Genomic DNA, 57,671 nt, shown 5'->3' with positions numbered 1-57,671 from the left:
GCCCTGACGTTCGTCACGCTGTGGACAGTCGGTGGGCATACCCCTGTAGTTTCCGCGGATACCCCAATAGGCATTTTTGAATATTTGGTTGATGATTTCGTCGGATGTTTCAAATTGACCGGTCGTTTCCATTTGGTCATAAATAACCCTGCCGGTGAAGTCAGATAGTGCCGGTTGATGATCCAGCCCCGAGATTTCCACGAACCGGAATCCGTGATAAACGAAGGAGGGTTCCCAGCTGAATTCCCCGTCTTCCGCGGGGGTATAGATATCGGTAACCTTGGCACCCCTGAGATTTGCCATATAGAGTGTCCCGTCGGGATTGAGCATTTCTGCAAACCGCATTGTAACGGGCTGATCCTTTTTCCCATTTAACCTGTTGATCTTTATCCAGCCTACCATATTCTGTCCCATATCCAGAATAAATTTCCCGTCGGTCAGTTTTGTGATAGCTACCGGTGTCAGTTCTTCCTGTACGCGGATATTCGGATTGGGTTGTGCGGTAAGTGTCCCTCCGGGTGAAGACATTATATCGACCTGTTTCCATGTAGTATCGTCGTAACTGATCTTATCCCATCCGGGAAGCTCCATCCGGGCATCATATTCTTCTCCGTCGAATTCGTTATTGGCGATGATGGGGCCCCTGGAGGTGACTTTCCAGGATTCATCGCTGACAATAACATCTGTTGAACCGTCACTGTACTCAATTTCCAGTTGTGCCAGTAGTCGAGGCAAACCGAATACCTGGGTTGGAGATTCACGCATACCGAAATAGCGACCGTTACCTAATTTTACTCCCAATAGATTACTATCTCTTTGAATCAGGGAAGTAACATCATATACGTTGTAATACACTTTTTCAGGATACCATGAAACCGTGGGGGCAAGAACGTCATCCGATACTCGCTTTCCATTTATATAAGCCTCATAGGCGCCTTGCCCGGAGATGTAAAGCACTGCACGTTTTACCTTCTGTTTACTGTCGAAAGGTTTTCGCAGATAACGGGCAGCCAGACGGGTATTTCCTTTATCTGTTTCACCCGGATTTGAAAGCGCATTTTCGCCAATCCATTTGGCCTGCCAGCCGGCAATGTCCGGCAGGGCCATAGCCCAGTGGTTGATCTTACTCCAGGCTGTTTCTCCCTGATTGGTAGTTACTTTTACCCGCCAGTAATATACTTCTTTCGGAGAAAGTGTTTCTCCCGTATAAGGGATAAGAATCGATACATCACTAGTAACGATTCCCGAATCCCATAACAAGTTGTTTCCTTTTTCCAGATCCTGCTCCGATCCGGCCACCTGAATCTGATAGCTTTCCTGCTGCAAGTCAGGTTGGTTAGAGGTGATCTGCCATGAGAATCGGGGCGTCGATGTGCTTACTCCCTGGGGATTCTCCTGCATTTCTACCTTCAGGGAATCCACTTTGACCATTGTTCCCTGACATCCGGCCATGAATATGGCCAGGGTAAGTCCAATTAAAAAATAAATGTGTTTCATATTGATTAAGAAGTTAGAAATTAGAACTCAGAAATAAGAAGTTGGAAGTTGGAAGTGGAGAATTATCAATTAACGGTTTCTAAAACTTTTTACTACGTAGATTTTCAGTCGTCTCTCGGCAGAGTACAAGTGAACCTGACTCTGTCCTCGTTCCTAAGAAAATTCACTTTTCATTTTTCACCTTCCCACTTTCCACATGACATATTATCAAATCAATATCGGTCAATTATTGAACCGGTACTTTCCTGCCGGAATTTCAAAAAGGATATATCCTTCTTTCCTACCGGTTTCTTTCACATGTTCAGCATTCACATGTACGGTTTTTTCGTTGTCATAGGGGAACAGGACTGTTGCGGTACAGTTTGGCGGTACAGTTACATTTAATGTAATCCTTCCGTTTTTACGCTCCCATGAGGATTCTATCAACCCGGCAGGAGAATCGAACGAAGCTTTTGCAGAGGATATTTGTGTTTCGGTGAGCTTAGGTATCCGTATCATAAACTTTCTGAATCCGGGAACATCAGGATCCCTTCTGATACCGGCCACACCGTCGATATACCACGCACCGGGATAGAGATAAGAGCTGTGCAGCAGTGAGTGCCCCGGCAAATCCTTTTCCCACATCTCCCATATAGTAGTGGCTCCGCTTTTACGCATAAGCCCCCAACTCGGATAGGTGGTCTGGGATGTCATGGAGTAGATGAGGTCGTCTCGCCCCTCTTCACGCAATACTTTAAAAAGCATTGCACCACCGGTGATCCCTACGTCGATATGTCCGTTCTTATGAACGAGAATCTCGTCAGCCAGCCTCTCCATCACTTTTGGGCGTAATTCATCTGGCATGATATCGCCATAGAGAGCCGCAGAAAGGCTCCGCATCGATCTGTCCGAATAATTATGATCGTCCGGGTGATAATATTTGGCATGGATGGCCTTAGATGACTGTTCTGCCTGACGCGCCCATTGTTCTGCCTCTTCAGTTCTTCCAACCACCCTGGCTATTTGTGCTGCAGTTTTCAGGTTATACACCCAATAACAATTATTGAAAAACAGGTTTTCATCGGAATAGTTATTCATCCCTTGCGACGTAGCTCCCGGCCAGAGCCAGTCGCCCAGGAAATCCCACCGGGCGCCGTATCGTTTGAGCATATCGTTTTCTACATGGGTATCGAGAAATTCCAACCAGCCTTTGATCATCTCGAAATTATCTTCGAGCACCCTCATATCACCATGATGTTGGTATATGAACCACGGGAGGGTGACCACTATTCCGCCCCATGCCGGGCCGCCGCCACCATGGTAGGTTGGTGCTGTCTGAGGGAGTATACCTCCACCCAGTATCCTGCCGCTTCCTTCCTGCTTGCGTGCCCATGCCGGATCGTTCATATTGCCCGTCATCGGTTCTGTTCCCTGTACGTCGCGCCAGTCTTCCAGCCATTTGGTATAGAAAGCACCCAGTTTGTAATTAAACAGGCCGGTTTCGGAAGTGGCATGTGCATCGCCGCCATAGCCGAATCGTTCGCGTTGGGGACAGTCGACGATAAATCCGCCGAGAGACAGATTCTCAAAAGTCCATTTTACCGTATTGTAGATCCAGTTCTGCAACGGATCGGAACACTCGAAACGGGCTGCATTATCGAAAGCGGTACGTACCATCCATCCTTTGATCTCCTCTTTTTTCGGAGCCGATTTCAAGCCTTTGATCGTGATCCATCTTCCCGAACTGTAATTGAATCGGTTTTCAAATGTTCCTTTTCCTGAAGCACCGATCACGAAAGAGTTCATCAACCCGAATGTGATATCATCCTGTTCCCGTTCTGAAAAAAGGAAATGAACGGTATCTCCGGGGTTACCCTGTACAGAAATTTGTGTCCATCCTGCGAAATTCACACCCATATCCACACGATAAGTACCATCAGGGCGGGAATCGATGGAGACGGGACGGATTTCGTCAAACAGGATATTGGTCTCTACCTGCTGAGCCGATAGTTTCAGCGTCGGTGTGTATATTGTGGCGTTTTTCCAGTTACGGTCATCGAGAGTTGCCAGATTCCATCCTTTCACCTCTTTGCCGGCATCCCAGATCTCGCCTCCATAGCCGCCTACACCGAATCCCCAGTTGCCGGTCAGCATATTGGGACTGGGATGTGTTTTCCACGACTCGTCAGTGATGATTCTCATTGGTATTGAGTTCTCTTTACTATAGATATCTGTCTGTGCAATCACGATAGGTGTCCGGGGTTTATCGGGAGTCGCATAAGGACCGAAAATAGACCATGAGGTTCCCAGCCACAACACAATAACGTTGGTGCCGGAGGTGAGTGCGGGTGCAATATCGTAGGCAATATAACGGGCCCGTTTGGTGTGATCCGTCACTGCCGGTGCAAGCACGTGGTCGTCGATCTTCTTTCCATTGACATACACTTCATGATATCCTACCGAAGCGACAAACAGAGTCGCTTTAGAAGGCTTTTCCTTTAAATCGAATGTTTTACGGAACCAGGGATCCTGCATCTTATTAGGCCCTTCGGCCGGATTATAAACCTCGTCCGTACCGATCCATTTTGCCGTCCACTCATCCTGTGAGAACAATCCGGTACTCCATTCGGCTGTTTTACCGTAAGCCGAGATCCTTCCCTTTTCATCTTTGACCGATACCGTCCAGTAATATTTTTGGTCGGATTGCAGCGGTTTACCTCCGTATTCTATCAGTTGCATATTGTCCGATTCGATCCATCCGCTGTCCCACATGTCGCCGAAATGGTCAGCTCTTTTTTGTAGCGAACTTCCTACCAGTATGCGGTATGCTGTTTGTCGTTGTCCGTAAGCTGATTCATCGGTCGGTTGGAGTACCCAACTGAAACGTGGATGCGCTACATCCAGACTTGCCGGATTCTTCAGGTGTTCACAGGTGAGTTGAACAGGGAGTACGCTACTTTTCGGGTTGGAAGATAGAGAACATGTTGCCAGAAAAGTCAATAGGATCAAAATTATTTTTGGTCTCATACGGATATTTAATTACTAATCATCATATTGTTAAATTATCACATCAACAAATCCCAAACCAATCCCTCAACTATTCATTGTAAAGGTAAAATTGTGGGTTCCTGCATCCAGTTTTATTAATTTGTTCCCTTCCACATAATCGGGAAGATACAAAGTGGCACTGCTGTTTGCAGGTACCACAACCCGATAGTTTATCTTTCCTTTCTTCCATTCCCATTGAGAGTGGATCAAACCATAAGGTGAATGAAACTGTACGTCGAATCTCTCCAGATCTTTCTCAAAGTGGGGGCGCAGGATAATATGCTTGAAACCGGGCTGTGCAGCATCGGGGTAGATGCCTCCCAGTCCTTTAAAGAACCATGCGCCGATCTCGCCGAACATCATGTGATTGTCGGAAATATCCCGCTCTGCATCCAGATCCCAGTTCTCGAGCAGGGTAGTGGCTCCATTCACGATCCACCAGCCCCAGGAGGGATAAGTGTCCTGTACCGCTACCTTATACGCCACATCGGGATAACCGTTTTCACTTAATGCGTTCAAAATAGCTTTGGCACCTAATACACCTACATCCAGGTGAAATCCTGCTTCTTCCACTTTCTTTGCGAGATTCTGTGCTACTTTGGGTATCATATCTTCCGGAACCACTTTCCACTGAAGCGGCACACTTAGTTCGGTTTGAGTACCACTGGCATAAATGCCGGTTTTACGATCCAGGTATTTTTTGTTGATGGCATTTTTGATTTTCTCCGCCAATGCGGAGTAATACCGGTAATCGTCTTCTTTTCCGAATAGATTCGCCGCTTCAGCCAGTATTTTTGCATCTACATAGAAGTAGACAGAGGAAGTCAGTTCCAGATTGGAACGTGATTTCACCGGTACCCAGTCTCCACGTCCCCATGAGGTCAGACCCCCGGGACTTGTACGATCCACATAATCCACATACCGTTTGATGTTCCCGTAACAGTCTTCCAATAGTTTACTGTCACCATAGAACCTGTATATTTCCCAGGGAATAATGGCAATTGTACTGGTCCAGTCTAACCCGTTATGAGTGCCATACCCCCATCCTCCCGTAGGAATAATGTCGGGCAACACTCCGTTGGGTTGTTGTTCGTCCCGGTGGTCGGCCAGCCATTTCTCATATACTGTAATACCGTCGAAATTGTACAATGCGGTTTCGATGGCAAAATGGCCGTCGCCAGTCCAGCCGTTTTTTTCGCGTTGCGGGCAGTCAGTAGGATAACCCATCAGATTTGACAGATAGGCATTATTGGTTGCCCACCATAATTTATTGATAAGGTCACTTGAAGTCTCAATTTTCCCGATCGGCGGTACATCGCTATGCATAAAATAAGCAGTCAGGTTGTTTTTATCCAGTTCAATCGGTTTACTGCTCGTTACTTCCACATAACGGAATCCTTTGTAATTGAAACGCGCCATAAACTCATCCTCTCCTTTTCCGCTCAGAATAAGAATATCCGTCTGAAACGGATCTTTTTCCCTGTCTCCCCGGTAATATACATCAATATTGGACATATCCACACGGCCATTGTGGTGGAGCCGTTCACCATGTTTTATCCGTAGCTCGGTACCTTCTTCACCGGAGACTTTTATTCTGGTCACCCCCGACATATTTTGCCCGAAATCATATACATACGTCTTTTCATCTATTTTATTGATGGATACTGCGGGTATTGTCAATGCATTCCGTATCGGTCTCAATTGTTGCGCAGTAATATTCTGGGAAGGAGTAGAGCGTAACCCCACCCCCTGCCATTGTGAATCATCAAACTCCGGCTTGCTCCATCCATCCTGTTCCATCCGGGCATCGTAATGTTCCGCCGTATAGATACTGTTAAAGATTACGGGGCTGTCCGATTTTTTCCAGCTCAGGTTAGAGGGGATGGTCTCTACAGTACCGTCAACGTAAGTAATCCGCAGGTCGAGGCAGAAAGCGGGACGGTTGCGCCAGGGCGCCCGGTGAAAATCCCATACGGCCATGGACTGATGGTTATACCATCCGTTGCCCAGAATTACTCCCATGGCATTTTCTCCTTTCTGCAGCTGGGTAGTCACATCATGGGTGACATAGAGGTTTCTTCTGTCGAAGCGGGTGTACATCGGATCGAGTCGTTGGTTGCCGATTTTTTCTCCGTTAATATAGAACTCGTATAATCCGGCGACGACAATATATACACGGGCTGATACAATTTCTTTGTCAGTCTCGAATTTCTTACGGAAATAAGGTGCGGGCAAATAATGTATATCCCTTCCGTCACTGATCCAGTTCCCTTGCCAATTGCTGATGTCCATCATCCCGGTTTCAAAAGACTGGATATCGGATTTGCTTTCATTTTGCCATGCATCCCATACCATCACCTTCCAGTAATATCTGGTGAACGGTGTAAGGTCTTTGCCTTCATAGGTGACAAGTTGCCTGTCCGAATTTATTTTTCCGGAATCCCAAACTTCCCCTTCTCCGTTCACTACTTTCAGGGAATCGGTTCCGACAATAACCCTGTAGGCAGACTGTCGTGCCCCCTCCCTGTTGTCTTCAATTCTCCATGCCAATCTGGGATTAGGGTTATCTATCCCGATAGGATTTTCGAGATGATCGGTTTTCAGACTGACCGGTAATGAAGATGATTGACCTTTCAGAAAATAACTGAACGAAAGTAGTATAACCAGAATGGTATATCTGCATAATTTTACCATAATAAAAGATTGTTTTAGTATAGACCAAAAACGATTTACTGATTTATATATTTATTGATCATCTGATTAATTGTCAAATCGTTAAATTATCGAATTAATTTATTGTTGTTGTAAACGAGTGATGTCCGCTCCCCACGGAGGTGTAGTCTTCTTGTTGCGGAAGATATACTTTGGCCGTGCAATTGTGGGGGACGAACAAATCCATTTTAAATTGGTTGCCATCGATTCTCCAGTTGACGGAGATCGTGCCATACAAAGTATCGTAGGATGCTTCTACAAACTTCAGATCTCCCACCGGTTCAGGTGCAATCACTATGTTTTGGAACCCGCTGTAGTCTTCTGTTGTTATTCCAGCCAGCGATTTATAGAACCACTCTTCAATCTGACCCATCATGAAATGGTTCCACGATGCACCGTCTCTCGGATCCCATAATTCAGTCAGTGTTGTGGTGCCGAATTGCAGTTGAAACCCGTATCCGGGCACTTCCCTGTGATTATGCATTTTGTACATGACCTCGTTCAATCCGTTATCCGCTAATGTCTGGAACAGATATCTATTCCCGACATCCCCCGTAGAAAGCCTATACCCTTTTTCTTCTATATCTTTCACTAAATTATCCAGCACAGCCTGTTTGTATTGGGGTTCCACAATACCTGCAAACAACGGCATGGCATTTGATGCCTGGCTTCCCGTACCGTATTGCCGGGTGTTTTCATCAAAGAACTCTTTATTAAATGCCTCTTTTACCTGCTCTCTGAGGTTTGTGTAGTAGGTATGATCGTTGGAATTGCCTGTTATTTCGGCAGCCTGCACAAGATAGTCAATCACCATATAATAGTGAGTAGATGCGGACAAAGGTACCGGAGTGTTCTTGGATACGCCGTACGGCTCGTCTTTCCGGTAATCGCACCAGTCACCCAGTCCATGTGAAACAATATGGTCAGTTGCGGTAGTAGAAAGGTAATCGGCATACTTTTTCATTACGTCGTAGTATTCCGTGATCAGGGATTTATCTCCGTAGAACCGGTAATACATGAACGGCAGGAAAACGGCTGTACTTCCCCATTCGGGAGAATCGCGGAATCCTCCTTCAAAAATAACATATTCGGGAGCAATATCGGGAACCAGACCGTTTGGAAGCTGTGCATCGCGTATATCCTGCATGATCTTCGGTGCAAATGTGGTCAGGTCAAAATTGTAAAACAATCCAGGACCGTTCAGATGTACCTGTTCCAGCCATCCGAGTTTTTCACGGTGGGGACAATCGGTAAACACAGCGTGCATATTACTTTTGATCGCATTCACAATAATCCGGTGAGCCTCATTGAATATCTCATTTGAACAGTGAAAACGACCTGTTTGGATGCTCGAATTATACACGAAATGAGACTGTACCTCTTCCGGCTTAACACCATCTGCCTGAATATATTTATAACCGTAGTAGGAGAAACGGGGATGCCATGTCTCTTCCGTCTCTCCTTTTAAAGTATATTCATAATAATAGGGCGATCCCGATTGTGATTGATTTACAGAGCCGTCTTCGTGAATGTTTTCACCTACTGTTAACCTGACTTTATCTCCTGATTTTCCCGAGACTTTGATCTTTGGAAAGCCCGACAGGTTTTGTCCCATATCGAAGACATATGCATCACCCACTTTTTTCACCGACTTAGGTGTGTATGTTTCCATTATTTTAACAGAAGCAGTGATCTGTGGTGTCAGGCGGCCATTGGGGGCACTTTGTATTACTACCGGTAACCAATCCGACTCATCGAATCCATAACTATCCCAACCATTCTGCTCCAGCCTTGCGTCATAGTCTTCACCACCATACATATCATTGAAGATAATCGGGCTTAAAGAATATTTCCAGTTTTCGTTCGAACCGATTACCTCTTTTGTACCGTCCGTATAAGTTATTTGAAGTTTAAAAAACAGGGTAGGGGGACCAAAACTCACCTGCATTTTTACATACCGGCCACCCTGCTGATTAAAGAATCCGTTTCCCAACAATACTCCGATAGCATTGTCCTGTTGCAGGGAATGAGTCACATCGTAGGCATTATAATAGATTGTCTTGTAGTAATCGCTCCACATCGGATCAAACTGGGAATCTCCCACTTTTTCTCCATTCAATGAAAGTTCATAATGCCCTAATCCGCTGATATAGATAATTGCTTCATTAATTTTCTTGTCGACGGAAAATTCTTTTCTCAGATAGATACTTCTTTTGGAAAGGGGATGGGTATTCCTCCATTTTTCTGCTGCTTCCGATGAGGCAGCCAGTGCGTGATAGGCTCTTCCTTCCGGGATATTGGCCTCTTTTTTGTCAATCGCTCCGATCCATTCGGCTTTTAATTCCGTATCCGAAGGAGCCATCCGGAAACTGTTCATATCACTCCATTCCGAAGAATTATTCCGGGTATCCCAGGCTTTGACTCTCCATCGGTACTTTCTTCCCGGTTCCAATGTTTCCATGCCATCGTACTTTACCCGTTGGTTTTGACTGGATTGTACTTTTCCGGAATCCCATATTTTTACTTCTTTACCTTTAATACGGGTATAAATCTCTATGGTGTAGGCAGATTGAACTGCTTCCTGTTGATCCGATTGCAATTGCCATCCGAAATGAGGGGTGTCTGAAGCAACCAGAAGCGGATCTTGTTGGTACTCGCAGGTAAGTTTTATGATCCTGAGCGGATGAATGTTATTTCCATATACTGTATTGTGAGCACAGAATAGAAAGGTTGACAGGATAATTAAAATTCCCGGCTTTTGAAACTTGTGTAAAGTAGTTAGTCGGTTTAATAAGAACATGTTGTTGTTTTTTGTATGGTGACATTATTGCTTAATTCCGGCACAAGAAACTATATCTTACAAAAATAAAACATTATTTCCATTTTGTAAATTATTCGAAATGATATAAAGACTAAGCTATTTGATATGGGAAAGGATTGTCGGATATAAATTATTTTTTACCCGGTTCGTGGTAAATGGTTAAATTTAATCTGTCGGGAACTATTGATGTATTCATAAGGATGGATAACACATTCCAATTTCCTTAAAAGTTAAGAAAATATTCTTGAGAAGCTTGTATTTGTGAAACAAATTTAAAAAGTGGACTTTATTAGTTAAAATGCAAATTACTTTTTGTTTATTAAAAAATATTGACCGTATATTTGTCAGACAAATCATATAATTAATACAAGACGTATAAAGTACGTAAAATATCAATTACTCATGGAAAGACTGAAAATTCAGAATAATTCTGTTACCCTGGTGGATCAGGTGGAAGACAAACTTTTGACCTATTTTAGAGAGAAAGATCTTCAAACGGGGGATCCTATTCCGAATGAAATGGAATTGTCGGCTTCTTTAGGTGTAGCCCGGAGCGTATTGCGTGAAGCGTTAAGCCGGTTAAAGATGATGGGTATGATTGAAACCCGTACCCGAAGAGGTATGATACTTTCGGAACCCTCCATACTTGGAGGAATGAAACGGGTGGTAGATCCCCGTATTTTAAGTGAAGACGCGTTATTTGATATTCTGGGATTCAGGATTGCATTAGAGATAGGAATATGCAGCGATATTTTCAGGAATATTACGCCGAAAGACATAGAAGATCTCGAAGAAATTGTAAAGGTGGGTATTATGTATGAGAACAATGAATATGCTCCTTTCAGTGAATTTACCTTCCATACGAGATTGTATCAGATAACAGGAAATAAAACCATCGCTGAGTTTCAGAATATTGTGCATCCGGTTATGACCTTTGTAAAGGATAAATTCAAGGAATATCTGGCTCCTATCAATATTAAACTCAAAGAAGAAGGGCGTATTGTCACCCATCAGGATCTGTTACACTATTTGAAAGAAAATGATGAAGACGGTTATAGAAGAGCATTAGAGCAACATTTCGAGGTGTATAAGATTTTTATTCGACAAAAAAACGAAACTATTCATCATTCAAAATGCGTTGTCAAGTAATAATATCTTTTTTGATTGCCATGAGTACTACTTCTGTCATGTATGCAATGGATAATCTGCCATTACCTTGTCGGATAGAATGGAATAATTCGAACTCTCTTCCTCCGCTTTCGGATAATGAACAAAACAGAGGTGTTGCAGGTGCATTTTCTGGATTTGTCGGCAATGAACTGATTATTGCGGGAGGAGCAAATTTTCCTGATAAGATGCCATGGGAGGGAGGAAAAAAGAGTTGGGAGAGAACACTTTATCATGCATATACGGACACCCTGGATTTTCAGTGGGGGATTATAACTGATTTTCTGCCTGCAGCTATTGCCTATGGCGTGTCCATACAATTGGCAGAAGGTCTGCTGTGTATAGGAGGATGTGACATGAAACGGTGTTTTGATGATGTCTTCCTCATCTATAAGGAAGGGGGAGTTTTTAAGCTCTCTTATGATTGGCCTTCCTTGCCGGTCCCTTTAGCAAATGCTACAGGTGCGCTTTTGAATAATAAAATATATATAGCCGGAGGTCAGGAAAAGATGATCGAAGAAGAGGCAACGAATCATTTTTTCGTACTAGACCTTGACCGTAAGGACAAAGGATGGGTTGCTTTACCTTCCTGGGATGGTAATCCACGGGGTTACGCAGTGAGTGTTGCCTTCGAAGACGGAAAGTATCCCGGTTTTTATCTTTTCAGTGGGCGGGATTATCGTTCCTCCGGTTATGTGGAGGTATTAACAGACGGGCACAGGTATGATCCGGATATAAACAGGTGGACGCAACTTCAGGGATTTTTTCCGGTGATGGCGGGAACCGCACTTGTGAATCTGGATAACATTGTCTTCTTCGGTGGAGTTGCGAAGTTGCTTCCCGGATCGTACGAACATCCGGGTTTTGAGAATATCATCAGGGTGTACAGCCCTATGTCGAATACCTTCGTCCATGAGGGAATAGTGCCTTTTCCCGTTCCGGTTACTACCAATATTGCCATACGGGAAAACAAATTTTATATTACCAGCGGAGAAATAAAACCCGGAATAAGAATACCTCTTGTTTATGAGGGACAGATTGTACCATTAGAACAATAACCTGTCGGCAGGAGAGGAAAACGTACCATTAGGGAAATATTTCTCCGTCAGGAAAAGAATGCATCGACAGAGAAATAACTTACCGGCTATCTTGGGATAGTACGTAATTAAATACTAATTATCTTATCAATAAATCAAAATGAAAAATTATCAGAGACTAAAAGGCTTGGTTGCTGCAACTTTTACCCCCATGCTTCCGAATGGCGATATTCATTATGCTGTCATAGATCAATATGCACAGCATATCGCTGATTCGGGTATCTCGGGTGTGTTTGTATGTGGAACAACGGGCGAATTCACCTCATTGACGACGGAAGAGAGGAAGCTGATCCTGGAACATTGGGTAAAAGCGGCTGAAGGGCGTTTTAAAGTAATTGCACATGTGGGTAGCGATAATCAACGCGAATCGATGGAGCTTTCCCGTTATGCGGCAGAGACCGGAGCCTGGGGTATCGGTTCCATTGCTCCCGGGTTTTTTAAACCTTCTTCTGTGCGCGACCTTATAAATTTTTTTAAGCCGGTAGCGGCTGCAGCTGCTGAACTTCCATTTTACTATTACAACATGCCTGCAATGACAGGGGTTAGTCTATCTGTTGCCCAATTTTTACGGGAAGGAAAACAGGAGATACCCAACCTGGCGGGTGTGAAATATACGCACAACAACCTGATGGAAATGGGAGACTGCATCCACCTTAACAATGGAGCGTTCGAAGTATTGCATGGGTATGATGAGATGCTTGTCTGTGGATTGGCATTGGGTGCGGTTGCCGGTGTAGGGAGTACCTATAATTATCTGGCTTCCGTCTATTTGAATATCATGAAAGCGATGGAAGAAGGAGATCTTGTGTCTGCACGGGTATTTCAGATGCAATCCATCGAGGTTGTCAAAGTAATTATCAAATACGGAGGAGGAGTAAGAGGCGGAAAAGCCATTATGAATCTGATCGGGATCGAATGCGGAGAATGTCGTTTACCCATTGCTCCGCTGGATAAAGCAGAATACGATTCTCTCAGAAAAGATCTGGAAGAAATTGGTTTTTGGGGAAAATAGAGAAAGGGATACATCCTGCAAATAGTACCCCTTTCTACAATAATTTTAAAACACGGATATCTTAAAATCATTACAAAGATGAGAAAAAATTGTCGATTTTTAGCCTTTTTTATTTTCTTGTTTGCTTCATTATCTTTCCTTATGGCACAGGAAATAACCGTTAGCGGGGTAGTACATGATAATGAGGGAGAAACGTTGCCTGGCGTTTCAGTAGTAGTCAAAGGTTCTACTCAGGGGACGGTTACGGATATAGATGGTAATTTTGAAATAAGAGTGTCTCAGGGAGCAATTTTAGAATTCTCTTATGTGGGATTTCAAACTCAGGATATAAGAATTACGAATCAGGAACATATCAATGTTATTCTGAATGCTTCGACTGTAGGTCTGGATGAGGTTATTGTGGTGGGATATGGCACACAATCCAGGCGTACGGTAACTTCTGCTATTACAAAAGTCGGCGGGGAAGCATTGCAGAATATTCCGATCAGTACCGTGGGGGAAGGATTGAAAGGAAAAATAGCCGGAGCTCGGATATATTCTAACGATAATACTCCTGGTGCAGATGCAACCATCCGTATCAGGGGAGGTTCCTCTATTAATAAAAGTAATGAACCGCTTATTCTGGTAGATGGAGTGGAAAGGGCGTTCAGCGGAATAAATCCGAATGACATCGAATCCATAGAAGTGTTAAAAGACGCTGCTTCGACAGCCATTTACGGATCAAGAGCATCGAACGGTGTGGTATTGATCACAACGAAGAAAGGATCGGTAAATAAAGCGCCGAACATTACTTTTGAGGCCAATGTGGCATTACAGGAGGCCGCTACTTTATATAAATTCATGAATGCTGCCGATTATTTGAGTATCGTGCGTCCGGCCGTTGCAGTAGGCCCGAATCCACAATTTAATTGGATGGACGGTTATTCAGCCAGTTCCGGTAATACAGCTTCATCCATATATTCAACCCGTTATCTGAATGATGGCGAATCTGTACCGGCTGGTTATCAGTCCATGCCGGATCCGTTGGATCCTACAAAGACGCTGATTTTTCAGGATAATAATTTTCAGGATGAAATTTATAAGCAAGCCATGTGGCAGAATTATTATGTGGGGCTTGACGGAGGAAATGAGGGTGTTCGGTATAATATCAGTTTAGGATATACGGATGATGCCGGTGTGGCTATCGCAACCAATTATTCACGCTTAAGTTTGCGGAGTAATATTGATGTGAATATCAATAAGTTCTTGTCGTTTATGGGCGGGTTTGATTATTCCCGTACCGAATCCCAGGAATATGAAAACCAGATGAATGTTATATCACGGGGTTTGGCGACTCCTCCCACACAAAAGAAATATAATGAAGACGGAACTCCCACAAAAGGTTACAATGCAACCTCCCCTAATCCGTTATGGTATGCCTATTATAATGATCAGAGTCGGGAGGACAAACGGCTGTCTGCATTTGGTAAGTTGACTTACCGGATCATAGATGGGCTTAGGCTGGAGACTCAATTATCGACTTACAATCATCATTATAAGAGTGATAGTTTCCAGAAAGCGAATGAATTTAACGGATTACGTCCTGCCAAATCCTCTTTTGGTGAACTCAGGAGGGATAAATTGGAAATATATGCAACCTACAATAAAGGGATTGATAATCATTCCTTTTCTTTAATGGGTGGATATTCTTATCAGAAAGATATTAATCAGGCACTGGCGGCAGAGGTAGATGGGGCAAGTTCTGATAAAGTGCCGACACTGACAGCCGGGCCGAATAAAAAGAATGCAACCAGCAATTATACGGAGGACGTTACGATCGGCTATTTTGGGCGTTTATCTTACGATTTTAAAAAGAAATATCTTTTTTCTGCAACATTTCGTGAGGATGCATCTTCCCGTTTCGTGCCGGGTAATCAATGGGGTTTTTTCCCCGGAGCATCAGCCGGTTGGATTATTTCCGATGAGGATTTTATGCAAGGAATCAGGAATCTGGATGATCTAAAATTAAGGGTCAGTTATGGGCAGACCGGGAATAATGCGATCGGATTATATGATGCGTATGGAAGATATTCGACGAACGCAAAATACGACGGTATTGCGGGTATTGTTCCCGCCACGATGCCGAATCTGGATCTGACGTGGGAAACTTCTACGCAATTGGATTTGGGTTTTGACTTATCACTATTCAATAACCGGCTGACGGTGAATGCAGACTATTTTGATAAGAGAACGGAAAATCTTCTTTTCAGTAAAGAACTTCCTAATACGACCGGTTTTGCCAATGTGCAAACCAATATCGGGGAAGTAAAGTTTTACGGATTCGATATAGAAATCGGTTCGACCAATATTCAGACCAAAGACTTTGAATGGTCATCAAAGCTTACTTGGAGTTTTGTGAAAAACAAGGTATTGAAACTCCCGGATAACGGGCGTGACCGTAACCGTATCGGTGGTATTACCCTGGCCGATGGAACCGCTTTTGGGGGAACTGCCGAAGGAGAGCCACTTTACCGGTATTACGGATATATGGTGGATTACATAATAGAAACACAGGCACAGGCCGATAACGCCATGTATGATAATTCTGCGAAAGGATACCGTCATTCCGACGGAAAAAGAATTGCCGGACGCAAAGAGATCGGAGATTATGAATGGAAGAACCGGCCGGGGAGTCTGACCAGAGACGGGAAAGATTATATCGACAGCCAGGATCAGTTTTTCCTGGGATATACCGTTCCTCATTCTACAGGAGGGCTGAACAATAGTCTCACTTATAAGAATGTGTCTCTGAATATTTTCCTGGATTGGGCGTTAGGGCACTCTATCAACAATAATTCAGAGATGCGTTATTTTATGAATACGTTTGCCAATAATTATACCTTGATAGATAAAGTAAAAGAGACCTGGAAACAACCGGGAGATGATACGAAATACGCCCGGTTTACAGCAAATGACCCGGATGACGGAAACGCTAACTTCAGCAGAACATCCAATATATTTAACTATAAAGGTGACTACCTGTGTATCCGTGAAGTTAGCCTGCAATATACTGTTCCTTCTGATAGACTGACGAAATTTGGAATTCAGAATTTAGCAGTCACACTGTCGGGAAATAACTTGCATTATTTTACGCAAGTGGAAGGGGTATCTCCCGAAGTAGGAGCATCTACTACCTATAATGCCGGCTATTATAACTATCCCCCTATCCGGAAATATTCGGTAGGTGTAAAAGTTACATTCTAAACCTCACTCAATAAAAATCTAAAATTATGAGACTTAAAATAATAATATTATTGACGATTTTTGCGGTACTTACTGCTTGTCATGCCGATCTGGATATTCAACAAAAAAGTGAAGTATCCGCAAATTCAATGTGGCAGGATGAAGGAGATGCTACCTCAGCCATGTATGGTTTATATAATAAATTCAGATCGACCTTTTCCCAGGGTTATATGTATTGGGGAGAGTACCGCACAGGATTGTGGGGTGACGGATTGACCGGACAGACCGCCCGTGATCAGGTTTATCAAAACCAGATACCTACCAACCATGGATATGCAAACTGGGAAGATCTGTACACTACCATCAATCAGGCAAATCTGATACTCAAATATACACCGGATATTGCCTTTAACAGTGACGAAGCTAAAAATAAGGTATTGGCGAATGCTTATTATGTGAGGGCTTTCTGTTATTACTGGATCGGTCGTGTATGGGGAGATGCTCCGGTATTACTGGACGGTTTTGAGTCCGATAAACAGGAAGGGCTTTTCCCTGAACGGGATCCGGCAGAAAAACTGTTTCAACAGGTAAATGATGATATAGAAATGGCATTGTCTTTGATGCCATCGAACATAACAGATAGGAATCTTGCCTCAGCAGCTTCTATTAATATGCTGAAGGCCGACTATAACCTGTGGATGTACAAGGTAAGAAACGGAGGACAAACGAATCTGGATGCGGCAAGTACAGCTATTACTGCTGTATTGGCCAATTCTACTTATGGTCTGGAAGAAAGTTTCGCTACTGTTTTTGAAAATGAAATGGGAAAAGAGATTATTTTCGCATGGAGTTATATCAAGGATGAGTATACGGGCGGTTATCCAGCTGACTATCTTGTTCCTTCGCAGTATGTTTCAGAGGAAGCTATTGAAAATCCTGTAAAAGTAGGAAGCCATCAGCAATGGTGTTTTTATACGGAAGAATATAAGGCAATCCTTTCTGAGAATGACAATGACCAAAGGACAAAAGTAAGTTTTGAAACCTATTTCGATGAACCGAAAAATGCAACATTTCAATGGATCAATAAATTTGCCGGTGAATGGACAAATGGAACACGGATATTTGATTCGGATGTAATTGTGTATCGGTATGCTGATGCTCTGTTGTTTGATGCCGAAATAAAATTAGCAAAACAGGATTTGACTGGCGCACTTGCTTCGCTGAACAAAGTAGCTGAAAGAGCCTATGGAACGAAAGACTTTTATACTTCCGGATTATCTTCTTCTGCAATTGAAGAGGCTATATTGAATGAACGACTGAAAGAATTTGCCGCAGAAGGAAAACTATGGTGGGATTATATTCGCTTTGGTGTAGCTTTTGAAAAAAATTCCTATCTGGAAGGACGCGAGAATGAATTAAATGTATTGCTATGGCCGATAGCGCAGGCATCTATCAATAGAAATCCGAATCTTACACAAACACCTGGATACGATAAATAAGGGACGAATGAAAAAAATAGTTACCATAATATTTATACTAATTATCTTATTCCAGTCATGTGGATATAACGATAATGTAGAGGTTGGGATTAGCAGTCCTGTTCTCCCGGTATTAACCGGGAAAGATGCGAACCCTGTACTGAAAGTTGAAATGATCCGGCAAAAACCGGTGAACTATACGTTGCAAAAGATCAGTGTTTCACTGGAAGGAACCACCGATCTGAACGATATTGAGCGGATATCGCTGTTTAAGTCAGACGATAAAGGGCGTTTTGCAACCGATACTCTTATCGGTGAAGCGCAACCGGCTTCTATTGTTACTTTCAAGGATAATTTCGATGTTACTGAGGATACGCTCACATTCTGGGTATCCGTCACATTAAAAGAAAATATCGATCTTACACACAGGGTGAAGGTGCAATGTAAGAGCATTTCAACGGATATTGGAAAGGTACATATTCCTGCTGTGGATACACAGAGCCTCAGAGTGGGTGTGGCGGTGCGCCGGCATATGCAGGACGATGTGCATACCTCTCGTATTCCCGGATTGGCGACATCCAAGAATGGCACGTTACTGGCAATTTATGATGCGCGGTATGAGAGTGCACGGGATTTGCAGGGACATATGGATATCGCGTTGAACCGGAGTACCGATGGAGGCCGTACATGGGAGCCGATGCAGGTTGTGCTGGATATGAACGAATGGGGCGGATTGCCGGAGAAATACAACGGAGTAAGCGATGCCTGTATTCTGGTGGATGACAATACCGGTGATATTTACATAGCCGGGTTGTGGATGCACGGAGTGCTCGATCGTGAAACCGGCAAATGGGTGGAAGGACTCACTAAAGACAGTATCCGCCATATCCATCAGTGGCAGGCGAAAGGTTCCCAACCCGGATTTGGCGTAAAGGAAACATCGCAATTCCTGATCACGAAAAGTACCGATGACGGCCAAACCTGGAGCGAACCGGTGAATATTACCCCTATCAAGAAGAAAGAATGGTGGTTGTTTGCTCCCGCTCCCGGTCATGGGATCACGCTGTCCGACGGGACCTTGGTATTCCCGACACAAGGGCGGGATGAGACGGGTGAACCGTTTTCCAATATCACCTGGAGCAAAGACGGAGGAGAAACATGGATCACCGCTAATCCTGCCACAAAGAATACGACGGAATGTATGGCTGTGGAGTTAGCTGACGGGTTCATCATGCTCAATATGCGGGACAACCGCAACCGGGGGAATGAGGAAGTGAACGGACGTTCCGTTTTTGTCACGAGCGACCTGGGAGAAACATGGAGGGAACATCCCACTTCCCGGAAAGCGCTCATAGAACCTACCTGTATGGCAAGCCTGCATAAACATGTATATCAGGAAAATGGTGTTGAGAAATCCGTGTTGCTGTTTGTTAATCCCGCCTCTACGTCAAAACGCGATCATATTACATTAAAAGTAAGTTATGATGATGGCAATACGTGGCCCGAAGATAAGCATATCCTGCTGGATGAATATAGCGGACGGGGATATTCCTGTATCACCTCGGTAAATGATTCAACTATCGGTATTCTTTATGAGAGCAGCCAGGCCGATATGGTTTTTCAAACCGTATCATTAAAAGAGATCCGGTAATTGTATAGGAAGTAGTTTGTATCATGATGAAGATTCAAAATAGTAAAATATATCCCTGGATCGTAGTGGGACTGTTATGGATGGTGGCATTGCTGAACTATCTTGACAGACAGATGCTGTCGACGCTGCAATCTTCCATGCAGATAGATATAAAGGAATTGGCGGTAGCTGAAAATTTCGGGAGGTTAATGGGGATTTTCCTGCTTATTTACGGACTGGTCAGTCCGTTTGCCGGAGCCATTGCCGACCGCATCAACCGGAAATGGCTGATAGTGGCAAGTCTTTTTACCTGGTCGGCTGTGACATATGGTATGGGAATAGCACAGACATTTGAACAGGTTTACTGGCTGCGTGCTTTTATGGGGGTGAGTGAAGCGTTGTATATTCCGGCGGGACTGGCTATGATCGCCGACTATCATTCCGATAAAACACGCTCGCTTGCCGTAGGTGTCCACATGACCGGATTGTATGCCGGACAAGCTCTTGGCGGATTTGGAGCGACTATTGCGGCTAATTACTCCTGGCATACCGTTTTCCACTGGTTCGGGATTATCGGTATCCTATATGCGGTGTTGCTGGTGTTTTTCCTTCATGAAAAGAAGGGACATGGAAGAGCCATTGTTCTCCCGGAAGCGGATAATAGCATACAACTGAAAAGGGAACCTGTATGGAAAGGATTCGCAGTATTATTTGCCACAGCCTCCTTCTGGGTGATGTTATTCTATTTCATGGCACCGAGTTTACCCGGATGGGCTACAAAAAACTGGTTGCCGACACTGTTTACGGCAAACCTGGGTGTGCCGATGGCGCAGGCCGGGCCGATTGCCACCATATCTATTGCTATCGCATCGTTTATCGGGGTAATGATCGGCGGGCCGCTGTCCGACAGATGGGTACAGAAGAATATCAGGGGGAGGATATACACCAGTGTGATCGGACTGGGATTGACGATCCCTTCACTGATCCTCCTCGGATTCGGGCATAGTTATATCAGCCTTATCGGTGCAGCACTACTTTTCGGTATTGGTTTCGGTATGTTTGATGCCAATAATATGCCCATTCTCTGTCAGATTATCCCGCCTAAATACAGGGCGACGGCATACGGCATTATGAACATGGCGGGCGTTTTCGGGGGATATACTATTACCCTTGTTCTGGGAAGTTCAATGGATGCAGGCCATTTGGGCGCTGATTTCAGTAAACTGGCGGTTATTGTGTTGGCAGCCATTGTTGTTCTGCTTGTATTCCTGAAACCGAAAAAAGAATACACCTATCAGTAAGGTTATATTAACTGATCAAAAACGGTCCGGATAGATTTTCTGATCAGTCCGAATCAATCAAACAAATCTTATTCAGATAACAATGAGGTGTGGGACATATCTCTCACTATAACTCCATCCTCGAACAATTCATAAGCGAAGACCCAGTCTTTCTCGAATATGGCACATCGACAACTTACACGTTTTTATCGAAATGTTCATCGATCTGTCGATGTAATTCACCGACAAAAGTACTTACCGGAACCGCATTGCATTCTTCAGCAGCCTCACGAAAACTTTTCTTTTTTTCCTCGATTACCGTGACGTAGGGCAGTGTCTTGATATATTCAACCAATTGTTTTGCCTGCAGGCTATTTTCTTCAATAATAATAGTGGTCATATTACTTCGCTTATAAATATCTCTTACAAATCTATATAAAAAGTCGAGATTCCTTTATAATGAGGGAAATAAAAATCGGAACATATAATTCATATACCCAAAAAGAAACGTGAGGATATTAAGATATTTGATATCCCTAAAAAGAATATTCCACAAAATATTTTCCACTTTTAAGGGAGATCGTATCGGATTGATCCGTAATCACTTCCTGATTTATCCGGGTACTGATGGCGGATTCGGGGGAAATCAGTTTTGCGATTGAACCGACAGGCACTTCCACTTCCATAGTCATCGTTTCATTATGGAGCTCCCAATGAACACCTATTTTTCCGTACGGTGTCTCCTGTGTTGTTTTGGCCCAGGTGACGCCTTCCGGAATTTGAGGATCTACCAGAAATTCACTGTAAGCCTGTTTTCCGGGAATGGAATGAATTCCTCCTATGGCCTGATAGAACCATTGTCCTACACCGTTAAAACAGTTATGTATCCGGCTTCTATCCCCTGCCCAATGCTCCCAGGTGGTGTTGGCTCCTTGTTCCAGCATATATAAATATCCGGGATGTGTTTTCTTCTTCAGCATGGAGTATATAAAGTCGGGCTGGTTATTGATTGCCGCCCATTCCATCATTACCGGTATCCCGACCAGACCGGTATTCAAATGACCACCATATTCTTTTGTAGTCCGTTCAATCAATGTATTTGTAAGACCGTCTTTTAATTCTACAGGAGCCACACCGGCAAGCATCGGGAAAATAATATCGATCTGCGATCCGGTGGCATAATAACCCTGTTGCGCATCAAAGAAGGTTTCATGAATTATATTGTTCAATTGCGCTCTCTTACCGGAATAATATCTGGCTTCTTCGGTTTTTCCCAGTACTCCGGCTATATTCTCCATCTGACTGAGACAGACGGAAATATAACAGTTATTTACCAGATCGACCGATCTTTCATCTGTATTAACAGGATTGCCGACTCCCTCCGGTGTGGCCCAATCTCCCAGATACCAGTTCCTGTAGTCGGTGTCAGGCCATCTTTTTAGTAATCCGTCTACACTGTATTGATCGACATATCCCAGCCATTTTTGCATTACAGGATAATATTTTTCCAATACCTTTCGGTCACCATAATGCTGATAGGTGTTCCATGAAGCGGAAATAATAAATCCACACCAATAGGGTCCTCCTCCTGCTGCGTAAGGATTAGGCGCCGTGTGAGGCATACTGCCGTCTTCACGAATCACATCTTCCCATGCCTGAAGCCAATTATTATAGAGTGGGGCTAGATGAAACATTGTTTGAGCCGTTATGGTGGATGCATTTCCATCCCCTCCGTACCCTAATCTTTCAATCTGTGGACAATCCACCAGGTATCCGCCAAGTCCCACACAACGGAGCGTATAGGCAATCATATCGTGGATACGGTTCAGATCTTCATCCGAACATTCAAATGTAGACGTAAATTCAAAATCGGTATGAATAAGATGGGCTTTTATATCTGTTAATTGGGGTATCTGTTTGAGGTTAGAGATTTTTACATAGCGAAAGCCATGGTAATTGAATTTGTTGATGAAATATTCTGTTCCAGTGCCCGATGCAATATATTTATCCGTTTGTCCTTGTTTTGCCAATCCTCCGTTATTATCCAGATGATCGGCATACTCCATGACAATTTCCTGTGATTTTTCCAGATCGGGAAAAGTTATTTCGAACCATCCGGTGAGGCACTTACCCATATCCACCAGAAAAGTACTGTCATTGAGTTTTTCTATTTTGGCAGGCTGTATGGTTTCCATGATCCTGTTGGGTTCAACTGTCTGAGGAGTTACTTCATGCTCCGGTATTTCAGCAATCGCAATTTCTCCCCATTTCAATTCATCCGGCGCTTCAAAAACTATATGCTGTGTTTCCAGATTACCGGAAACGGTTTCGCCTCCGTATCTTCCCGTCATCCAGTCGCTGATACGGCTATATTCGCTTTCTCTCCCCACCCAGGAAGCATCGGTATATAACACAGTTTCACTGGTTCCTTTGTGAACATGTTCCATCTGTGCCCTTACAACAGGGCCGTTGCCTGCAACCCCCGGTAACCCTTCGGTATACCAGCCGCTCCCCAGCCAGATGACCAGATCGTTCTTCCCTGTTTTCAGGAAAGGCGTCACATCGTATGTCACAATCAGGGAACGCTTGTCAAACTGGGATACTGCCGGCGATAATACATCTTCGCCCACTTTCTTTCCGTTCATGAAAACTTCGTGATATCCGAGCGAATTTACATGCAAAAGGTATGCTCCCTTTTTATCCGTTTTATTGAGAGAAAATGTTTTTCTCAGTTGCGGACAACTATAAAAACCCTTTTCAGAAGGATATCCGATATAAGAAGCCGTCCAATCGTTCTTGTCAAGCAACCCGACACCGAATCGGGCCGGTTTGCTCCATGATGATTCATTTCCGTTCTCGTCCCAAACACGTACTTTCCAGAACAGGAGTTGTCCGGGGTGAAGCGGTTTTCCTGCATACTCAACCCATATATTCGATGAGGAGGTTATTTTTCCGGAATTCCATACATCAGCGTCTTTTTCATTCAGCTTTTGGATATCGTCGGCCACTAAGATCTGATATGCCGTTTGAATGGCTCCCTGGCGGTTGGAATTGTTTTTCCAGTTAAACCGGGGATGGAGCGTGTTAATCCCCAAAGGATCTTTTAAACTTTCACAGGTAAGGTCAGATATGGAAAATCTGTCCGAATGGGTACATCCCAAAGTGAAGATTAAGAGGATACTTAGAATTGCCAATTGGGAGTATTTGTGGGTTAATATCATGATTACAAATTTTTATTGAAAGATTTTCAAATGAATATATGTCAGATTATCTATTTTCTCGGGTCATATAGCTGCGGCATCCAAACTTTAAAGAAAGGATAAGTCATCATGGCATTTCCTGCCGAAGCATAGTCACAGAGTTCCGTTCCTACCGGTTCAGCGCCATATTCTGCATATGATTCCGGAATAAATTTAGCTGAAAATACCATCCAGATATCCTTGCCGGAATAATTTTTCTGTGTTAAATCGATATATTTATCTTCATTTACAACAGGTCTGAGTATTGCCTCTAATGCCGCACCTTTTAGTCTTTCATCTCTGGACAGCACGATTGGTCCTCTCGTGATAGCTATATAGGTTGGATTAGTGTGCATGGTATGAATTTTTCCTTTCATTTCGAACCCGATTGAAATTTCATCGTTGTTTTTCCATGTTCTGTTGAGGATAAGATATTCGCCCGGAACAACGTTTTCTACCGGAGTACCATTTACAGTGACAATGGATTTTTCACTCCATGAGGGAATCCTGAGAGCGATATCCATTTTCTCCTCTTTTTGAAGCTGCAATTGAATGTCAATTTGCCCCGACAAGGGATAATCCGTTTTTTGGTGCAATGTGACCGGTCGGTTTGCCGGTGTCTTTAACTCATATGAGCCATCCAGGTAGAAATTGATATAGGGTCCTTTCTCAGAATTCATCACTGCGGTTAAAGGGATTGTAAATAATCCTCTCGGCCCGCTCGCATTACAGCAATTCAAACCCATGCCACATTGTTCCGATCCTTTTAATCGTTGACCGTACAAGGGAGTATATTTTGCCCAGTCCGACCCATCAGGGCGCATCGATCCCAAAAGCGCATTGTAAAAGGTCTGTTCGATTGCGTCGGCATATTTGGCTTCCCCGGTCAGACGGAGCAATTGCTGATTGAATTTAAGCCAGGTTACAGTAACACAGGTTTCCTGGTAATGCTCTATCGGCATTGTCTGCAGTTCTTTACCGGAGAACCATGCTTCCATTGCGGAGCCGGAACCGGCAATATTCAGTTCCGTATCCATAATACTTTGCCAGGTTTTCCCGGCAGCTTTTTTGTATTCCTCTTTCCCCGTCAGGCGGTACAGTTCAAGTAATCCTTCGTAACAGGACATCATTTCGTATGCTTTTTGTCCCTGGTCCCATCCGTACCAATTATTCCTGTCAGGTTTAGGGAAGCGCTTGCCGACAGGAATATCTGCTTTGGAAAGCAATTGGGGACCGTCCGGTGTTTCCCATTCCCTGATAATTTCTTCGGCGAAATCCAGGTATTTTTTGTCTCCGGTACGAACATATAATTGACATATAGGTTCAAGGACGGAAGATGCTGCCATACCGCGATGACTACCCAGTCTTACAATTTTTGCATTTCTTTCGGTGAGTTCCCGGATCAGGCAATCAGCCTGTTTGGTTGCTGCCTGTAATGCCGTGTGATCTTTGAAGGTGTCGTAATAGGCGATCAGACCGAGCAGGCAGTATTTTCTTCCCCAGATATCCCATGCTTGCAACCGGCTTTCGGGCGCATAATTTCCGATATATCCGTCGGGAGTCTGTGTTTTTATTAATTCTTCGACGGCTTCTTTCAATTTATCGGCAAGAACCGGGGTAGGGTTGTATTGATAGGCGAGTACAGCCGATGTAAGCCATTTCCCCCAGAATTCGCTCTGCCAGCAACGGTGCTCATCTCTGACGGTAAACGGATGAACAAGCGTGTGTACATCCTGAGCAAGAATACGGTTCTGATAGGACACGTTGAATTTCTCTCCTGCATGCCGGTTTATTTTGGCAGAAGTTACAGGGGTTAACTTATCGTGTACTGTGCTTTTCACGGTTGTTTGGGGACAAACGAATTGAGCAGACAGAAATAGCAGAATAGTTATTACGTGTTTCATATTTCACCTGTTTATAGAATGTAATTGTTCTACCTTCATCCAGCGGACACATTGATTGAACCAATCCTCGAAGGATGGAGTACTCCCAAAACCATGTTCCCCTTTGGAATAAATATGTATTTCGGCCGGTATACTATTTTGAAGTAATTTATTATAGAAACGAAGACTATTTTCCACCGGAACAACCGTATCGTCTCCGGCATGAAAGAGAATGGTTTTAGGGGTATCTCTATTCACTTGTAATTCGTTGGAGAAGAATTTTACCGAATTTTGCCCGGGATGTTGTCCCAGCAAATGATCTTTTGAGCCGACATGTCCGATACTATCATTGAAACTGATCACCGGATAGACGAGAATCATAAAATCGGGTTTTAGGTTTGTATTCCGTTTGTTCTCAATCAGTGTGGAATCATAATGTACTCCGGCAGAGGAGGCCAGATGCCCTCCTGCCGAGAATCCCATTATCCCGATCTTACCGGGAGCGATACCCCATTTTTTCGCATTTTCACGCACGAGTTGGATAGCACGTTGTGCATCTTTTAATGGTACGAATGATTTATCTGTTACGATTTCCTCGTCAGGCAGGCGATATTTAAGCACAAATGCCGCAATTCCCTGTTTGCTGAAAGCCTCCGCAACCCTGAATCCTTCCCGTTGGATATGCAGGGTTTGATATCCACCACCGGGACAGATAATCACGGCTGCTTTATCCATATTTCCATCAGATGGTATGAAAGGTGTCAACGAAGGATTGGTTACTTTAGTGATGATCAGGTTATTTCCCCGATCATAGATATGCTCCTCTGCGATGATCTCATCTGTTTTATCATACAATAGAAACTCCTGTCCCTGTTGCGGCAACAATTCCTGTCCCTTTACCATAAGGCAAAACCCAAAAAATAGAACGATAAGCAGATCCCGGTAAATTGTCATTGTTATATACTGTTTAATTGTGTTTTTTGGATAAAGCAAAATCTTTATTAGTAATTTTTCTGGCTTTACGATCCAGTTTTACAAAAATAAATATTTTTTCTATTCTATAACCCTGTCATAATGATATAAAACTAAGTATTTTGATATTGCGTCTCAGATACCCGGTAATAAACGAATTAAATCAATAGCCTGCAGTATATCATATACTTTTCTCCGATACAGGTGTGCAATGTTGTTTAATCGGTAAAAGGTATGTGAAGCGCTGCAGGCTATATCTTAAATTAAGATACTCTGTTATTTTTTAGTGAACTTCAGTGACCTGAAGTTGTGTCCCCCTTCAAAGTAATATTTGATTTTATGTCTTCCCTCAGTCAAAGTTAAAGTCAGCTTATCTTCCGGTGTGGAAACCCACGTGAAGCTCCCCCATCCGCCGGTGTCAGGTACACCGATGGTGCCGGTCACGTTTACTCCATCCACTTCAATGTGGAAGCTACCTGTGCCGGGTACCGCCACTTGTGCTTCAACTAAATAATCCCCTTCATTCAAAACCTCTACCGTATAGAGTAACCATTCTCCGGGACCCGTCCATCCGACATTGAGCCCAAAGCCCTCTATGTCAACCGCGGTGCTGTTGTTATCGCCGTTGCTTACACGGTAATTCCCGTTTTGTCCTGAAGAATCTGTGGCATCGCTGTCGTGAAAAGCAGACCCTTCGCCGCCAAGGTCAAAGTTGGCCGCCGGAAGTTCATAAGGTGTTGCTGCGGAAAGAATGTGGGGCCCTTTGAACGGACGGGTATAGGCTATGTCCACTACAATTTTCTTCTCAATCTCGCCGATACGATAGACGATATTGGTCACACCTTCATCAATGGCTGTTATTTCACCACCTTCGCTAACGGTGGCTATATCCGGATTTTCCGAACTCCAGGAATATGCAGGAATGTCGTTGGCATTTTCCGGAATAAAACTGATGAGTACGGTTTTTTTATTTCCCGGAAGTAGTTCCAGGAGGGGCTCACTTACGACTACATTTTCCAGAGGTATTCTGATTACGGCTGTAAGAGGTACTTTTGTGGATAGATCGCCTCCGCGTACCACGATATTGGTAAACCCTTCGCCAACCACTTCCACCAGACCGGTTGAAGATACGGTCGCTACCGTGGGATCTTCGCTCGACCAAGAATAGTGGTATGTTCCGTCTGTAGGACTTGCCGTCAGCTGAATGGTTTCTCCCACAAACAGCGACAATTCCGCACGGTTCACATAAATATTTTCTTCAATCACCTTTTGATTGTAATCATCACATCCTGTCCCATAACTGATCAACAGGAAACATAAGCTGTATTTTAAGAATTTTGTTTTCATTATTCCAAATAAATTAATTGGTTACTGTCTCCGATATCTGCAAAAGCTATTCATTTTCATCTTCATCTTCACTGAATTCGAGCCTTAATTCTTCTTTCATTTCATAAATCGTATTTCCGCTTTTGTAATCATACCTGAGCAGGAACGTTTTGTAGGTCTTGAAACCGTCGTCTTCTATTTTGAAAATGTTGGGAAAGTCCGGATCTCCGTCCACCTGGGTAACTTCCACATTGTTATACGGTGTGATGGTTACTTTATGGTCTTCATCAATCTCCAGCACGATGGCAAACCTGTTGAATACGTTCACATCGGATTCGTATGTTTCATTGCCCGCCATTATCCGGACTTTGTTCTGCGTGATCGGATGCATCACCTTTGTTCCGGGCATTTCCAGTTCGCTGGCCGATCCCTGTACCCGGAGTTTTGCTCTCATGGAATAATTGGTGTTCCCGTCTGCCTGCGCCCAGTAGTTTTTAGTCCTTATCCGGTATAAAACAAAACTTTTTTCAGGATTCACCTCATACGCTGAATGGGAATCTACCCGCAAAGAAATGAAATAAGCCGTATCGGGTGAAAGGCCGTCGGGTCTTATCCGGATGGGGAGCCTGCCGCTTATCTCTCCTGCCGGAATAGTAAACCGGTATGTGTCTATATCGTATTTACTCTCGGGAAGAGGTTTTCCGTATTTTGATATATCCGTGTCGTAGTTGGTTTTATTAAAATCATCCAATAATGATTGATCCTCCACTAGATCTACTACAATATCTTTGGTGGTTGGATTGGTTCCGCCGAGAGAGGCCGCCACATAGCCTACCGATTCTTCACCGAGTTTGTGAAATTTCCGCGACACGTTGTCGCTTTCACTGATTAAGGCAAATACATTTTTGTATTGTTCGCGTTCAAACACTTCATCTCTGTCACAAGTGGCGGTGATAAAGAGAAGGAACACCGGCAATGCGATTCCCAATCCCTTTCTTCGGTTTTTATTTATCATATATATTCGTTTCATAACTATAAATTTATTGTTTAGTCTTCCCAACCGGGATTCTGGTCTAATGAGGGTAATAATCTGACTTCATTGAGTGGTATCGGCAGCCAATTCAGGCGTTTATTCACGATTCGCGAGCCAATACGGGCCGTGTTGGGGATTACCCGTGTGTAAAAGACCTCTTTTGTTCCTTCTACGTTCATTCCTCTTATTGGTACGCTTTCCACTTCTTCATAAATACCCCATCTCCTTACATCGTAATAACGACGGTTTTCAAAAAGGAACTCAATGAATCTCTCGTCTTCAATGAGTTGCTGTATCCGGCTTGCATCCTCTGTTCCCGTTATGCCGGGCAATCCCGCACGATAACGTACCTGATTGAAAGCCTTCCTGATTTCGCTCATATCTCGGGAAAGTACCATTGACTGTCCACCCATTTCAATCGTATGATTGCTTGTCAGGTTGTTCAGCGCCTCAGCATAGGAGAGGAGAATCTCTGCGTAACGGATAATAGGAAACCCTTTGTCCATTCTTCTTGCATTTGTTCCTCCCCAGGCATCCGAAGGATGAACGAATTTTTTGATCACATATCCGGTAATGGGATAATCCTGGGGCGAACTCACACCGCCTTTTCCATTCGGGGAATTATAATAGTATGTAATGGTTTGGTTATAATATCCCGAAGAGGTGGAAGACGACATGGGCCAGAAACATTCGCTAAAGCCTACGGAAGCATAGAAGCGAGGTTCACGACTCACATACATGTTGTGCACGCCTGCATTCAGACGATATCCTGAAAATGTTTGCACGTTGGTGGAAAATCCGGTTTCGCTGTACGGATACCTGTCACTGGAATTATTGATAGAGCGTCCGTCTATCATGGAGTAGGCATCCACCACTTTTTGGGTAATACACATCCCATTCCATCCGTCTAACCTTTGCGGAAAGACCATCTGGGTATTTGCTGTTATTGCACCACTTTTTCGTCCCCAGACATACTCGGGGTTAACCGGGATTACCGCTTCGCCGTTGAACATTTCGGAATAGGACCTGTAGGGATCAATTCCTGCGGCTCCGTCCGGCCATTCTTTATAATAATCGGGATCGGAGGTAACTCCCTCGGGCAGCGTGGAGGTTTCCGAGTCCGACTGAACGGTAAACAGCCTGTACATGGGAGCTCCTGAAACTTGTAGTTCCATTACTCGTTTAGCCGCCGCAGCCGCTAATGCCCAACGTTTTTCATCATATATTTGGGATACGTATTGAGCGCCGTCGGCAGAACGTTTCCAATTGCCGAAATAAGTGCGGGCTACATCACCACCGTTATATAACGGACTGGCATGGATCAGTCGTATCCGGGCAATCAAGCCATAGGCAGCCCCTTTGGTAGGACGTCCGAATTCCATTAGTGGAACCGTGTACGGTAAATGCTCTGCAGCGGCCTCCAGTTCGTTGCAGATATACTCTACCGCTTCGTCGTAGGTGCTTCGAGGACGGTCGTACTCCGGAAGCGAAGCATTAGACTCAATGATCTCATCTCCTAAAATGATAGGTGGCCCAAAATCCATAAGAAGATTATAGTAAGCATATCCTCTCATAAAGCGGGTGTATCCTATGATATTGAATCGTTCCCGGGTAGTCATGTCGGCCGCTTCATCAATACGCGCCAATATGGTGTTGCATTTACGGATAATTTTATACATGTTACCCCAAACGCCTCCGAATGAATGCATATTATTTGCCGTTACTTCGCCTAAAACAAAGCGCATGCCGTTATAGCCATGTAATGTAAGAAAGCTGGTAAATGCCTCGTCGGTAGCCAAGGGACCCGGTGTGTGCTGATTCTGTAATAAATTTCCTTCGTCGGGGAACAGACTGGCAGCTCCCCACATGTAGGCCTCCACATAGCGTGTTTGCGCGAAAACGGAATCCAACTTCAATTCATCACTGAAATAGTTGTCGACACTGAGCAGGTCCTTGCAAGAGGAGAAAGATATCATCAGTGATAAAAAGACCATAATTTGTTTAAAAATGTCTGTATAGAATGACTTCATAATACTGTTTTATTTACAAGTTGATATACATTTGTAATGTGTAGGTCGTGGGAATCGGGTATACTTCGCCGTTGCGGTGAGCTTGCTCCGGATCGAACAGCTTCACTCTATCCCATAATAGCAAATTATTACCTACTAATTGAAGATCGATGGACTGAACTTTTATTTTTTGCAGGAATGAATTTTTCAGATTGTAATTGATGGTTACTTCCTGTAAGCGTAAATACCGTGCATCTCCTTTCCAGAAGTCCGACAATTGTGAATTGTTTTCGTTGTACCCGTATGTCAATCTTGGATAACGGGCATTAGGGTTTTCCGCTAACGACGGATCAATTCCGTTTGCTGCTGCATAATCTGCCGGGATCCATCGGTTGGCTGGATCATTGGCGATCTTCAGTACATTCCCGTTGATCCCGTTGTAAAAAGGTACATATCCGGTGCCATTTCCATTGTATCCCACATGGAAGAAATCGGTCTTGCCGGTTCCTTTAAAAAGGACGCCCACTGTCAGGTTTTTATACTTGAATTCACCGCCAAATCCGTACATTAGCAGGGGGTAGGTACTGTAAGACAGAGGTACCCTGTCGTCGGAGTTTATCACCCCGTCACCGTTCACATCACGGTATTTGATATCGCCGGGCATTACCGTCCCAAATTGTGCCGGACTATTCCTTACATCATCCCAGTCTTTAAAAAGGCCGATCGACTGGTATCCACGGATAGTGCCTAATGGATAATCGGATGCTTCCTGATAAGGATATTTGGGATTGGCCTCTTCCCAGTTCTGGACATTGTTTTTCGAATAAGTGAAATTTCCTCTCACGGTAAATGACATATCTTTGCTTAGATTATGTGTGAAACTGGCATTACCGTCCGCGCCGTAACTTTTCATTTTCCCCACATTCCCGAAAGGCATCGTAACCAAACCTGCATAATCCGGAATCTGTACACGTTCCATGAAAATACCGTCTCGCTGGTCATTGAACATGTCAAAAACAAGTTGTATCTTGTCGTCAAGCAGGTTCGCTTCGATACCAACGTTGGCTTTCAATGCTTTTTCCCATTGCAGGTTATCGGCTCCGATTGTGGATTCCGTGATGCTTTCAACGGAAGCCGAGCCCCACGGTCCGGTAGTGCCTCTGTTTACCATGGTGAGGTAAGGAAATCTGCGCGAACTGATACGATCATTGCCTACTGTGCCGTACGATCCTCTGAATTTCAGGAAGCTGATCCATGATAAATGTTTTTTCATGAAATCATAATTGGAAGGCACCCATCCCAGAGCGATGGACGGAAAGAATCCATATTGTCTGCCGGGCTGGAAGTTTTCCGAACCGGTATATCCGAAGTTAAAATCTACCATGTAGGTATCTTTGAATCCATAGGTGAGGCGACTGGATACGCCTTGGTAGCGAAGAGGAATCGCGCTGAGATTATTGGTTCCTTCGTTTGCCCATTTCTGATCGCTCAGATAGTAATAGACTAATCCTGAAGCGCGATGGTCTTCGGCGAATACTTTGTCGTAGTTGAGCGTACTCTCAAAATGGTATTTTCGGAACTGATCCGTTCCCCGGGCATAGGAGATCCCTCCTTCCTTCACTCTCTCGATGGTTATCAGTTTTCCTTGTTGGTCTCGACCTACCGCCTGGTAAAGAGCTGGTTGAATGTATCTTCCTTCTGAAAAGTTGCTATATAGATCATATGCCCCCTGCACCTTTAATTTCAAGCCGTCCAGGACCATGGAGAGATTCTGGTCGATCGCTAACGTGAACTTACCCCTGTACTGCTGATCGGTGCGACGGCCCATGTGGTTGATCATCACCAAAGGGGACCGTAACGATGCGCTGCTTGCCGAGGCCGGAAGTTGTCCGTTGGAATACTTTATGGGTAACAATAACGGGTTAAGATTTGACTGCGCGTACCAGATATAGTCAGTACTCGCAACACCCGGATTGTTTTGAATGGAAAGGAAACCATCCGTACCGAAATAGAGTGTAGTGGAGGGAGATAATTCCAGATCGATATTACCTCTGTAGTTATAAGTGTTGTATCCGGTGTTTGCCGCATATACACTGTTTTTGTCGTAATTATAAGCGGCAGTTTCATTACTTATTCCCAAACTGAGGAAATAGCGTGCTACCTGTGCGCCGCCACGTGCACTCACGTAATATGATTGAGTGAAAGAATGATTTCGGAGTACCTCGTCTTGCCAACTCACATCCGGATAGAGATCGGGATCAGAACCGTCGTTAATGATATCTAACTCCACATCGGAGTATATGGGTGCGTCTCCGCGTACCACTCTGGCTTCATTGGCTAACTTCGCATAATCGTAAGCGCGCAGGTACTCAGGAACTCTGTTCAACCGGGAGACGGAAAAATTGGCGCGTCCTGTGATTGTCAATTTATCTACTTGCCCCCTTTTGGTAGTCACTAATACTACTCCGTTGGCTCCGCGGACACCATACACCGCGGTGGCCGAGGCATCTTTCAGTACGGAGAAGCTTTCAATATCGGCAGGATCGATGGAGTTGATATTCCCTTCCAGTCCGTCTATCAATACCAGGGCGCTGGCATTGGCGCCAAAAGTGCCGATACCGCGGACCCAAAATTCGGAAATGTTTTTCCCTGGCTCTCCACTGGTTTGCATGGAGATCACACCGGCTACGCGTCCTCCCAGCAGGTTGGCTACGGATGCCGCAGGTGTTTGCAGTTCACCCACGTCTACACTGCTTACAGCAGCCACTGTTGAAATCTTTCGTTGGCTACCCAGTCCGGTAACCACCACTTCATCCAATTCCTGAGCTGTTTCAGAAAAGACAATTTCCAAGTCTTTCTTCTCTTCGGTCACTAAATATTCGATCCTTTTGTAACCTACAAAGGTGAAAACGATCATGTCTCCTCTGGAAGCACGGATGCTGAACTTACCATCTATGTTGGTCGTTGTTCCGACACTGATTTTATCTCTCAGGTAGACCGTAACACCAGGCAAGGGTGTTTTCGTTTCGTCATAGACGGTTCCCTCCATGACAAAAGTGCTTTGTTGTGCCGGAAGAAGAAAGCAACCGGATAAAAGTATCCATACTATACACGTTATGCGTTTCATTTAGTTTAAATTATAATGTTATTATTTGTATTATTTATTCTTATCTTCAGGAAGAAAGAGGGCTGGAGCAATAAACTATAATTGTCTTTTAATCCTGTTTTATGCGGTACAATAGCCTGATTATTTCGGTGAGATCCTTAAAAAATCAATTGATGGAAAGCTTTCTCACGCGGGCATTACCTAAGTCTGCAACATAGATTGAGCCATCTTTGCTTATGCCAAGTCCTCTGGGTAGATTGAATAAGGCTTCCTCCTTTCCTCCGTCTTTCCACCCGGCAGTACCGGGCATCCCTAACACGGTTTCCACCATTTTCTCCGGGGTAATTCTTCGTATGCAATGGTTGCTACAATCCGCCACATAAATATTCCCGTCAGCATCACTATAAATCTGACTGGGATTACGGAATTGGGCTACTTCCAAGGCTCCGTCCCGATGTCCGCCACTAGTGGAACCGGAAAGTTTTTTAAATGTGTTTTCCGGATCAGTAATATCAATACTACAAATGCTGTTTGCATTAACCCCAGAGTTGCCCCAAAACGATATATATAAAATGTTTGGTTCAAGAGGATTGAATGTCAGTCCATAGCTGTCTCCTTGTTCCGTTTTAAAAATGGTTTCCACTTCGTATGTTCGGGGATTCATTTTTACGATGTGCCCATGATAGTAACGGGTGTAAACAAAACCATCACTGGGATTCACTACCACGCTATGTTTATAACCTTCCGTGGGTCTGTCTCCGGCGGGGGGCCATTTCATTTCTCGGAATCTGGGAGCCCACATTTCCTTGGGATCGAGAGTGAAAAACGATCCAACCGTGGTTTCAGTTAAGATAGTAATGATTCCCGTTTCCAAATCTACAGCCGGAATATTTGCAGTAACATCTCTGGCAATGGTAATCAGTTCGTTATTTTCTTCATCAATTCTGACAATGTGCATATGACCGTTAGTTCCACCGAATTCATAAGGCCCTCTGGTTGTAATAAAGATGTTGTCTTCATTATCCACACAAATATATCGGGGCTGCAGGATAGATTGAGTAAGATCCCCATCCTGGTAGTCATCTTGATTGCCGTTTCCCGCAATAGTATTCACTGTAACCGACGAAAAATAGCGGAATGTTTGATCATAAGCAACGGAATCATTACCAATTGCTACCGAGATCACACAGGTATCGCCCGGCAATCTTGGAGCAAGTACATACATCCTGGAGCCTGTAGAACCAATGACTGCCGCTTTTTTGCTATTAAAATATACTCTGATTTTCTCAGGATCGGTACCGAAGTTCTTTCCCTCCAGCATCACTTGTTCCAGATATCTTCCTGAGTCCGGATAAAAGGTAGTAAGTTCCACCGGCTTGCCGGGATCATATTCACTCTTCCCTTTTTCGTTATCGTCATTTTCTCCACACGAAAACATAGCCAATATACATGCGAATAGCAGCGTCCATGTGGTCTTTAAGGGATGCTTCTTGATCAATTTGTTGTTCATATATTCGATTTTTAATTAGAGATTTTCTTTTATTCTTATTTATTGTTACATTATATTTCAATTTTTCCATGATAATTTATTCTTATATCTGAGTAAGAGCAGATATTGAAGTTGTATGCCTAAAGATGAAAGTTCACCAGAAGACAGCAGGAATCAGCTCTTATCGGCATTGCATGCAAATAAGAGTGAATATTAGTTGTATATGTAAAATTAAAGTTTATTAATGTTAACGGGGGGGGGGGGTAATATATATGTTTCCTTATAGGTAGAAACAAAGTTTTATCAAAGAGATATATATAATTTCTTTGTGTCATATGGATGAATTAGAGTACAATTAAAATAATTAAAATTTCGACGATCTACCCTTAGTTTTTGATGAAATTTATACAAAATTACTTTTATTGTGTATTCTTTAGCTGTAAAAAGTGATATTCAGACTAAGTGAAATGATATCTTATGTTAAAGAAGTTTTTATTTTTCATGATACCATTATTTTGTATTTTAGCTGTTTTTTATTTCTGCCCTGGCTTTTTTAATGATATATGGCTGTTAGTGAAGGAGATTCTAAAACTATTCCACAATCGAATGTTCCGGGAACTTCCCAGCCTGCATTCATTGTAGTTATTGCTAAATCTTCAAATTTCGAACCGGTAAGATATCCCCTTTCCTGTGCTGTTTTAAAAGCTTCCTTTATAAAAGGTAAAATATCTTTGTCGATGGTTATCCATTGTTTATCCTGTAATGTTCCGTCGAAAATATTTCGGGAAGCTACAGAGAAAATGAACTTGTTTGATGCGTCATCCTTACCAATATCCTGCGCCGCATAGAGTTCGATATTTTCATAGCGGTAGTCGTAAAATGGAAGTCCGAACCAGAAAAAATCGCCATAGCTTTCGGAGTCTTTGTTGTTGTCCTGGATGGTGAAGTATTGAGAAAATTGTGCTGTGTGGAGATCGGGATTGAATTGTTCTCCCATTTTGTTACTGCAATATAGCAATTTACATTTTGTTTTGTAAACCAATTTATCAGTCTCTATTAATTTTAGGGGTGTATTGAAATATTGCTCGAACAATAAATGCGGCCAATCCTCATTCATTTGTCTCGGATGTTCATATTCTTCTGAAGCAATCACTTCCAATGTGATCTCTACAGCTTTACTCTTATTTTTAAAAAAGGATACTTTTTTTGCTTTGTTACGGTAAATAATAGAATCATCCACAATAAGAGGCGGAATATTTTGCATTACAAGTTTACTTCCCCACTGTGGCAATAGCCAATAGACGGTATCAGTTGAATATTTAAACGGATATAATGTGTCGATGGGAGCCGGATAGGATGTGGTATGTCCCTGTACCTTGATTCCATTGTGAAAATTCCTGTCCCGGATTATTTCCCGCGAATTTGTTGTAGTATTGCATTGGGTAAAAGCAAAGAATGGAAAAAAGAAAAAAAATATCAATATCAGGTATTTTAATTTATACTTCATCATGGGAATCTTATATTACTGGTCACATATTTTTTTTACATTTCAGAAAATCTACTATTCTCTGATTTTTCCGGACGAATATCGGTAGACTTTTTTATTTTTTAAAATAAGGTTGTCAAAAATATAGATAAAATTGCAAACTGTGTGAAAATATTAAACAAATATAAAGCATATTCTATTCTGTTCGACTATGCAATATGATAAAGGATAAAAGAAAAATGACACTTCGAATCCATCTTATTGTCTGAATATACCAAATTGAATTTATCCAGGATATCTCTTTACATTATTTTCAGCCTTGTAAAAATGTTTCAGTAGCTTTTTTCCATTGTCATCAACTTCCAATATTTTTTCGATGATTTTTGAATATAAATATATTTGCCCGCTATAGTTAAATAAATTTAAATAATATCTTTCTTCAAGTATTTTGTTTTTTTGTTTCCGATATATGCATATATTTGCGATATGAAAACGCAAAAAAACGCACCTATGTCTTATTTGTGAGATGATCGAAATCAGAATATCAGCGATATATAGATGCTTAAGTAATTTGTTGTCAGCAATTTACCTGTGTGTTATTTAAATTCGGAAAAGACAGCCAAATGACAAGTTATTCTTAACAATGTATTGAAAATGAATAAAAAATGAAACCGTTTAATTTTATTATTATCACAGGCATAATTCTCTTATTTGTCTGTTCAAACAAAAAAGCCCCAACAGATGCCGACGGACGACCGCTAATCATAAAAACTGGTACCATCGACTGTGATCTTGTAGAAACAACCCCTGTGGTTTTTAAAAACAGGGTTTACCGTTTTGAATATGTAAGGACTCGCTACTGGAATAATGATACCGGTGATTCCTATTTCCGGTTCGTTAACCATGAAACCGGGGAGATAACTCAATCTTTTGCTAGAGGCTATCACTTGGGGAGCGCTTTTGTGTATAATGACACAGTATACGTTACCGCTGTCGATATGTGGGATGGAGAGAAGATATTTATTTTTGCTTCAAATGATTTGAAAAACTGGGATCGCTGGTTGGTATTCGAACTTCCCGGCTATGGTATTTTTAATACCTCACTCACAAAAGCGGAGAATAAATTTGTTTTGATGTTCGAGATCGGGAGACCTTACGAAGTTGCGGGAGTGGCATTTACTGCCCTGTTTGCAACATCACCCGATATGCAAGACTGGGATATTTTACCGGCCGATCACAATTATACAAAAGATCGTTATACAGCTCCTCATTGTTTGCGTTATCTCGATGGCTGGTTCTATAATTTCTATTTGGAAGCACACCAAGGATATGAAATGCGAGTAGTACGGTCTAAAGATTTGATCCGTTGGGAGTCCAGTCCTTTCAATCCGGTTTTAAAGGCTTCGCAGGAAGATAAACAAATCGCAAACAATAATCTTCTAACCGATGAATTATGTAAAAGGATTAATAAGGCTGAAAATCTGAATAACTCTGATCTTGATTTTTGTGAATATAATGGGAAATTAATTATCAATTATTCATGGGGTAATCAAAACGGGGAGGAATTTTTGGCTGAGGCTTATTATAACGGAACAATGGAGCAATTTCTGAAAGGATGGTTTCCTGAATAGGAGGTAGAACTTTCAGCTATTTTGTTTTTTTATTTCTGATATGCGCCTATATTTGCAATATAAAAATGCATAAAAACGCATTTGTGTATTATTTATTCGATAATCAAAGTTGACAGATCGCTGATATATAGTTGATTAAGTGGATTTGTGAAATAAAGGATTCAAATTGTGAGAATATAAACGAAGGGCCACAAAAAGGCTTAAGGCATAGGGTGGTAGAGAGAATATCGTTTTATTTTGAGTTTCTGAGAAAGTTTAAAAATACTGCTGTTTATGTTAAAAGAAGAACGATTTAAGATAATAATGAAGCAAATTAATTTGCATAATAAGGTGCTTTCAGTCGATTTGAGCATGCTACTTAATGTTTCGGAAGATACGATCAGGAGAGATCTGAAAGAACTGGCTGATGGCGGTCATATTATCAGGGTGCATGGAGGAGCGATAAGCAATTCATTGGTAAGACCTTTTATTGCGGATACCAATGTTTATTCCATTGAGGAGAAGAAGATTATTGCTTCAAAAGCGGTAAAGTTGATAGAGACCAATATGACCTTGTTGTTGGAAGGGGGGACAACCATTTTTGAACTAACGAAGATTATTCCTAAAGAGCTTGATCTTACCGTATTTACAATAAGCCCTCAAATTGCAATCTCATTATCGGATCATTCAAATATTTCAGTTTATACCATTGGCGGTCAATTAAAGAAAAACCATAATATCCACGTTGGATCTAAAACAATCAATGAATTATATAGGATGAGATTTGATCTGTGTTTTATGGGAGTAAATGCTTTATCTGTTGAAAGGGGGTTGACGGATATCGATATGGAAGTTGTTGAGGTAAATAGGGCAATGTTTGAAGTATCCAATAAAAATGCTTTGCTTACTATTTCTGAAAAATTGAATTTTACAAAACGATACCAAGTATCTGATTTATCTGATATCAATTATCTGATTACTGAATTAGACAAGAATGATCAACAGCTTGCCGAATTCAGGAAAAATTACATGAATATAGGCATTCTATAAGATTATATTATCTAACACATAAATTGCACTTTGACAAACAGCATGAATGTTTGTGAAAGGTTTTTTTATACAATAATGGTTTTTTGCGTATATACAATTGATTTCGTTTTATAAAAACGCATAAAAACGCATAAAAACGCATTCCGGCTCGTTTCTATTGATATCTAATAATAATTGCTTGTAATGAATGGTGTCTGGACAAATATCGACTTTTTGATTATTCTGGTGTATTTTATTCTGATGCTGGGACTTTCCTTTTGGTTTAAAAAATTTGCATCAACCGGAATGGAGAATTTTTTTCTTGGGGGAAGAAGAACTCCCGGATGGATCAACGGTATTTCCTATACGTCTGCTTTGGTAAGTCCGGATGCTGCAACTGCATATGGAGGATTGGCCGTAGCAACCGGAGCATTTATTTCCTGGTGGTATTTAAGTCGTTTTGGGTTGGCTATGTTTCTGGCTGGGGTATTATTTGCCATGTTTTGGAGACGGCTTAAATTATTTACTTCTCTTGAGTTTTATGATTTGAGATTCAGCTCAAAAGTCGCCAATACCATGAGGATATGGATTGCCGTGCGTACATCGTTTATTGCAATTCCTGCATGGACCGGGATTACCTTGTTGGCAGCCTATAAAATATTAGGACCTGCTTTTGGACTCACAATATTTCAGACATTGATATTGGTAATTCCGGTTTCCTTCATTTACGTCTTTTTTTCGGGTTATCGGGGGGTGGTTGTATCGAATGTTATTCAAATGAGTATTTTTCTTGTTGGTACAATCGTGGTAGCTGTATTTACAATGAAATATTTTGGGAGTGCGGTCGAAATGACTGCAACGATCAACAGGATGTACGGTGATATCGGGAAAGAGATTTTACAACTGGTCCCTCCGGCAAAACATGAGATCTTTCCTTCGATGGCTGCACTTGCCTGGCTTATAGGTCAAAGTATAGGGTACGGTGGAGACGTGGCACCCATAGGGGGGGCTATGGAGGGACACCGAATACTTTCTACCCGGAGTACACGTGAAGCAGTTTACATGTACGTTTCAGCAGCATTGAGCATGTTTCTCTTATTACTTCTCGTAACGCTTCCCTGCATCTCTGCTGCTGCAATCTGGCCTGAATTCAGGGATGGAGCGGTTGACAGGGAACTTGTTTACGGCAAACTGATGAAAGAGATGTTACCTTCCGGTGCACTTGGGTTACTTATTGCCGCAATGTTAGCAGCAACAATGTCTGTTGTTTCGGATAACCTGAACTTCGGCGGACAGATAATGGTAAGTGATATTTACCGAAGATGGTTTGTCAGGGATAAAACGGAAAAACATTATCTGATCATTGGAAAAGCAGCCATGCTGATAATTGTTTTTTTATCTCTTCTTGTAGTATTTAAGGTGAAGTTCATAGTTGATGTAGCCATTTTTATGCTACAAATAAGTGCCGCTGAATTACCTGCTAACTGGGCTCAATGGTGGTGGTGGCGTTTTAATGGAAAAGCCCGTTTGGCAGCATCTTTTGGAGGATTTATCTTTTTTATTTTGATTGTGCTGGTTCCAAAACTATTGCTATTGTTAGGTTGGGAATGGGCGCATATATTGATAGTCCCATGGTGGTGGCAGACGCTTATTATCATGCTTCTTACGACTATTTTATGGGTGATGGTCGTACTGTTTACCAAACCGGAATCTGAAGGAAAACTGACTGCTTTTTATCAAAAAGCACTTCCTCTGGGATGGTGGAAAATCAAAGTATCATCCGGGGCGACTGATGCTGAGAGGATCAATATCAAACCAATCATTTATGGAATTCTTATAGCGATTTTAGGTTTTACCGCCACCTGTTGCGTAATTCTGGGACTCTCAGACTTATGGTTTGCCAATTTTTTGGAAGGAGGCATTCTATTGGGAATCTCAGCTCTCCTTTTCATTGCCTTTAAAATCTTTCTGAAACATTATCTGGATGGACTGGAGAAAAGACTTAATAAAAATCAAATAATTGAATAGAGGATGAAGAAGCTAAAAATCGGCACTTCTGTGATTGATATTACGGGCCCGTTAGAACTGGGTATCCTAATGTCCTCAGTAAAGGAGCAATATTGCGCATTTGATCATGTCCGTTTACCATTAAAGGGCAGGATACTGGTGTTGGAGCAACAGGGTGAAAAAGTGGGTATCGTTACCCTGGATTTGTTAGGTATGAGTGACAGTGCAGTTGGGGGATGGGATAATTTTAAAATGTCTTTATCCGATGAATTGTCAATGGATAAAATTATTATGGTTTGTACTCATACGCATAGTTCTCATGAAACTGCCGGATTGACTGATCTATATAAAACAACACTATTTGGAGAGTGGCTTAATGAGCTAAAAATCAAAATTAAGTCAGGGATAAAGAAAGCTATTTCTAACCTGCAGGAATGTAAAATATACCTTGGTTCTTCAGCACTGAGAGGGTTCTCCCTTCAAAGAAGAATTTTAAAAAACGGAGAAGTAATCATGTCTGATTCCATTCAACCGATCGATAAAAAATATTTTGACTTAGGTCCTATTGATCATCGGATCAGATCATTAAAATTTACAAGTTTAACCGGGGAGAATATTGCCACATTGATCCATGCGGTATGTCATCCGGTGCATGAGATGTGCTCCGATTATGTATCTCCTGATTTTCCCGGGGAAGCCTGTATAACATTTGAGGAGAAGAACCCAAACGGGATATGTGTCTTTTTTAATGGAGCTTGCGGAGATATCAATCCTCCTACGGTCTCGGAAGGGGTTCAGGCAGCTCAAAAACATGGAAAGGTGATCGCAAAAGAAGTGGAGAAAATGAAGTGGGATGAGGTGGAATCAGCACCAATGAGTATCCAGACTTCGGCCTTATCATTCAGAATAAGGGAAAATTCCGGGATAAACTCCGACGCAGACGGTATTTACCGTATCAATACCTTAATTATTGGAGACATTGCAATGGTGTTTCTTTCAGGTGAAAATTTTACTGATACGGCATATGCGATTGAAAATGATTCCCCTTTTAAAACTACGATTGTGATCGGTTATGCTGAAAATTATGTGGGATATGTCCCACCTCGAAGAGTTTTTGAAGAGGGTGGTTATGAAGTAGGACCGGGCAAATGGTCATACTTAGAGATCAATGCTGAGGAGATCATAGTAGAAAAAACAGTTCAGATTTTGCATCAATTAAAAAGTAACGCATGGAAATTATAATATGAAACGAGCATATAAATCGATTTAATAATGTAATGATCCCGATAAATCGGGACAGGTAGCGCTGATTTGATAATTACTAAATTGATAAATTAACTAATCGTTCAGGTTACATACATCTTCCATGTAAAAATAAAATAATCATATGAAATATTCAAAAGAGGATTTGTCGGGTTTAATGAATTTCTATAGGGATCAACTTCTGAATGATACCCTTCCCTTTTGGTTTCCGCATTGTGTGGATAAAGAATTTGGAGGATATCTATTAATGAGGGACAGGGACGGATCATTGCTCGATGATGATAAATCAGTATGGTTTGTGGGACGAACAGCGTGGACACTTGCCAATCTTTATAACAACATTGAAAAGAAAGATGAATGGTTAGGTATGTCTAAAGCAGGAATTGATTTTTCTGAAAAATACTGTTTTGATCCAAACGACGGACAAATGTATTTTTATGTAACCCGGGACGGCAAACCCATAAGAAAAAGGAGATATTTCTTCTCTGAAACATTTGCAGTAATCGCTTACGCGGCATATGCAAAAGCAACCGGAAACGATTTTTATGCAACAAGAGCAAGAGAGATATTTTCTACTTGCCTCCAGTTTATCAGTGGTGAACGAATCTTATCTCCACGGTATACCGAAACACGCCCTGTAAGAGGGTTGGGCGTGCCTATGATTATGATCAATGTTGCCCAACAGTTGAGGGAAAACATTGGAGATGAAAGATGTGATATCTATATTGATCAATGGATCCATGAAATAGAGAAATACCACCTCAAACATGATTTAAGATGTGTTATGGAGCAGGTAAGTCCGGATGGGAAGATTATTGATCATGCGGACGGCAGGATAATCAATCCCGGACATGCCGCAGAGGCTGCATGGTTTATCTTTAATGAGGCGGTTTATCAACATAATGATGCACATCTTATTGAAACAGGCTGCAAGATTTTAGATTATATGTGGGAGAGAGGTTGGGATAAGGAGTATGGGGGAATACTCTTTTTTAGAGATGTATATAATAAGCCGGTGCAGGAATATTGTCAGGATATGAAGTTTTGGTGGACTCACAATGAGTTTATTATTGCCACGCTATATGCTTATTTGCTTACAGGTGATGAGAAATATGCGGGTATGCATCAGCAGATTCATGATTATTCATATGCACATTTCCATGATAAGGAATATGGAGAATGGTTCGGTTACCTTCACAGGGATGGAACAGTCGCTCAACCGTCAAAAGGGAATCTACACAAAGGACCGTTTCATTTACCCCGGCAGGAACTTTTATGCTGGAAATTAATTGAGAAATACCTGGATAAATTTTAGAAACAACCCATCATTAATTTATCACTACATTGAGTTTACCATTAATATAAACAAAAAGAGATGAAAAAGAAAACACATTTACCTTTCCGCAAAGGACTCATAAGTATGGTCCTGTGGATTTTTTCTCTGAGTATGCTCCTGGCTCAAAATTTGACTGTTACCGGTGTCGTTACAGATTCGGAGGATGAAGTGCTGGCTGGAGTAACTATTAAAGTACAAGGAAGGGAGTCGCATGGTACGATCACAGATGTCAATGGGCAGTTTTCCCTTCCGGATGTAGCTCCTAATGCAAAATTAGAGATTTCCTATGTAGGAATGAAGACTCAAATTATCGATGTAACCGGAAGGACCCTTATTAACATTGTATTAGAGGAGGATACTGAAATGCTCGAAGAGGTTCAGGTTGTGGCCTTCGGAAAACAGAAGAAGTCAGATGTAATCGGTGCAATCACAACCATCAATCCCTCTGAACTGAAAGTTCCTTCAAGTAATCTGACCCAATCTCTGGCTGGAAGGTTATCGGGTCTTATCTCTTATCAACGATCAGGTGAGCCGGGTAGAGATAATGCAGATTTTTTCATACGAGGTGTTACCACCTTTGGGTATTCAAAGAGTCCGTTAATACTTCTCGATGGATTTGAAATATCTGCCAGTGAGATGGCAAGAATTGATCCGAATAATATTGCCAGTTTTTCCATCATGAAGGATGCTACCTCGACCGCTTTGTACGGTGCACGTGGAGCAAACGGCGTAATTCTTATCACTACGAAGGTGGGAAAGGAAGGAAAAATACAGATTTCTTTCCGGCACGAGTCATCCCTCTCCATGCCCACACAGATTCCTGAGGTTGCAGATGGTGTTTCTTATATGCAATTATATAATGAGGCATTTTTCAATGACAATCCAACATTGCCTCCATATTATAGTGCACAGAAAATAGACGGAACAATTAACAATATCAATCCTAATGTATATCCTAATGTGAATTGGTACGATGAGCTCTTCACGAACTATGTGTATAACCAACGTTATAATTTGAATATTAACGGAGGAGGAAAAGTTGCCCAATATTACCTCTCTGCAAGCTATAATAAAGATAACGGTATTCTGGAGGTTGACAAACGGAATAATTTTAACAATAATATTTCGATAGACAGATATAATCTGACGACCAATATTAATCTTAATTTGACACCTACTACAAAGGCTTCTTTCAAGATGAACGGCGTATTTGAAAGGTATAACGGTCCTATTCAGTCGGGAAATGAAATATTCAATAATGTAATGAACGGCAATCCTGTCGATTTTCCAAAGTATTATGAACCCGATGATGCCAATCTCTATACTCGTCATATACTTTTTGGCAGAAGATTCAATGGTGGAGTTAACCCCTATGCGCAAATGGTTTCAGGGTACCGGGATGATTTCTCAAATACGATACTTGCCATGTTTCAGGTTGAACAGGATTTGTCTTTTGTCACTCCCGGTCTTTCCGCAAGAGCCAGTGCCAATATCAGGACTTATGGTAATCACGGGAGCAACAGATCCTATTCTCCATATTATTATGAGATCAAAGAGTATGATTTGATTAATGATATTTATACCCTGAATAATGTTGTAACGGGAACCGAATCATTGGGAGATCCGGCAACTTATAGGAATTCAAATAGCAGAACCTATTTTGAAGGGGCCATAAACTATAATAAAAATATTAATATCCACGAAATGTCAAGTATGTTGGTTTTCACCCAATCTGAAGAACTCAATACCATTGATGGGAATACCATTGAGCAGACTCTCCCCCGGAGAAATCTCGGACTCGCAGGACGTTTCACTTATAATTATGATCAACGTTATATGGCTGAGTTAAATTTTGGCTATAATGGTTCGGAACGCTTTTCAAAGAATAATCAATTTGGGTTTTTCCCCTCTTTCGGATTAGGTTACATGATCTCCAATGAAAAATACTGGACACCTTTAAGTGATATTTTTCCAAAGACTAAGTTGAAATTTACCTATGGACTGGTCGGAAATGATGCAATCGGGGCCCCCACCGATCGTTTCTTCTATTTGTCGCGAATCGGTTCAGGTAACGGATACCGATTTGGTGATACATTTTTCAATCATTACGCGGGATATTCAATTAACAGATACTCAAATTTCGATATTACCTGGGAAGAAGCATTAAAAAGTGATCTTGGACTGGAAATGAATATTATGGGAGTGGTGGATTTGATGATTGATTATTTTACTGAACATCGTAAAAAGATATACATGGTTCGGGTGGATATGCCTGCCGAAATCGGTCTCTCTGCAAATAATTCCGGAAATATCGGCGAGGTCAAATCTCATGGTATTGATGCTTCAATTGATATCAATCATTTTTTTAATCAGCGTACCAATACATGGATACAAGGTCGTGCCAATTTTACCTATGCGACGAACAAAGTACTTGTATATTCCGAACCTTATTATAAATATCCCTATTTATCGAGAATTGGATATCCTGTAGATCAGCAATGGGGATATGTAGCAGGAGGAATATTTTTTGACGAAGAAGAAATCAATAATTATCCTCGTCAAAGCTTTGGGGTTGCTCCAAAAGTTGGGGACCTCCGATATATTGATATCAATAGTGACGGACAAATTGACTCCAATGACAGAGTACCTATTGGTACACCTACTGTTCCTGAAATTCTTTATGGTTTCGGTTTCTCTTTTGGTCATCGTGCTTTTGATATTTCCTTTTTCTTCCAAGGCTCAGCGAAATCTTCGTTCTTTATTGATCCTACTTTTGTGCAACCTTTTATCGGAAACAGGAATATCCTGCAAGTTATTGCAGATGATTATTGGTCTAAAGATAATCCAAATCCACAAGCATTTTGGCCGAGGCTCTCTACCGGAAATGTCAGTAATAACACCCAGCTTTCGAACTGGTGGTTGAGAAACGGAGACTTCCTCAGATTGAAAAATGTTGAATTAGGAATTTCTCTTGATAATACAACCCTGAAGAGGATGAAATTACAGCAATGTAGGTTCTTTGTAAATGCTTCTAATTTGTTTGTATTCTCTGCATTCAAATTATGGGATCCGGAAATGGGTTCTCAAGGCTTGGGGTATCCTATTCAAAGGACTTTTAATTTAGGATTACAACTGGATTTTTAATCTTATAATTCTCAATAATTATGAAAATAGTAAAAATATTTAAATCGTTAGTCGTTACATTATTGATATCTTTATCAATCACTTTGTCGAATTGTTCCGATTATCTGAATATTGTTCCCGATAATATTGTGACAGTAGATAAAATGTTTGAAAACAAATCAAAAATTATTCAGGCATTGGCAACGTGTTATGCATTTCTGCCGGATAACTTTAACGACCATTACAGAACACGTTTGACATTAGGGAATGAATGTATGTTTCCATCTGTCTATGCTAACAGAACAGATGTTTTTATTTCGAACAGGGTGATGGTGGGTGATCAAAATGTGGATAATCCTTATTTTTCTTATTGGAATGGTTCTGGTTATGTGGCCAGCTTATACCAAGGAATCCGGTATTGTAATATTTTCTTAAATAATATTCAGAATGTACCTGATTTAGAACCGGGAGATTATGAGGATTATGTGGGTCAAGTCAAATTTCTGAAAGCGTATTTTCATTTTCTTTTAATTAATTCCTATGGTCCGATAGTTATCGCAGATAAAGAAATAGACATGAATGCATCAAAAGCTGAGATTCAACAGTATCGACAACCGGTTGACGTATGTTTTAAATATGTTATTGATCTGATTGATGAAGCAATCCCTCATATGCCTGCAAGAAGGATAAAGACTCAGTTTGGACAGATTGATCAGTTAATAGCTAAAAGCCTCAAGGCGAAAATCTTATTATACTGGGCAAGCCCCCTTTTCAACGGAAATTCTGAATATTATGGTGATTTTATTGACCCTTTGACAAAAGAGCCTTTTTTCAACCTGAATTACGATAAGGAGAGGTGGCTGACTGCGGCAACAGCACTAAAAGAGGCAATTGATCTGGCACACATAAGCAATGTGAAATTATATACATACAACAAACCGGTTTTTGATTTCGATTTAAATGATATTGAAATCTCTGGTGTGATGAGATATGCTTATAATAACAGGTTTTCAATTGTGGATCCCTGGAATTCAGAGCTTATTTGGGGATATTCCAATGTAAGTCCTACCAGTGGAGCATCTATCCAATCTGCTTGCCAGGTTAAGAATATTGAGTACCCGAATAATTATCAATTTTCTTACAATTATATGGCTGCCAGTCAGTTTATTGTAGATCAGTATTATACCAGAAACGGTGTTCCTATGGAGGAGGATAAAACATTTGACTACAACAACAGAAAAGAGATTGTAAATTTACCTACCGATAATTATCATAGGGGATACTTCATCCCCGATGATCAGGAGGTTACCGTCAAAGAGTATTTAAACAGAGAACCAAGATTTTACGCCTGGATTGCTACTGATAGGTCGCTTTGGCGTACTTACGGTATGCTTTATCAAATCCGTCTGAGGTTTAATCAATGGGCAGGAGGTGGGACTCAGGCCGCAAACGGTGAATATTATCAGACAGGTATTGCCATCAAGAAGTGGGTACATCCGGAAACTCAGAATCTTTATTGGGAACGTATTGTGGTATACCCATTTCCACTTATCAGACTGGCAGATTTATACCTGATGTATGCTGAGGCGCTGAATGAATATTATGGACCCAGGGAAGAGGTTTATCATTATCTGGATTTAATTAGAGAAAGAGCCGGATTACCCGGTATAGGATCAGTGTGGAGTAATTCCGATATTGTGAAGCATCCAGGTAAACATTTGATTCAGGAAGGATTAAGAGAAATTATTCGGCAGGAACGTGCGATTGAATTATCATTTGAAGGTCAACAATACGATGATGCAAGAAGATGGAAAATAGGAGATATTTTCTATAATGAACCTATTATGGGATGGGATAGCTCCAAGGGTGAAGCAAAAGATTTTTATGTACCGGTAACCTGGCAAAATCGTGATTGGGTCACACCGAGGGATTATTTTACTCCTCTGAGTAACAGTGTACTTAATCAGAACCCTAATCTCGTTCAGAATCCCGGTTGGTAATATTATAAATCATTAATTAAACACTAAGCATAATGAAAAACTATAGCATTACAATATACATGTTACTGATTCTTCTGGTTTCCTGTAAACAGAATGAATCTGATGATCTGACCCTCAAACCGAAACCGGTCTTAAATGCAAAATTCGAACCGAATATGGGAGGAGGAATCATTAGCTATGATCTTCCCGACGACGAGTCCATACATTTTGTGAAAGCTGTATATACTTTAAAAGCAGGACAGACTATTGAAAGAGCTTCGTCCTATTTTTCAACTTCCATTGAAATTGATGGATACGATGATACAAGTGAGCATGAGGTCAAATTGTACAGTGTAAACTACGATGGTATTTTATCCGATCCAGTCTTGTTAAAAATTAAAACATTGGGATCACCCCTTGATGATATTGTTGAATCTTTCAATATTACTCCCTATTTCTCTTCAGCGAAATTAACATGGGAGAATGAAGCAGGAGCATGGGTGCAGATTATCATTGAAATTGAAACAAAGGATAGGACAGTTATACAGACTGAATATACTATGAACACAGGAAATAACGAGATGGTGATTAAAAATCTCTCCGCTGAAAATTATCATTTTAAAGGCTATGTAAAGGATAAATATGGAAATGAGAGTAAGAAAGTAGATATTGGGTCTTTTATCCCCTACGTCGATTATAAAATTGACAAATCGGATTGGAATTATGTTCCTAATCATGAATTGCCTGAAGGAAGAGTGAATTCAGATTTAATTTTTCAGGAGGGTCGGTTAACTAAGTTTTGGGATGATATGATTGATGATGCCTTGTTGAATAATTTGAATTTTTTTGTGTCTGCCCAGGGATTCCCTTTCTCGTACTATATCGATTTGGGCAGGATGGTGAAAATCAGCAGATTCAAAGTATGGCAAAGAGAGAAGGTATGGTCAATGCCGCATTATTATTATAACGGACAAAATCTTAAAACATTCGAACTCTGGATAAGTAAAGATAAAATTAATTGGGAAAGGGTAAGAAGAGCTACCATCATAAAACCAATGAGTGAAACAGCAGCATTGGAAGAAGCTAGAGAGGGACATGAATTTGTAATTTATCCGGATGATCCCAAATTTAGTCCGGAATTCCGTTACCTTGAATTCAGGGGTATCGAGTCATTTGGCATGGAGGATCAATATGCCTGTCTTTCAGAGATCACATTGTTTGGTATTGAAAAAAAGGATTTTTAAAAATTGACTGTCATGAAGAAAATACTTAATTACTTGTTTATATTCTTGATTGTAATAGCGGCTGTGAATTCATGCTCTGACTTAGACGAAAATTACAGTCACTATCTGAGAGATATCAAGTACTCAAGCAGAGTGAGGGAATTATCTGGTGAAATCGGAATTGAAAAGGTGAGACTGTCATGGATAAATCCTGAAGACCATGTTGCGAAACGAATACGTATTGAATACGGGAATGATATGTTTATTGAAACAGAGAGTCTGATCTCCTCGATCACCATCGAGGATTTAACTTCAGCCGTAGGATACAGCTTTTCGGTATTTACATTGGATGCTTTTGGTAATAAATCTATCGGTTCAACCCTATTTTTAACACCTGTAACGCAAACCTATATAAATTCCTATGTGGCTAGATTAACCACTATCCAGCCGAAATTCAGTATTCAGGATAACAGCGTAATTATTAAATGGGAAAATCTGACCGAGAATGCTTTTCTATGGTATACCGGAAAAATTAATTATACTTATTCTGTGCATGGTGAAACATATACCGGAAGCTCCGATACTGGAAATAATAATGAAGAGACCGTGATTATACCCGATATCCATTCACCGGTAAATATTACTTTTGACTATGTAATGTATTATCAGCCCATTATCGGGAATAATTTGTTAATTGATACAATCCCCAAAAGTGAAAGTGCCGAGATTGTAATAGATTATTCGAGCGGAGATATTTTTGAAAAGATTGAAGGATCAAAGATCAGCCGATATTTTGGTATTCCCTATAATAATACCACGGAGTTTAGTTCATATTATCTTTTTGCTCATTTATTTGACGGAAGTAGCAGCGACAATAGTTCATGGGTTTCATCAAGCCCCGATGTAGACCCCTTAAAAGGAGGAAACAAAGAGAACGATTCTCAATATCCATTGTCATTCACGGTCGATATATCCGATGAAAAGGAATTGAGTCATATAGATATCTGGGGATGGGAAAACTTTTCACAGGCACCCAAAAGATTTGAAGTATGGGGTACGCTTTCTATTGAGTCAGATAAACCGCAATCCTACTGGGAAACAATTAATCCTGGTGATTGGCAAGATGATTGGTATAAACTTGCAGACTGTGAGGTTGTCGGAAACCCCATACCCCCCGGCTATAAATTTGAGATTAATCCTAACAGGGAGAAGATTCGATTTGTCCGTATTCTTGTGCACGAAGTTTTTAAACCGGTAAATCATGTCCGGGTTGGGATGTCTGAGTTGATGTTTTATGAACAACTTCCTCCCAGGCTTATTGTGAAATGATACAATTTGAATTAATCGTATGAAACGAGCATGAGAATTGTTCTCACACAAGAATGTTTTTGATAAGCGAATACAGAGGAAAAACTTGTTTTGACTATGTTGAGCGTAGAAAACGACTAACTTCAGTGAACATGATTAAAAGCGAGTTCCATATGATACATTTGAAAATAAAAGTTTTAATCATATGAAAAAAGATATATTACGAACAAGAGCCTATTTCCTGTTTTTATTTTTGGGCATCCTGTTTTGTCAATCCTGTTCATTCTCAAAACAAACAATTATATTGAGTTGCAATGAGCAGAACGATTTATATAATGTGTTGAAAAATAATGGGATTGCCTGCGTTCGTTTCAATACGCCGGAAGAGGCAATTCTCAATGCCCGCGAAGGTAGCGCAGTGATGATATTGGCAGATAATTACCCCACAGAGACAGTGAAAGTGGACAGCATTCTGTTTGACGAGGCATTGAAGAAAAAATTGAGGTTATACCTCGAGTATCCTTCTTCCATTCCGGGCTATGTGTCGCATGGTATCAAAAAAACTCATTGGGAAAGAGCCGTGATTTCTTCAGATTCTTTTGCCCCGGAACTTAAGAAAGACAGAATTCTGGTGATTCATGATTGCCATTTTGTGGATATGGAATTGGATAAGCCGGATATTGTGGTAGCCCGTGTAGCCGGGTTTGATAGTGCGGTGTACGGTTTACCCGAAAAGGTTTCCCCTATCCTGAGCGAGATAAGTCCTCATCCTGAGCAGGGAAAGCTCATGGTCTCAACGACTAAACTGAGTCAGTTCATCACTGCACGATATGCACCGACCGATGCCTGGGACGAAATATGGAATTATCTCCTTGAATGGTTGTTGCCCGACAATAAGATCCGAAAATTAAAATGGCAACCTATAGTGGAGCCAAGTTTTAGTGTATCGGATAAACTGCCTGAGGAGGTTGAACGAGAGGCGCTGAAACGCGGAATAAACTGGTATTTTAATGCAAAAATGATTCTTAGTGAACATGGCAACAGGTTATATGAAAAAGGAGATTTCCCAATGGGTGACAGAATCGGTAAGATATCCGATTCATTAGAGGCTGGAAACGGTTCATACGGAGTGCTTGAGGGGTTAAGATCCAATATTCTTTTTAATGGAACACAGCCGACACTCTGGTGGCGTCGGAACGATTGTAACGGTGAAGTAGCCGGAAGCATCTCTCTGGCAGGTGTTGTACTTGAAAATCCTGATTATTTGAAAACCGGTGAGAATATTGGCAGATGGCTATTCTCATCTATAATGACACAAGAAGAAAGAGCTGATCCTAATAATTCGGCTTATGGTTTGATAGGATGGAATGACATCCCTCATTATTATCAGACTTTGAACGGGTACGATGTCTATTACGGAGATGATAATGCACGGACGCTGTTAGGAATGATTATGGCTGCATCTGCTTTGCAAACGAAGGAATTCAATCAAAGAATTGCGAACGGGTTGTTGGCCAATCTAAGATTAAGTGGTCAGAAAGGTTTTCAACCGGATAGAATAAACCATCCTGAATTAGTCCATAACGGATGGGAATATTACTTCAATTCGAGTAATGTCAGTTACTCCGGGAATTTTCAGGCGTATCTCTGGGCTATTTATCTTTGGGCATATCGGCAAACCGGATTTGAGTTGTTCTTAGAGCGGGCAAAGACTGGTATTTATACCATGATGGAGGGATATCCCCACAAATGGGGTGTTACAGGAATTCAAATGGACCGGGCAAGAATGTTGCTCCCCTTGGCATGGTTATTAAGAATTGAAGATACTTCCCAGCATCGTACCTGGCTTTATGAACTATTGACAGATATGGAACAGGACCCTGTTACAGGTACAATCCCTGAAAGGATCGAAGCTGATAAAAACAATTTCGGAGCCGGCCATTATCAAATACCCAAAACGAATGAGGAGTATGGCGCCACAGAATCTCCGATCATCCAGATCGATGGGGATACCGGTAGTGATCTTTTGTATGCAGTGAACTTTGCTTTTCTCGGTCTGCATGAAGCTGCCGAAGCCTCGGGAGACCCTCTCTTCAGTGAGGCGGAAAACAAACTGGCTGATTTTCTCTGCCGGATTCAGATCAGCAGTGATAAACATCCTGAACTCGATGGAGGGTGGTTCCGGGGATTCGATTACCATCGGTGGGAATATTGGGCTTCAAACGGTGATGCCGGATGGGGTGCCTGGAGCATTGAAAGCGGATGGTCACAGAGCTGGATCACCATGGTGTTCTCTTTACGATTGCTTCAAACCTCCTTTTGGGATTTTACCCGGGAAATGGACTTGAAAAGCTATGTTGATGAGGCTATTAAAGATTATTTTAGAGAATCCGTTGTTGCCAAGAGATGATCTCTCTGCGCACTACTCTTCGATTAGAAATAGTAAACAGGATTTGAAAATAGAGTAACTATATGACAAGAACATTATATTTTTTATTGATACTGCTTATCGCTCCTTTGTCTCTTTTCTCTCAAGCTGAAAAAGATATTATTCTACCCAAACCGGTCTCCGTTGAACTGACAGAGGGAGTATATAAAATTCCTGAAAAAATCAGTATCTACGCTCCCGGGAACATTCTAGAAGCGGACTTTTTTGTGGATGAGGTAAAAGATCAGTGTGGTTTTGACGCTGAAATCAGTTTTGACAAAAAAAGAGCAAATCTGTTTCTTTCAACCAATAAAAAGGTTGTCAAGAAAGAAGAGGGATACCGTTTAGAAATCGGAAACAGAAAAATTGAAATTATCGGGCATGATGATGCAGGAGTGTTTTACGCTTTGCAGTCGCTCTTACAGCTCTACACCTCTGCTAAGGGAAAGGGCGTTTTACAAACACAAATCATTGATGATGCTCCGGTATTCGGGTGGAGAGCTTATCTGGTTGATGAAGCCAGATATTTTAAAGGAGAAAAAGAGGTTTATCAAATACTGGATGAGATGGCTGCCTTGAAAATCAATAGATTGCATTGGCATCTGACAGATGATCAAGGGTGGAGAATTGAAATTAAAAAATATCCCAAATTGACAGAAATTGGTTCAAAAAGGAAAGATACCCTCAAGGGAGGAGGAAGTGATGAAACGATGGGTGAACCTCATGAAGGTTTTTATACGCAAGAAGATATCAAACGAATTTTGCGCTATGCCAAACGTAGACATATCAAAATGATCCCAGAAATTGAAATGCCTGGACATGCCAGTGCAGCAATTGCATCCTATCCATGGCTGGGATCCAAAAAAGAACAAATTGAAGTGCCCATAAGAATCGAAAAGCATTACCCCACTTTTAATGTTGCCAACAGTTGTGTGCAACAATTTCTTAAAGATGTGATTGATGAAGTGTTTGATTTGTTTGAAACAGATGTCATACACATTGGCGGTGATGAAGTAAGGTTTGACCATTGGCAGGAGAATGATGAAGTAAATGAATTGTACAAAGAGAAAGGATTTACATCCTATATGGACGTTCAAATAGACTTCAGTAACATGATGTCCAGGTATATCCAGGATAAAGGGGCCCGGATGATGGGATGGAACGAAATTTTGGGTAAAGCTCTCCATGAAGATGATAATATCTCTTTTGAAGATCCTTCTCAGAAAATTGCTGATAACGTAATAGTCCACTTTTGGAAAGGCGATCCAAATGAAATTGCCAAAGCGGTTGAAAGCGGATACGATATTGTCAATTCCTATCACGTCTACACCTATTTAGACTACAGTTATCAATCCATACCTCTGAAAAAAGCTTACAGTTTCGGGCCTATTCCAGACAATATTCCCGAGGCCTATCGTAGTAAGATAATCGGAATAGGGTGTCAGATGTGGAGCGCATGGACTCCAACGCCAGAATCGATTCAAAAGCAAACATATCCTCGAATTGCTGCTTACGCAGAAGTGGGTTGGACGCAACAAGATGCAAAAGACTACAAAAGTTTTCTTCGTCGATTGAACTATTTCACGGATCGGTGGTCAAGAAAGGGAATAAAGTTTCAGCCTGTAGAAGAAGCAAACTGAGAGTTCTTTTCACGTCTAAAGGGATTTATGGGATTTTTTTGAAAGACTTAATTGAATTAGAAGTAATAGCATGAAAAAGAAAACAATGAATCGCCGGGATTTTATCAAAACCTCCTCCATGGTGGGCATGGGGGCAGCCGTGGGATTATCGCATATTCCCTATAGTTTACAATCACAAAACCGGCAGTCAGCTATTCTTGGCGGGAGACCCTCTTTTGGGGGTTTCTGGCCGGGATGGCCTGTGATTGGTGCTCTTGAAGAACAAGAACTACTGAAGGTATTACATAGTGGCCAGTGGTGCCGCTTGGGGAGCAAAACGACTCCCCGCTTTGAAGAAGAGTTCAGAGGGATGACAGGTTCGGGATATGCCCTGGCCACATCGAGCGGCACTACGGCTCTCTCTACAATGCTTGGTGCGTTGGATATTGGTCCGGGGGATGAAGTAATCCTACCTCCCTATACCTTTATTGCCACCTACAACGTTATTGTCCAGAATTATGCATTACCTATTTTTGTGGACATCGACATCAAAAGCTTCCAGATCGATGCTGCTAAAATTGAAGCGGCGATTACTCCCCATACCCGGGCTCTGATGCCTGTTCATATAGGAGGTTCTCCTTTTGATGTGGATGCGGTAATGAAGATCGCAGCAAAATACAATCTGCCGGTGATTGAAGATGCTTGTCAGGCTCACTTTGCCGAATGGAAGGGAAAGAGTGTAGGTAATTTCGGGGTAGGAGGTGCTTTCAGCTTTCAGGCTTCAAAAAATCTCAATTCAGGTGAAGGAGGGGCTATTATCACCAATAATGAAGATTTTTACAAGAAATGTTACAGTTTCCACCATCAAGGTCAAGGGTCTGACTCGGCCAGCCTTGTCCCCGGTTCCGGTACCCGTGGGTCCAATTTTAGACTTACGGAATTCCAGGCGGGAATCCTGCTGGCGCAAATGACCCGGATACCGGAACAGATAAAGAAACGCTTCGAGAATGCGCAGTACCTGACGGAGATGCTTTCGGAAATACCCGGTATTACACCGGCAAAGCTCTATGAAGGAGTAACCCGTAGCGCCTATCATCTCTATATGTTCCGTTACGATAAGCAACAGTTTGCCGGTATGGATCGCTCGAAATTTATTGGTGCCCTCAATGCCGAAGGAGTTCCCTGTTCACCCGGTTACGTCTCTCTGATAAAAGATGCTTATGTAAGGAATCTGGCTCAGAATAAACATTATCTGAAAAT

Annotated in this window: 33 protein-coding genes (2 of these 33 cut by a window edge); 19 read left to right on the top strand and 14 right to left on the bottom strand. The window is 41.9% G+C overall.

The annotated features are described in order from the left end of the window. The 4 genes from F597_RS0100320 to F597_RS0100305 form a co-directional block, all read right to left on the bottom strand. A protein-coding gene (locus F597_RS0100320; RefSeq protein ID WP_019537709.1) for an alpha-L-rhamnosidase crosses the window boundary here: on the bottom strand, nt 1-1,497 show its 5' portion. It extends 1,227 nt beyond the left edge of the window; only the first 1,497 of its 2,724 coding nucleotides appear in the window; the start codon lies at nt 1,495-1,497; its stop codon lies beyond the left edge, outside the window. A 222-nt stretch (nt 1,498-1,719) separates the two neighbouring features. Next, nucleotides 1,720-4,503, bottom strand: a complete 2,784-nt coding sequence (locus F597_RS0100315) for a family 78 glycoside hydrolase catalytic domain (RefSeq protein WP_044059907.1) — start codon at nt 4,501-4,503, stop codon at nt 1,720-1,722. Nucleotides 4,504-4,569: 66 nt separating this feature from the next. After that, complete coding sequence (locus F597_RS0100310; RefSeq protein WP_019537707.1) at nt 4,570-7,218, bottom strand: alpha-L-rhamnosidase; 2,649 nt, start codon at nt 7,216-7,218, stop codon at nt 4,570-4,572. 94 nt (nt 7,219-7,312) lie between these two features. After that, nucleotides 7,313-10,036, bottom strand: coding sequence for a glycoside hydrolase family 78 protein (locus tag F597_RS0100305; RefSeq protein WP_019537706.1), 2,724 nt, complete (start codon nt 10,034-10,036; stop codon nt 7,313-7,315). Between the two features lie 423 nt (nt 10,037-10,459). Here F597_RS0100305 and F597_RS0100300 point away from each other — a divergent pair, with 423 nt between their 5' ends. From F597_RS0100300 to F597_RS0100270, 7 genes are all read left to right on the top strand, one after another. Further along, a complete protein-coding gene (locus tag F597_RS0100300; RefSeq protein ID WP_019537705.1) occupies nt 10,460-11,206 on the top strand; it encodes a FadR/GntR family transcriptional regulator in 747 nt (248 codons plus the stop codon). Beyond that, on the top strand, nt 11,191-12,282 hold the full coding sequence (locus F597_RS0100295) for a hypothetical protein (RefSeq protein WP_019537704.1): 1,092 nt from the start codon (nt 11,191-11,193) through the stop codon (nt 12,280-12,282). The genes F597_RS0100300 and F597_RS0100295 overlap by 16 nt, the downstream gene beginning before the upstream one ends. Before the next feature lie 139 nt (nt 12,283-12,421). Beyond that, on the top strand, nt 12,422-13,333 hold the full coding sequence (locus F597_RS0100290; RefSeq protein WP_019537703.1) for a dihydrodipicolinate synthase family protein: 912 nt from the start codon (nt 12,422-12,424) through the stop codon (nt 13,331-13,333). 141 nt (nt 13,334-13,474) lie between these two features. Further along, nucleotides 13,475-16,576, top strand: coding sequence for a SusC/RagA family TonB-linked outer membrane protein (locus F597_RS0100285; protein ID WP_245541965.1), 3,102 nt, complete (start codon nt 13,475-13,477; stop codon nt 16,574-16,576). Between the two features lie 26 nt (nt 16,577-16,602). Further along, nucleotides 16,603-18,054 (top strand): RagB/SusD family nutrient uptake outer membrane protein, encoded by a 1,452-nt coding sequence (locus F597_RS0100280; protein WP_026326951.1) that lies wholly within the window; start codon nt 16,603-16,605, stop codon nt 18,052-18,054. Between the two features lie 7 nt (nt 18,055-18,061). Continuing rightward, entirely contained in the window at nt 18,062-19,684 is a 1,623-nt protein-coding gene (locus tag F597_RS0100275) for a sialidase family protein (protein ID WP_019537700.1), read from the top strand. Nucleotides 19,685-19,716: 32 nt separating this feature from the next. Further along, the gene (locus F597_RS0100270; protein ID WP_026326950.1) at nt 19,717-20,964 is read left to right on the top strand and encodes an MFS transporter; all 1,248 of its coding nucleotides are present in this window, start codon (nt 19,717-19,719) and stop codon (nt 20,962-20,964) included. Nucleotides 20,965-21,139: 175 nt separating this feature from the next. Here F597_RS0100270 and F597_RS0100265 read toward each other — a convergent pair whose 3' ends face one another. From F597_RS0100265 to F597_RS0100220, 10 genes are all read right to left on the bottom strand, one after another. Further along, nucleotides 21,140-21,343 carry a hypothetical protein gene (locus F597_RS0100265; protein WP_019537698.1) on the bottom strand — a complete coding sequence of 68 codons (204 nt, stop codon included), beginning with the start codon at nt 21,341-21,343 and terminating at the stop codon, nt 21,140-21,142. A gap of 136 nt (nt 21,344-21,479) precedes the next feature. Then, nucleotides 21,480-24,164, bottom strand: a complete 2,685-nt coding sequence (locus tag F597_RS0100260; RefSeq protein WP_019537697.1) for an alpha-L-rhamnosidase — start codon at nt 24,162-24,164, stop codon at nt 21,480-21,482. Nucleotides 24,165-24,214: 50 nt separating this feature from the next. Continuing rightward, complete coding sequence (locus F597_RS0100255) at nt 24,215-26,086, bottom strand: glycoside hydrolase family 127 protein (protein WP_081624297.1); 1,872 nt, start codon at nt 26,084-26,086, stop codon at nt 24,215-24,217. A 3-nt stretch (nt 26,087-26,089) separates the two neighbouring features. After that, nucleotides 26,090-27,019: an alpha/beta hydrolase gene (locus F597_RS0100250; RefSeq protein ID WP_019537695.1), complete on the bottom strand. Its 930-nt coding sequence runs from the start codon at nt 27,017-27,019 to the stop codon at nt 26,090-26,092. 294 nt (nt 27,020-27,313) lie between these two features. Beyond that, nucleotides 27,314-28,384 carry an Ig-like domain-containing protein gene (locus tag F597_RS0100245; protein ID WP_019537694.1) on the bottom strand — a complete coding sequence of 357 codons (1,071 nt, stop codon included), beginning with the start codon at nt 28,382-28,384 and terminating at the stop codon, nt 27,314-27,316. Nucleotides 28,385-28,430: 46 nt separating this feature from the next. Continuing rightward, nucleotides 28,431-29,393 (bottom strand): BT_3044 domain-containing protein, encoded by a 963-nt coding sequence (locus F597_RS0100240; RefSeq protein ID WP_019537693.1) that lies wholly within the window; start codon nt 29,391-29,393, stop codon nt 28,431-28,433. Nucleotides 29,394-29,410: 17 nt separating this feature from the next. Then, on the bottom strand, nt 29,411-31,426 hold the full coding sequence (locus tag F597_RS0100235) for a RagB/SusD family nutrient uptake outer membrane protein (protein ID WP_019537692.1): 2,016 nt from the start codon (nt 31,424-31,426) through the stop codon (nt 29,411-29,413). Nucleotides 31,427-31,439: 13 nt separating this feature from the next. After that, complete coding sequence (locus F597_RS0100230) at nt 31,440-34,532, bottom strand: SusC/RagA family TonB-linked outer membrane protein (RefSeq protein ID WP_044059904.1); 3,093 nt, start codon at nt 34,530-34,532, stop codon at nt 31,440-31,442. Between the two features lie 145 nt (nt 34,533-34,677). After that, nucleotides 34,678-36,021, bottom strand: a complete 1,344-nt coding sequence (locus F597_RS0100225) for an IPT/TIG domain-containing protein (protein ID WP_019537690.1) — start codon at nt 36,019-36,021, stop codon at nt 34,678-34,680. A 532-nt stretch (nt 36,022-36,553) separates the two neighbouring features. Next, nucleotides 36,554-37,510, bottom strand: a complete 957-nt coding sequence (locus F597_RS0100220) for a hypothetical protein (RefSeq protein WP_019537689.1) — start codon at nt 37,508-37,510, stop codon at nt 36,554-36,556. Between the two features lie 641 nt (nt 37,511-38,151). On the opposite strand from F597_RS0100220, the gene F597_RS0100205 reads away from it, so the two are divergent. The 12 genes from F597_RS0100205 to F597_RS0100150 all read left to right on the top strand — a co-directional run. Then, a complete protein-coding gene (locus F597_RS0100205) occupies nt 38,152-39,117 on the top strand; it encodes a hypothetical protein (protein WP_019537687.1) in 966 nt (321 codons plus the stop codon). 273 nt (nt 39,118-39,390) lie between these two features. Beyond that, entirely contained in the window at nt 39,391-40,146 is a 756-nt protein-coding gene (locus F597_RS0100200) for a DeoR/GlpR family DNA-binding transcription regulator (protein WP_019537686.1), read from the top strand. A gap of 183 nt (nt 40,147-40,329) precedes the next feature. Next, on the top strand, nt 40,330-42,153 hold the full coding sequence (locus tag F597_RS0100195; protein WP_019537685.1) for a sodium:solute symporter family transporter: 1,824 nt from the start codon (nt 40,330-40,332) through the stop codon (nt 42,151-42,153). 3 nt (nt 42,154-42,156) lie between these two features. Beyond that, the gene (locus tag F597_RS0100190; RefSeq protein WP_019537684.1) at nt 42,157-43,374 is read left to right on the top strand and encodes a hypothetical protein; all 1,218 of its coding nucleotides are present in this window, start codon (nt 42,157-42,159) and stop codon (nt 43,372-43,374) included. Between the two features lie 145 nt (nt 43,375-43,519). Beyond that, nucleotides 43,520-44,710: an AGE family epimerase/isomerase gene (locus F597_RS0100185; RefSeq protein ID WP_019537683.1), complete on the top strand. Its 1,191-nt coding sequence runs from the start codon at nt 43,520-43,522 to the stop codon at nt 44,708-44,710. A gap of 60 nt (nt 44,711-44,770) precedes the next feature. Beyond that, a complete protein-coding gene (locus F597_RS0100180; protein WP_019537682.1) occupies nt 44,771-47,875 on the top strand; it encodes a SusC/RagA family TonB-linked outer membrane protein in 3,105 nt (1,034 codons plus the stop codon). 20 nt (nt 47,876-47,895) lie between these two features. Continuing rightward, the gene (locus F597_RS0100175) at nt 47,896-49,854 is read left to right on the top strand and encodes a RagB/SusD family nutrient uptake outer membrane protein (protein ID WP_081624296.1); all 1,959 of its coding nucleotides are present in this window, start codon (nt 47,896-47,898) and stop codon (nt 49,852-49,854) included. Nucleotides 49,855-49,913: 59 nt separating this feature from the next. Next, nucleotides 49,914-51,077, top strand: coding sequence for a DUF4959 domain-containing protein (locus tag F597_RS0100170; protein WP_019537680.1), 1,164 nt, complete (start codon nt 49,914-49,916; stop codon nt 51,075-51,077). Nucleotides 51,078-51,089: 12 nt separating this feature from the next. Continuing rightward, on the top strand, nt 51,090-52,385 hold the full coding sequence (locus F597_RS0100165; protein ID WP_019537679.1) for a DUF4998 domain-containing protein: 1,296 nt from the start codon (nt 51,090-51,092) through the stop codon (nt 52,383-52,385). A 184-nt stretch (nt 52,386-52,569) separates the two neighbouring features. Next, nucleotides 52,570-54,774, top strand: a complete 2,205-nt coding sequence (locus tag F597_RS19850; RefSeq protein ID WP_019537678.1) for a hypothetical protein — start codon at nt 52,570-52,572, stop codon at nt 54,772-54,774. Between the two features lie 62 nt (nt 54,775-54,836). Beyond that, nucleotides 54,837-56,432, top strand: a complete 1,596-nt coding sequence (locus F597_RS0100155) for a beta-N-acetylhexosaminidase (protein WP_019537677.1) — start codon at nt 54,837-54,839, stop codon at nt 56,430-56,432. 70 nt (nt 56,433-56,502) lie between these two features. After that, nucleotides 56,503-57,671, top strand: the 5' portion of a protein-coding gene (locus F597_RS0100150) for a DegT/DnrJ/EryC1/StrS family aminotransferase (RefSeq protein ID WP_044059903.1). The gene runs 187 nt beyond the window's last position; the window shows 1,169 of its 1,356 coding nt (coding positions 1-1,169); it begins with the start codon at nt 56,503-56,505; its stop codon lies off the right edge, out of view.

The organism is Proteiniphilum acetatigenes DSM 18083 (assembly GCF_000380985.1).
GTDB lineage: Bacteria > Bacteroidota > Bacteroidia > Bacteroidales > Dysgonomonadaceae > Proteiniphilum > Proteiniphilum acetatigenes.
The sequence above is the reverse complement of the archived record's forward strand: the minus strand, read 5'-3'. Positions and strand labels throughout refer to the sequence as shown.

Bases quoted from the DNA above. Each gene is read 5' to 3' on its own strand.
- F597_RS0100315 (WP_044059907.1), bottom strand. From the start codon at position 4,503: ATGAGACCAAAAATAATTTTGATCCTATTGACTTTTCTGGCAACATGT.
- F597_RS0100310 (WP_019537707.1), bottom strand. From the start codon at position 7,218: ATGGTAAAATTATGCAGATATACCATTCTGGTTATACTACTTTCGTTC.
- F597_RS0100305 (WP_019537706.1), bottom strand. From the start codon at position 10,036: ATGTTCTTATTAAACCGACTAACTACTTTACACAAGTTTCAAAAGCCG.
- F597_RS0100300 (WP_019537705.1), top strand. From the start codon at position 10,460: ATGGAAAGACTGAAAATTCAGAATAATTCTGTTACCCTGGTGGATCAG.
- F597_RS0100295 (WP_019537704.1), top strand. From the start codon at position 11,191: ATGCGTTGTCAAGTAATAATATCTTTTTTGATTGCCATGAGTACTACT.
- F597_RS0100290 (WP_019537703.1), top strand. From the start codon at position 12,422: ATGAAAAATTATCAGAGACTAAAAGGCTTGGTTGCTGCAACTTTTACC.
- F597_RS0100285 (WP_245541965.1), top strand. From the start codon at position 13,475: ATGGCACAGGAAATAACCGTTAGCGGGGTAGTACATGATAATGAGGGA.
- F597_RS0100280 (WP_026326951.1), top strand. From the start codon at position 16,603: ATGAGACTTAAAATAATAATATTATTGACGATTTTTGCGGTACTTACT.
- F597_RS0100275 (WP_019537700.1), top strand. From the start codon at position 18,062: ATGAAAAAAATAGTTACCATAATATTTATACTAATTATCTTATTCCAG.
- F597_RS0100265 (WP_019537698.1), bottom strand. From the start codon at position 21,343: ATGACCACTATTATTATTGAAGAAAATAGCCTGCAGGCAAAACAATTG.
- F597_RS0100260 (WP_019537697.1), bottom strand. From the start codon at position 24,164: ATGATATTAACCCACAAATACTCCCAATTGGCAATTCTAAGTATCCTC.
- F597_RS0100255 (WP_081624297.1), bottom strand. From the start codon at position 26,086: ATGAAACACGTAATAACTATTCTGCTATTTCTGTCTGCTCAATTCGTT.
- F597_RS0100250 (WP_019537695.1), bottom strand. From the start codon at position 27,019: ATGACAATTTACCGGGATCTGCTTATCGTTCTATTTTTTGGGTTTTGC.
- F597_RS0100245 (WP_019537694.1), bottom strand. From the start codon at position 28,384: ATGAAAACAAAATTCTTAAAATACAGCTTATGTTTCCTGTTGATCAGT.
- F597_RS0100240 (WP_019537693.1), bottom strand. From the start codon at position 29,393: ATGAAACGAATATATATGATAAATAAAAACCGAAGAAAGGGATTGGGA.
- F597_RS0100235 (WP_019537692.1), bottom strand. From the start codon at position 31,426: ATGAAGTCATTCTATACAGACATTTTTAAACAAATTATGGTCTTTTTA.
- F597_RS0100230 (WP_044059904.1), bottom strand. From the start codon at position 34,532: ATGAAACGCATAACGTGTATAGTATGGATACTTTTATCCGGTTGCTTT.
- F597_RS0100225 (WP_019537690.1), bottom strand. From the start codon at position 36,021: ATGAACAACAAATTGATCAAGAAGCATCCCTTAAAGACCACATGGACG.
- F597_RS0100220 (WP_019537689.1), bottom strand. From the start codon at position 37,510: ATGATGAAGTATAAATTAAAATACCTGATATTGATATTTTTTTTCTTT.
- F597_RS0100205 (WP_019537687.1), top strand. From the start codon at position 38,152: ATGAAACCGTTTAATTTTATTATTATCACAGGCATAATTCTCTTATTT.
- F597_RS0100200 (WP_019537686.1), top strand. From the start codon at position 39,391: ATGTTAAAAGAAGAACGATTTAAGATAATAATGAAGCAAATTAATTTG.
- F597_RS0100195 (WP_019537685.1), top strand. From the start codon at position 40,330: ATGAATGGTGTCTGGACAAATATCGACTTTTTGATTATTCTGGTGTAT.
- F597_RS0100190 (WP_019537684.1), top strand. From the start codon at position 42,157: ATGAAGAAGCTAAAAATCGGCACTTCTGTGATTGATATTACGGGCCCG.
- F597_RS0100185 (WP_019537683.1), top strand. From the start codon at position 43,520: ATGAAATATTCAAAAGAGGATTTGTCGGGTTTAATGAATTTCTATAGG.
- F597_RS0100180 (WP_019537682.1), top strand. From the start codon at position 44,771: ATGAAAAAGAAAACACATTTACCTTTCCGCAAAGGACTCATAAGTATG.
- F597_RS0100175 (WP_081624296.1), top strand. From the start codon at position 47,896: ATGAAAATAGTAAAAATATTTAAATCGTTAGTCGTTACATTATTGATA.
- F597_RS0100170 (WP_019537680.1), top strand. From the start codon at position 49,914: ATGTTACTGATTCTTCTGGTTTCCTGTAAACAGAATGAATCTGATGAT.
- F597_RS0100165 (WP_019537679.1), top strand. From the start codon at position 51,090: ATGAAGAAAATACTTAATTACTTGTTTATATTCTTGATTGTAATAGCG.
- F597_RS19850 (WP_019537678.1), top strand. From the start codon at position 52,570: ATGAAAAAAGATATATTACGAACAAGAGCCTATTTCCTGTTTTTATTT.
- F597_RS0100155 (WP_019537677.1), top strand. From the start codon at position 54,837: ATGACAAGAACATTATATTTTTTATTGATACTGCTTATCGCTCCTTTG.